The organism is Hyphobacterium marinum (assembly GCF_036330325.1).
Lineage (GTDB): Bacteria > Pseudomonadota > Alphaproteobacteria > Caulobacterales > Maricaulaceae > Hyphobacterium > Hyphobacterium marinum.
In genome coordinates, this window is sequence record NZ_JAZDRO010000002.1 from 451,698 (window position 1) to 506,705 (window position 55,008).

The 55,008-nt window shown below is 64.0% G+C and carries 53 protein-coding genes, 1 tRNA gene and 1 riboswitch (2 of these 55 running past the window's edge); of the genes, 33 read left to right on the top strand and 21 right to left on the bottom strand.

All coding sequences use genetic code 11. The features are described 5' to 3' along the window. The 5 genes from V0U35_RS07275 to V0U35_RS07295 all read left to right on the top strand — a co-directional run. Positions 1 to 1,843, top strand: the 3' portion of a protein-coding gene (locus tag V0U35_RS07275; RefSeq protein ID WP_330196020.1) for a glycosyltransferase. 104 nt of this gene lie to the left of the window's left edge; 1,843 of the gene's 1,947 nt are visible here — the last part of the coding sequence; its start codon lies off the left edge, out of view; it ends in the stop codon at positions 1,841 to 1,843. Positions 1,844 to 1,957: 114 nt separating this feature from the next. After that, the gene (locus tag V0U35_RS07280) at positions 1,958 to 2,914 is read left to right on the top strand and encodes a Gfo/Idh/MocA family protein (RefSeq protein ID WP_330196021.1); all 957 of its coding nucleotides are present in this window, start codon (positions 1,958 to 1,960) and stop codon (positions 2,912 to 2,914) included. 128 nt (positions 2,915 to 3,042) lie between these two features. Continuing rightward, positions 3,043 to 4,197, top strand: coding sequence for a DegT/DnrJ/EryC1/StrS family aminotransferase (locus tag V0U35_RS07285; RefSeq protein WP_330196022.1), 1,155 nt, complete (start codon positions 3,043 to 3,045; stop codon positions 4,195 to 4,197). A 57-nt stretch (positions 4,198 to 4,254) separates the two neighbouring features. Then, positions 4,255 to 5,595: a nucleotide sugar dehydrogenase gene (locus V0U35_RS07290; RefSeq protein ID WP_330196023.1), complete on the top strand. Its 1,341-nt coding sequence runs from the start codon at positions 4,255 to 4,257 to the stop codon at positions 5,593 to 5,595. A 57-nt stretch (positions 5,596 to 5,652) separates the two neighbouring features. Then, complete coding sequence (locus tag V0U35_RS07295; protein WP_330196024.1) at positions 5,653 to 6,771, top strand: glycosyltransferase family protein; 1,119 nt, start codon at positions 5,653 to 5,655, stop codon at positions 6,769 to 6,771. A gap of 4 nt (positions 6,772 to 6,775) precedes the next feature. On the opposite strand, the gene glmS is transcribed toward V0U35_RS07295, so the two are convergent. Next, complete coding sequence (gene glmS, locus V0U35_RS07300; RefSeq protein WP_330196025.1) at positions 6,776 to 8,596, bottom strand: glutamine--fructose-6-phosphate transaminase (isomerizing); 1,821 nt, start codon at positions 8,594 to 8,596, stop codon at positions 6,776 to 6,778. A gap of 152 nt (positions 8,597 to 8,748) precedes the next feature. On the opposite strand from glmS, the gene glmM reads away from it, so the two are divergent. Both glmM and V0U35_RS07310 read left to right on the top strand, forming a co-directional pair. Next, complete coding sequence (gene glmM / locus V0U35_RS07305) at positions 8,749 to 10,119, top strand: phosphoglucosamine mutase (RefSeq protein WP_330196026.1); 1,371 nt, start codon at positions 8,749 to 8,751, stop codon at positions 10,117 to 10,119. Positions 10,120 to 10,209: 90 nt separating this feature from the next. After that, positions 10,210 to 10,530, top strand: a complete 321-nt coding sequence (locus V0U35_RS07310; protein WP_330196027.1) for a 2Fe-2S iron-sulfur cluster-binding protein — start codon at positions 10,210 to 10,212, stop codon at positions 10,528 to 10,530. On the opposite strand, the gene V0U35_RS07315 is transcribed toward V0U35_RS07310, so the two are convergent. Both V0U35_RS07315 and V0U35_RS07320 read right to left on the bottom strand, forming a co-directional pair. After that, complete coding sequence (locus tag V0U35_RS07315) at positions 10,531 to 12,051, bottom strand: phosphomannomutase/phosphoglucomutase (protein ID WP_330196028.1); 1,521 nt, start codon at positions 12,049 to 12,051, stop codon at positions 10,531 to 10,533. Between the two features lie 18 nt (positions 12,052 to 12,069). Next, entirely contained in the window at positions 12,070 to 13,371 is a 1,302-nt protein-coding gene (locus V0U35_RS07320) for a UDP-glucose dehydrogenase family protein (protein WP_330196029.1), read from the bottom strand. Positions 13,372 to 13,508: 137 nt separating this feature from the next. Between V0U35_RS07320 and V0U35_RS07325 the strand changes: the two genes are divergently transcribed. Both V0U35_RS07325 and V0U35_RS07330 read left to right on the top strand, forming a co-directional pair. Further along, a complete protein-coding gene (locus V0U35_RS07325; protein WP_330196030.1) occupies positions 13,509 to 14,384 on the top strand; it encodes an ABC transporter permease in 876 nt (291 codons plus the stop codon). Between the two features lie 4 nt (positions 14,385 to 14,388). Next, positions 14,389 to 15,117 carry an ABC transporter ATP-binding protein gene (locus V0U35_RS07330; RefSeq protein ID WP_330196031.1) on the top strand — a complete coding sequence of 243 codons (729 nt, stop codon included), beginning with the start codon at positions 14,389 to 14,391 and terminating at the stop codon, positions 15,115 to 15,117. A gap of 4 nt (positions 15,118 to 15,121) precedes the next feature. Here the strand turns inward: V0U35_RS07330 and V0U35_RS07335 are convergent, their stop codons facing one another. Beyond that, positions 15,122 to 16,090, bottom strand: a complete 969-nt coding sequence (locus V0U35_RS07335; RefSeq protein WP_330196032.1) for a KpsF/GutQ family sugar-phosphate isomerase — start codon at positions 16,088 to 16,090, stop codon at positions 15,122 to 15,124. Between the two features lie 142 nt (positions 16,091 to 16,232). Between V0U35_RS07335 and gpmA the strand changes: the two genes are divergently transcribed. The 3 genes from gpmA to V0U35_RS07350 are packed head-to-tail and all read left to right on the top strand — an operon-like array spanning position 16,233 to position 18,967. Next, positions 16,233 to 16,958: a 2,3-diphosphoglycerate-dependent phosphoglycerate mutase gene (gpmA, locus tag V0U35_RS07340; RefSeq protein WP_330196033.1), complete on the top strand. Its 726-nt coding sequence runs from the start codon at positions 16,233 to 16,235 to the stop codon at positions 16,956 to 16,958. A gap of 23 nt (positions 16,959 to 16,981) precedes the next feature. Then, positions 16,982 to 17,608, top strand: coding sequence for a bifunctional diaminohydroxyphosphoribosylaminopyrimidine deaminase/5-amino-6-(5-phosphoribosylamino)uracil reductase RibD (ribD, locus tag V0U35_RS07345; protein WP_330196034.1), 627 nt, complete (start codon positions 16,982 to 16,984; stop codon positions 17,606 to 17,608). A gap of 57 nt (positions 17,609 to 17,665) precedes the next feature. Further along, positions 17,666 to 18,967, top strand: a complete 1,302-nt coding sequence (locus tag V0U35_RS07350; protein WP_330196035.1) for a pentapeptide repeat-containing protein — start codon at positions 17,666 to 17,668, stop codon at positions 18,965 to 18,967. Positions 18,968 to 19,069: 102 nt separating this feature from the next. Here V0U35_RS07350 and V0U35_RS07355 read toward each other — a convergent pair whose 3' ends face one another. Further along, positions 19,070 to 19,546 carry an Hsp20 family protein gene (locus tag V0U35_RS07355; protein WP_373696388.1) on the bottom strand — a complete coding sequence of 159 codons (477 nt, stop codon included), beginning with the start codon at positions 19,544 to 19,546 and terminating at the stop codon, positions 19,070 to 19,072. Positions 19,547 to 19,787: 241 nt separating this feature from the next. Between V0U35_RS07355 and V0U35_RS07360 the strand changes: the two genes are divergently transcribed. Next, positions 19,788 to 20,783 (top strand): class I SAM-dependent methyltransferase, encoded by a 996-nt coding sequence (locus V0U35_RS07360; RefSeq protein ID WP_330196037.1) that lies wholly within the window; start codon positions 19,788 to 19,790, stop codon positions 20,781 to 20,783. 1 nt (position 20,784) lies between these two features. On the opposite strand, the gene V0U35_RS07365 is transcribed toward V0U35_RS07360, so the two are convergent. From V0U35_RS07365 to V0U35_RS07375, 3 genes are all read right to left on the bottom strand, one after another. After that, positions 20,785 to 21,588, bottom strand: a complete 804-nt coding sequence (locus V0U35_RS07365; protein ID WP_330196038.1) for an inositol monophosphatase family protein — start codon at positions 21,586 to 21,588, stop codon at positions 20,785 to 20,787. Positions 21,589 to 21,651: 63 nt separating this feature from the next. Further along, complete coding sequence (locus tag V0U35_RS07370) at positions 21,652 to 22,041, bottom strand: helix-turn-helix domain-containing protein (RefSeq protein ID WP_330196039.1); 390 nt, start codon at positions 22,039 to 22,041, stop codon at positions 21,652 to 21,654. Positions 22,042 to 22,164: 123 nt separating this feature from the next. Further along, a complete protein-coding gene (locus V0U35_RS07375) occupies positions 22,165 to 23,064 on the bottom strand; it encodes an N-formylglutamate amidohydrolase (RefSeq protein WP_330196040.1) in 900 nt (299 codons plus the stop codon). A 128-nt stretch (positions 23,065 to 23,192) separates the two neighbouring features. Here V0U35_RS07375 and cpdR point away from each other — a divergent pair, with 128 nt between their 5' ends. Further along, the gene (cpdR, locus tag V0U35_RS07380) at positions 23,193 to 23,558 is read left to right on the top strand and encodes a cell cycle two-component system response regulator CpdR (RefSeq protein WP_330196041.1); all 366 of its coding nucleotides are present in this window, start codon (positions 23,193 to 23,195) and stop codon (positions 23,556 to 23,558) included. Positions 23,559 to 23,692: 134 nt separating this feature from the next. Here cpdR and V0U35_RS07385 read toward each other — a convergent pair whose 3' ends face one another. After that, positions 23,693 to 26,785 carry a TonB-dependent receptor plug domain-containing protein gene (locus tag V0U35_RS07385; protein ID WP_330196042.1) on the bottom strand — a complete coding sequence of 1,031 codons (3,093 nt, stop codon included), beginning with the start codon at positions 26,783 to 26,785 and terminating at the stop codon, positions 23,693 to 23,695. A gap of 303 nt (positions 26,786 to 27,088) precedes the next feature. Between V0U35_RS07385 and V0U35_RS07390 the strand changes: the two genes are divergently transcribed. Both V0U35_RS07390 and V0U35_RS07395 read left to right on the top strand, forming a co-directional pair. Next, positions 27,089 to 27,163: transfer RNA gene (locus V0U35_RS07390), tRNA-Val, on the top strand. Between the two features lie 100 nt (positions 27,164 to 27,263). Then, positions 27,264 to 28,343 carry an Mrp/NBP35 family ATP-binding protein gene (locus tag V0U35_RS07395; protein WP_330196043.1) on the top strand — a complete coding sequence of 360 codons (1,080 nt, stop codon included), beginning with the start codon at positions 27,264 to 27,266 and terminating at the stop codon, positions 28,341 to 28,343. A 4-nt stretch (positions 28,344 to 28,347) separates the two neighbouring features. On the opposite strand, the gene V0U35_RS07400 is transcribed toward V0U35_RS07395, so the two are convergent. The 5 genes from V0U35_RS07400 to V0U35_RS07420 all read right to left on the bottom strand — a co-directional run bounded on the left by V0U35_RS07400 (position 28,348) and on the right by V0U35_RS07420 (position 34,382). Further along, the gene (locus V0U35_RS07400; RefSeq protein WP_330196044.1) at positions 28,348 to 29,106 is read right to left on the bottom strand and encodes an ABC transporter ATP-binding protein; all 759 of its coding nucleotides are present in this window, start codon (positions 29,104 to 29,106) and stop codon (positions 28,348 to 28,350) included. After that, positions 29,103 to 30,074 carry a FecCD family ABC transporter permease gene (locus tag V0U35_RS07405; RefSeq protein WP_330196045.1) on the bottom strand — a complete coding sequence of 324 codons (972 nt, stop codon included), beginning with the start codon at positions 30,072 to 30,074 and terminating at the stop codon, positions 29,103 to 29,105. The genes V0U35_RS07400 and V0U35_RS07405 overlap by 4 nt, the downstream gene beginning before the upstream one ends. After that, entirely contained in the window at positions 30,071 to 30,922 is an 852-nt protein-coding gene (locus tag V0U35_RS07410) for an ABC transporter substrate-binding protein (RefSeq protein ID WP_330196046.1), read from the bottom strand. Before V0U35_RS07410 ends, V0U35_RS07405 begins: the two co-directional genes overlap by 4 nt. Beyond that, positions 30,873 to 32,768 (bottom strand): TonB-dependent receptor, encoded by a 1,896-nt coding sequence (locus V0U35_RS07415; RefSeq protein WP_330196047.1) that lies wholly within the window; start codon positions 32,766 to 32,768, stop codon positions 30,873 to 30,875. Before V0U35_RS07415 ends, V0U35_RS07410 begins: the two co-directional genes overlap by 50 nt. Positions 32,769 to 32,869: 101 nt before the next feature. Continuing rightward, positions 32,870 to 33,067: riboswitch (cobalamin riboswitch) on the bottom strand. Between the two features lie 28 nt (positions 33,068 to 33,095). Then, positions 33,096 to 34,382 carry an MFS transporter gene (locus V0U35_RS07420; protein WP_330196048.1) on the bottom strand — a complete coding sequence of 429 codons (1,287 nt, stop codon included), beginning with the start codon at positions 34,380 to 34,382 and terminating at the stop codon, positions 33,096 to 33,098. Between the two features lie 377 nt (positions 34,383 to 34,759). Between V0U35_RS07420 and motA the strand changes: the two genes are divergently transcribed. The 4 genes from motA to V0U35_RS07440 all read left to right on the top strand — a co-directional run bounded on the left by motA (position 34,760) and on the right by V0U35_RS07440 (position 38,529). Further along, positions 34,760 to 35,629: a flagellar motor stator protein MotA gene (gene motA / locus V0U35_RS07425; protein ID WP_330196049.1), complete on the top strand. Its 870-nt coding sequence runs from the start codon at positions 34,760 to 34,762 to the stop codon at positions 35,627 to 35,629. A gap of 74 nt (positions 35,630 to 35,703) precedes the next feature. Next, positions 35,704 to 35,904 carry a PLD nuclease N-terminal domain-containing protein gene (locus V0U35_RS07430; protein ID WP_330196050.1) on the top strand — a complete coding sequence of 67 codons (201 nt, stop codon included), beginning with the start codon at positions 35,704 to 35,706 and terminating at the stop codon, positions 35,902 to 35,904. Beyond that, on the top strand, positions 35,901 to 37,616 hold the full coding sequence (gene mnmC2, locus V0U35_RS07435; RefSeq protein WP_330196051.1) for a tRNA (5-methylaminomethyl-2-thiouridine)(34)-methyltransferase MnmC2: 1,716 nt from the start codon (positions 35,901 to 35,903) through the stop codon (positions 37,614 to 37,616). The genes V0U35_RS07430 and mnmC2 overlap by 4 nt, the downstream gene beginning before the upstream one ends. Before the next feature lie 88 nt (positions 37,617 to 37,704). Then, the gene (locus V0U35_RS07440) at positions 37,705 to 38,529 is read left to right on the top strand and encodes a WecB/TagA/CpsF family glycosyltransferase (RefSeq protein ID WP_330196052.1); all 825 of its coding nucleotides are present in this window, start codon (positions 37,705 to 37,707) and stop codon (positions 38,527 to 38,529) included. Here V0U35_RS07440 and V0U35_RS07445 read toward each other — a convergent pair. From V0U35_RS07445 to V0U35_RS07460, 4 genes are all read right to left on the bottom strand, one after another. Beyond that, positions 38,526 to 39,722: a lytic murein transglycosylase gene (locus V0U35_RS07445; RefSeq protein ID WP_330196053.1), complete on the bottom strand. Its 1,197-nt coding sequence runs from the start codon at positions 39,720 to 39,722 to the stop codon at positions 38,526 to 38,528. The genes V0U35_RS07440 and V0U35_RS07445 overlap by 4 nt on opposite strands. Beyond that, positions 39,719 to 40,492: a DUF1194 domain-containing protein gene (locus V0U35_RS07450; protein WP_330196054.1), complete on the bottom strand. Its 774-nt coding sequence runs from the start codon at positions 40,490 to 40,492 to the stop codon at positions 39,719 to 39,721. The genes V0U35_RS07445 and V0U35_RS07450 overlap by 4 nt, the downstream gene beginning before the upstream one ends. Beyond that, on the bottom strand, positions 40,489 to 41,253 hold the full coding sequence (locus tag V0U35_RS07455) for a DUF1194 domain-containing protein (RefSeq protein ID WP_330196055.1): 765 nt from the start codon (positions 41,251 to 41,253) through the stop codon (positions 40,489 to 40,491). The genes V0U35_RS07450 and V0U35_RS07455 overlap by 4 nt, the downstream gene beginning before the upstream one ends. Before the next feature lie 69 nt (positions 41,254 to 41,322). Further along, a complete protein-coding gene (locus V0U35_RS07460; protein ID WP_330196056.1) occupies positions 41,323 to 41,697 on the bottom strand; it encodes a DUF983 domain-containing protein in 375 nt (124 codons plus the stop codon). 162 nt (positions 41,698 to 41,859) lie between these two features. Between V0U35_RS07460 and ykgO the strand changes: the two genes are divergently transcribed. The 7 genes from ykgO (at position 41,860) to V0U35_RS07495 (ending at position 46,726) form a co-directional block, all read left to right on the top strand. Then, positions 41,860 to 41,985 (top strand): type B 50S ribosomal protein L36, encoded by a 126-nt coding sequence (gene ykgO / locus V0U35_RS07465; RefSeq protein ID WP_330196057.1) that lies wholly within the window; start codon positions 41,860 to 41,862, stop codon positions 41,983 to 41,985. Positions 41,986 to 42,072: 87 nt separating this feature from the next. Further along, positions 42,073 to 42,606, top strand: a complete 534-nt coding sequence (locus tag V0U35_RS07470; protein ID WP_330196058.1) for a tetratricopeptide repeat protein — start codon at positions 42,073 to 42,075, stop codon at positions 42,604 to 42,606. Between the two features lie 7 nt (positions 42,607 to 42,613). Next, on the top strand, positions 42,614 to 43,531 hold the full coding sequence (locus V0U35_RS07475; protein WP_330196059.1) for an alpha/beta fold hydrolase: 918 nt from the start codon (positions 42,614 to 42,616) through the stop codon (positions 43,529 to 43,531). 132 nt (positions 43,532 to 43,663) lie between these two features. Then, entirely contained in the window at positions 43,664 to 43,942 is a 279-nt protein-coding gene (locus V0U35_RS07480) for a DUF2312 domain-containing protein (RefSeq protein WP_330196060.1), read from the top strand. Positions 43,943 to 43,950: 8 nt separating this feature from the next. After that, positions 43,951 to 44,463: a hypothetical protein gene (locus tag V0U35_RS07485; RefSeq protein ID WP_330196061.1), complete on the top strand. Its 513-nt coding sequence runs from the start codon at positions 43,951 to 43,953 to the stop codon at positions 44,461 to 44,463. Between the two features lie 62 nt (positions 44,464 to 44,525). After that, positions 44,526 to 46,256: a hypothetical protein gene (locus V0U35_RS07490; RefSeq protein ID WP_330196062.1), complete on the top strand. Its 1,731-nt coding sequence runs from the start codon at positions 44,526 to 44,528 to the stop codon at positions 46,254 to 46,256. Next, entirely contained in the window at positions 46,253 to 46,726 is a 474-nt protein-coding gene (locus V0U35_RS07495; RefSeq protein WP_330196063.1) for an ASCH domain-containing protein, read from the top strand. Before V0U35_RS07490 ends, V0U35_RS07495 begins: the two co-directional genes overlap by 4 nt. A gap of 35 nt (positions 46,727 to 46,761) precedes the next feature. On the opposite strand, the gene V0U35_RS07500 is transcribed toward V0U35_RS07495, so the two are convergent. From V0U35_RS07500 to V0U35_RS07510, 3 genes are all read right to left on the bottom strand, one after another. Beyond that, positions 46,762 to 48,222: a sigma-54-dependent transcriptional regulator gene (locus tag V0U35_RS07500; protein WP_330196064.1), complete on the bottom strand. Its 1,461-nt coding sequence runs from the start codon at positions 48,220 to 48,222 to the stop codon at positions 46,762 to 46,764. A 159-nt stretch (positions 48,223 to 48,381) separates the two neighbouring features. Beyond that, a complete protein-coding gene (locus tag V0U35_RS07505) occupies positions 48,382 to 49,707 on the bottom strand; it encodes a hypothetical protein (protein ID WP_330196065.1) in 1,326 nt (441 codons plus the stop codon). Then, positions 49,697 to 50,089, bottom strand: coding sequence for a hypothetical protein (locus V0U35_RS07510; protein WP_330196066.1), 393 nt, complete (start codon positions 50,087 to 50,089; stop codon positions 49,697 to 49,699). The genes V0U35_RS07505 and V0U35_RS07510 overlap by 11 nt, the downstream gene beginning before the upstream one ends. A gap of 105 nt (positions 50,090 to 50,194) precedes the next feature. On the opposite strand from V0U35_RS07510, the gene V0U35_RS07515 reads away from it, so the two are divergent. From V0U35_RS07515 to V0U35_RS07540, 6 genes are all read left to right on the top strand, one after another. After that, positions 50,195 to 51,148 carry an alpha/beta fold hydrolase gene (locus V0U35_RS07515; protein WP_330196067.1) on the top strand — a complete coding sequence of 318 codons (954 nt, stop codon included), beginning with the start codon at positions 50,195 to 50,197 and terminating at the stop codon, positions 51,146 to 51,148. A 399-nt stretch (positions 51,149 to 51,547) separates the two neighbouring features. Next, positions 51,548 to 51,895 carry an aa3-type cytochrome c oxidase subunit IV gene (locus V0U35_RS07520; RefSeq protein ID WP_330196068.1) on the top strand — a complete coding sequence of 116 codons (348 nt, stop codon included), beginning with the start codon at positions 51,548 to 51,550 and terminating at the stop codon, positions 51,893 to 51,895. Between the two features lie 93 nt (positions 51,896 to 51,988). After that, positions 51,989 to 53,110 (top strand): Re/Si-specific NAD(P)(+) transhydrogenase subunit alpha, encoded by a 1,122-nt coding sequence (locus V0U35_RS07525; protein ID WP_330196069.1) that lies wholly within the window; start codon positions 51,989 to 51,991, stop codon positions 53,108 to 53,110. Between the two features lie 132 nt (positions 53,111 to 53,242). After that, the gene (locus tag V0U35_RS07530; protein WP_373696379.1) at positions 53,243 to 53,587 is read left to right on the top strand and encodes an NAD(P) transhydrogenase subunit alpha part 2; all 345 of its coding nucleotides are present in this window, start codon (positions 53,243 to 53,245) and stop codon (positions 53,585 to 53,587) included. Positions 53,588 to 53,590: 3 nt separating this feature from the next. Further along, entirely contained in the window at positions 53,591 to 54,994 is a 1,404-nt protein-coding gene (locus V0U35_RS07535; protein ID WP_330196070.1) for an NAD(P)(+) transhydrogenase (Re/Si-specific) subunit beta, read from the top strand. A 5-nt stretch (positions 54,995 to 54,999) separates the two neighbouring features. Beyond that, a protein-coding gene (locus V0U35_RS07540) for a ribonuclease E inhibitor RraB (RefSeq protein ID WP_330196071.1) crosses the window boundary here: on the top strand, positions 55,000 to 55,008 show its start. Its footprint extends 381 nt past the window's final position; the window shows 9 of its 390 coding nt (coding positions 1–9); its start codon is at positions 55,000 to 55,002; its stop codon lies beyond the right edge, outside the window.

Sequence of the window (55,008 nt, forward strand, 5' to 3'; positions counted from 1 at the left end):
GCACCGGTGTTTTTATCACAACTTCGTCTATCAATTTGATCCGGAAATGGATTTTTCGAAGTTCGACGCAGTCGTCTTCACCCATAATTTCTGGCTGCCTGCGTTGAGCGAAGCTCAGCGCAAGGCGATCCACGATATCAAGGCACTGAAAGTCCTCTTCCTTCAGGACGAATTCCAGTATCTGCGCACGTTCAACGCCATCATGGGGGAGATGGGGATCAATCTCATGTTCACCTGCGCGGCGGAACGCGATTTTGATCAATTCTATCCGAAGAAGCTGATCCCCAGCTTGCGGGAAGTTCATCAAAACCTGACTGGCTACGTTACCGACGCACTCATGAAGCCAGGCCTGCGGGCCCGCGGTCCGCGGCGCTGGGATGTCGGCTATCGAGGCCGTGCGCCGATCTACTACATGGGGCTGCTCGGTCAGCACAAATTGCGAATTGCCGAGGAGTTCACCGCGCTGTGTGAGCGCGAGGGCTTCACCCATAATATTTCCTACCAGGAAGATGACCGTCTTTCCGGCCGGCATTGGTTTGACTTCTTGCGGTCAACTCGGGTTCAGCTTGGCTCGCCGAGCGGAACCAGCATTGTTGATCTCGACGGTTCGCTGATCGAAGCGGAACAGAAATACCGCGCCGAGAAGCCGCATGCGACATTCGACGAAGTCTACAAAAAGATCCTCAAGCCCCATGAGGGCAAGATGAAGATCGACACGGTCTCGCCGCGCCATTTCGAATATGCGGCGACCGGGGCCACCATGGTCATGATCGAGGGCGATTATGGCGGCTATCTGAAACCTGATGAGCATTACATTCCGGTCGCGCCCGACTATTCCAACCTAGACGCAGTTGCTGCGAAGATACGGAATCGGAAGCTTTGCCGCGAGGTTGCTGACCGGGCCCATGCGCATCTCATCGAGAGTGGCGATTTCAGCGCAGAGAAATTCGTGCGTGATTTCGACACCATTATTGAACGCCATGCCAAACCAAAGATGCATGGCGACCGGCCCGACATCGCGGCCTTTAACGCGGTGATGACCGAAAAATTCAACCAGGTCCTGTTTTTTGGCCGTATGGGGCACGCCCATATACGGACGGGCGAAGGTCAACGCTTGCGCCGCGAAACCCTGAAGAGCCATGTCCTGTCCCATACGCCGGTCGTTGGACCGATCCTGCGCCAGACCGGCGGCGACCCGCTTATGAAGTTGGCCAAGGGCCGGGCCGCATTGCGCATGGCGTCCGCCATCCCCGACTTCCGAGAACTGGTCGCCCAATGGGCCCGCAATCCCGAACAACGCGCGCTTCAGACAATTTTGTTCCCCGAGGTGCTGAAGTCCATTCTACTGCTGGGCCTGGTCAAGGCCGCTCAGTCGGGAGCAGCTCCCTATGGTGAAGGCTTTCACGTCCGCCCCGTCCTTGAGGACGACTTTCTTGCCTTGATCGGCGAGCCCGCCGACCCGGGCGTGCCGGCGGCCGGGCATACGGTAAAAATGGCCGCGAAGGACGCGCGCAAGATCGAAGCAGCGATTTCCAGGGGGCTGGACGGCGGCATCCGGCTCGACCTGTCACGGCGCTGGCCGATCAAGCTGTTCGGGCACAGCACGCTGTTTGCGTGGAGTGTCGAGGACAAGCAGGCCTTCTTCCGGTCTTCATCGGACGAATATTTCCACCTGTCAGCCCTGTCGAAGATCTCCCGATACGCCCCACAGGCCGCTGCCTCAGCGGTCTTCTGCGCGCTTCGTCCAGCCTCGGGCCGCGAAGTCGCCGTTCTGGAAAAAGCGTTCAACCTTGTCTTGCCCGAGAGCCTGAAGACATTGTCTGTGGAAGCGCGATCCGCCTGAGGGGCGAGTACGCTTTACCCCGAAGGCAGGAGCCTATATACGCGCGCCCAAGACAAGCCGCTTATGCTGCGGCGCACAATCTGCAACGCCGGGTTTCAAGCGGAGAAATTGTTCATGAGCGACGTCAAGGTAGCGGTTGTCGGCTGCGGGCACTGGGGCAAGAACCACGTCCGGAATTTCGCTGAACTGGGTGCGCTGACTGCCGTGGTCGACCCGCGTGCCGAGGTCGCGAAACAGTTCGCTGACCAGTATTCGGTCAAGGCGCTCAGTTTCGATGAAGCCATTGCCAGCGATGACGTCGACGCAGTGGTGATCGCGGCCCCGGCCGAGCTTCATGCCGATCTTGCGGTCAAGGCGTTCGAAGCAGGCAAGCACGTCTTCGTGGAAAAGCCGATTTCCATGACCATGGAAGAAGGCAACCGCATGAAGGCCGCGGGCGAGAAAGCCGGCAAGGTCCTGATGGTCGGCCACCTGCTGCAATACCACCCGGCTTTCGTCGCATTGCGCGAATTCGTCCTGGGCGGCGGTCTCGGCAAGCTGCGCTACGCCTATTCGCACCGCTGCTCGCTCGGCAAGTTCCGGGTCGAGGAAAACGCGCTGTGGAGCTTTGCGCCGCACGACGTGTCGATGCTGCTCGCCCTGTTCGGTGAGGCGCCGGATACCGTGACCGGCACGGGCGGGGCTTTCGTGACCGACGGCATCGAAGACGAGTGCCGGCTCGACATGACCTTCCCGGGCGGCGGCCGCGCCCACGTCTTTGCCAGCTGGCTGCATCCGTTCAAGGAACATCGCCTGATCGTCGTCGGCGAAACCGGCATGGCCGTGTTCGAGGATTCCCAGAACGATCCGGCCCAGAAGCTGCGTCTCTACCGCCACTCGATCGATACATCGGGCCGCGAGCCAGCGCCGTCCAAGGCCGACGCCGAGCCGATCCCTTATGGCGATGACGAGCCGCTGAAGACCGAATGTGCGCACTTCCTGTCGGCCTGTGCAGGCGATCACCCTGCCCTGACCGATGCGGACGAGGCACTGCGCGTGCTCGATGTTCTTCTGAAAGCGTCAAAAGACTGAAATCACACACGCAAATCCTTTGACATCATCTGTGATCTGCCTTTTCTAGCGCAACCGTCACAAACGATGCACACAACGCGGGCAAAACCCCGCCAAACCGAGCGGACAGACAACAGGACCCGACACCCATGCAGTTCATCGACCTCCAGGCCCAGCGCGCCCGCATCGCCGACAAAATCGACGCAGCGGTTCTCAAAGTCGTCGCCGAAGGAAAATACATCAACGGTCCGGAGGTCTCGGCCTTCGAAGACCAGCTCGCGGCCTTTTCCGGCGCGAAGCACGCGCTCGGCTGCGGCAACGGCACCGACGCCCTCGTCCTGCCGCTGATGGCGTGGGGCGTGAAGGCCGGCGACGCCGTGTTCTGCCCGTCCTTCACCTTTGCCGCGACCGGCGAAGTTGTCCCGCTCGTCGGCGCATCGCCGGTCTTCGTCGACATCGACCCGGCGACCTACAACATGGACCCGGCCCATCTCGAGGCCGCGATCGAAATGATCAAGGCGGAAGGCAAGCTCACGCCGAAGGCTGTGATCGCGGTCGACCTGTTCGGCCAGCCGGCCAACTACCCGGAAATCTCGGCCATCGCGAAGAAGCACGGGCTGAAGCTCATCGCCGACTCCGCGCAAGGGTTCGGCTGCACGCTGGGCGGCAAGCATCCGAGTGAGTGGGCCGACGCGGTCACCACCTCCTTCTTCCCGGCCAAGCCGCTGGGCTGCTATGGCGATGGCGGTGCGGTACTGACCAATGATGCCGAGCTGCACGAAATCATGGATTCGCTGCACGTCCACGGCAAGGCGACCAAGAGCGATGTCGAAGGCCGCTCCTTCGAACACGACCCGAAATACCTGAACACGCGGATCGGCGTGAATTCGCGCCTCGACACCATCCAGGCCGCGATCCTGATCGAGAAGCTGGCGATCTTTGCCGACGAGATCGAGGCCCGCAATCGCGTTGCGTCGCGTTACAACCAACATCTGGCCGACCATGTCGCGTCCGTCCCGGCAATGATTGACGGCGGCGTCTCGGTCTGGGCGCAGTACACGATCGAACACGACGACCGCGCCGGTCTGGCCGCGCACCTGAAGGCGCAGGGCATCCCGTCGGCGGTCTATTACCCGATCCCGATCCACAAGCAGGACATCTACAGCGTCTATCCGGTCGGCCCGGGCGGCCTGCCGGTCTCGGAAGCGAAAGCCGAGCGCGTGATCTCGCTGCCTATGCACCCCTATCTCGACGAAGACACCCAGGACCGCGTTATCGCCGCTGTGCGCAGCTTTAACGGATAAGGCATGACCTCCAAGGACACGAACATGATTGCGCATCCCAAGGCGGACACCCCCGCCATGATCAAACTCGCGGACGCTTTCGAGAAGAAAGCGGCCGACCGGACCCTGGTCGTTGGCGTTATGGGGCTGGGCTATGTCGGCCTGCCGCTCGCCCAGGCCTATTGCCGCCAGGGGTTCCACGTCATCGGGTTCGATGTCAGCGAGGACAAGGTCGAAAAGCTGAACGCCGGCAAGTCCTACATCAAGCACATCTCGGACAATTCCGTAGCCGTGATGCGGGAAACCGGCCGCTTTGAGGCGACCACCGATCTTGATCGCCTCAACGAGCCGGATGCCATCCTGATCTGCGTGCCGACGCCACTCGACAAGCACCGCGATCCCGACCTGTCCTATGTCGTCTCCTCGACCGAGGAAATCGGCAAGCGCCTGCGCGAAGGCCAGATCGTGATCCTGGAGTCGACAACCTATCCGGGCACGTCCGACGAAGTTATGCAGCCAATCCTGGAGAAGCTGAGCGGACTGAAGGCCGGCGAGAATTTCGCCATCGCCTACAGCCCGGAACGCGAAGATCCGGGCAATCCGAAGTTTGAAACCTCGACGATCCCGAAAGTCGTGGGTGCCGACACCGCCGCGGAAAGCCGTATGGCCGTCGCGATCTACTCGGCCATCGTGCCCCAGGTCGTCCCGGTCAGCGATGTGCGCACCGCCGAGGCGGTCAAGCTGACCGAGAACATCTTCCGTGCCGTCAACATCGCGCTCGTCAACGAGCTGAAGACGATCTACGGCGCGATGGATATTGACGTGTGGGAAGTGATCCGCGCGGCTGACACCAAGCCGTTCGGCTTCATGGCCTTCTACCCGGGCCCGGGCCTTGGTGGACACTGCATCCCGATTGACCCCTTCTACCTGTCCTGGAAGGCGCGTGAATTCGGCATGACGACCCGCTTCATCGAGCTGTCCGGCGAGATCAACGCCAACATGCCGGGCATGGTCGTGGACGCGGTCGCCGCCGAGTTGTCCAACCGCCTGGAGAAATCCATCAAGGGCGCAAAAGTCCTGCTTGTCGGCCTCGCCTACAAGAAAAACGTCGATGACATGCGCGAAAGCCCGTCGCTGACGCTGGTGGAAATGCTCGAGGCGCGTGGTGCCAAGGTCGATTTCTACGACCCCTATATCCCGGTCGTCCCCTATGACCGCGACCACCCCGAATATGCCGGGCGCAAGTCGGTCGACTGGACGCCGGACGTGCTGAAAGGCTACGACGCCGCGCTGGTCGCCACCGACCACGACAATGTCGATTATCACGTGCTGCTCGAAAGCGTGCCGTTCGTGGTCGACACCCGCAATGCCTGCCACATGCACGCCTCCGAATACGGCGAGAAAATCGTCAAGGCGTAACACCGGATTGACGGGGGGCGCGACAACCGCCCCCCAACCGGTCTATTCATGCCGCCCATGAGGGTTTTGCTCATCGCGCGCCATTTCCCGCCTGCCGTCACCGGCGGGGCGCGGCGGCCCTATCTCTGGGCCAAGGGGCTGGAAGCAAACGGCGTTGAGGTCTTTACCGTCGCGCCGGATATCCCCGCTGACCTAACCGGGTCAGCCGAGCCCCACGCCTTCCGCGATCCCTCCACCGCACTGCCCGGCAAGCCGGGCCTGCGCGATCATGCCCGCAACCTCCTGCTCTGGCCTGATCCGGATATCCGCTGGACGCGCCGCGCTGCACGCCTGGCCAGTGAGACCTGCCCGTTCACGCCCGACTGGATCATTACCACCAGCCCGCCAGAGTCGGTTCATGCTGCCGGGCCGCTGCTGTTGAAACACTGGCCGGATGCGCGATGGGCGGTTGATGCCCGCGACCACTGGCTGGTGCGGCCCTTCCGCAAGCAGCGGGACAATCCGGTCCGGCGGGCGATCGAGGCGCGCCAGGCGCGCGCGATGCTGGCCCGCGCCAGCGCCGTCTTTGCGGTCAATGACCTGATTGCCAAGGAATATGCCGGTTATGCACCGCACGCGAAAACCGGCGTGCTGGCCCATTTCGTCATGCCCGCCGCCGAGCCCTACGCTTTCGAGGGCCCCGGACCGCACCTGGTGCACACCGGCAGCTTCAAGATGTCGGACCCGGACGTCTCGATAGACCCTCTGCTGACCGCCTTCGAGGCCGCCCATGCCCGGAAACCGGAGTTGCGCCTGCATCTCGCCGGGCGGCTGCGCGAGGACGAAGCCGCGCGCATCGAAGCCTCACCAGCCAGTGACGCGATAATCCTTCATGGCGTGGTGCCTCTGGAGACAGCTCTCGCGATGCAGGCCGGGGCGGATGCGCTCCTGGTCGCTGCGGCTCCCAATGCGCCGGTCCCACCGGGCAAATACGCCGAATACAGGGCGTCGGGCGCGGCCATCATCCCGGTTGGTGATGGCCCTTGGCGGCCGGCGATTGATCGCGACGACCGGCCCGACGCCGAGCGGCTACTGGCGGTCCGTCCCGGCCGGCAGGACCGGCGGGAACCGGACGCGACCGACCACGTCATGGCCATGGCCGGGGTGATCGATACGCTGAACGCGTTGAACGGCTAACGGCCTATTCGACCGTCACCGACTTGGCGAGATTGCGCGGTTGGTCGACATCCGTGCCCATGAAGACCGCCGTGTGATAGGCGAGCAACTGCAGCGGGATCGCCGCAACGATGGGCTGGGCAATCGGATCGCAGGTAGGCATCACGACGACATTGTATCCGTCTCCGGCCAGTCCCGCCCCCTTGGCGTCGGTGATCAGCGTCACGTCTGCTCCGCGGGCAGCCACTTCCTGAACGTTGGAAATTGTCTTTTCGAACAGCTCATCCCAGGGCGCGGTGACGATAACCGGCGTGCCTTCCTCGATGAGGGCAATGGGGCCGTGCTTCAGCTCACCGGCAGCATAACCTTCCGCGTGGATATAGGCGATTTCCTTCAGCTTCAGCGCGCCTTCCATGGCTAGCGGGAAGAATTGTCCCCGGCCGAGATAGAGCACGTCCTTGTGCCGGGTCAGCGCCCGGGCCAGTTCCTCGATCTTCGGCTCGACCTGCATCACCTCATTAATGAGACGCGGGATTTCGAGGAGGTGGCGAACCTTGTCGGCCGTCTCTTCGGCGGTCATCACGCCGCGGCTCGCCCCGGCCGCCAGCGCAATGCAGGCCAACGCGGAGAGCTGGGCGGTATAGGCCTTGGTCGAGGCCACACCGATTTCCGGACCCGCCAGCGTGCGCAGGTGAACGTCGGCTTCACGGGCAATGGAGGACTCAGGAACGTTGACCACACCGATGGTGCGGACGCCGTTTTCCTTGCAGTGGCGCAAGGCGGCCAGCGTATCGGCGGTCTCGCCGGACTGGGATACGAAAAGCGCCGCGCCATTCTGCGGCAGGGCCGGCTGGCGGTAGCGGAACTCCGACGCGATATCGACTTCGACCGCCAGGCGCGCATAGCGCTCGAACCAGTATTTCGCTGTCGCGCCGGCATAAAACGCCGTGCCGCAGGCGACCGCGATCAGGCGGTCGGCATTCTTCAGGCCGAGCTCGCCAGCGGGGAAGGTGAAGCCCTCGTCCACCGCGCTGATATATTGCGACAGGGTCCGGGCCACGGATTCAGGCTGTTCGTGGATTTCCTTTTCCATGAAGTGGCGGCGGCCGGCCTTGTCGACCAGATCAGCGGTGGCGCTGGAGATCGTGATCTCCCGGTTCGCGGCCTCGCCCGCCTCGTTGAAAATGCGGACCTCGCCGGGCGTGGCGACACACCAGTCACCCTCTTCGAGATAGATCACCTTCCGCGTAAACGGGGCGAGCGCCATGGAGTCGGACCCGACAAAGGTTTCATCCTCGGTGATGCCCACGGCCAGGGGGCTGCCCTTGCGCGCGGCGAAAACGTGGTCGGGCAGGTCGGCCATGATTGCAGCGACGGCGAAAGCCCCGCGCAATTCACGGATGGCCTCGCCAAACGCCGACTGGGCATCCATGCCGATCTTGAGTTTGGCCTGGACCAGGTGGGCGATGACCTCGGAATCCGTCTCGGTCACAAATACACATCCCGCGCTTTCGAGCGCGTTGCGCAATTCCTTGAAATTCTCGATGATGCCGTTGTGGACAATTGCCACCACACCTGCCGTATGCGGATGCGCATTGTCTGTCGTCGGACGACCGTGAGTAGCCCAGCGCGTGTGGGCAATCCCCGTTACGCCGTCAATAGGGTCATCCCGTTGAACCTGCTCGAGATTCTTGAGCTTACCTTCCGCCCGGCGGCGTTCGATGCCGTCCCCCGCAACGACCGCGATACCCGCCGAGTCATAACCGCGGTATTCCAGCCGGCGCAGGCCCTCGATCAGCCGCTCCGACGTCGGGCCGGTGCCCGCAATTCCAATGATTCCACACATGTTTCTGCCGTTAACCCCATTGAGGATAATCATTTCGGGTGATGGACGTCCGTCTCCCGCGGATGTAAACGATATCCACAGGAAAGGCTATCGCTTGGCGCGTTCCCTGCAACGCCTGAGCCAGCGGCGTCTTATCCGCATTGGGGGGTGTAATGAAGCGTTATTTTGGAACGGACGGAATCCGGGGCCGTGCCAACGTAAATCCGATGACTCCGGACGTCGCGGTCCGCCTCGGAATGGCGGCCGGGACCTATTTTCGCCGCGGTGAACACCGCCATTCCGTTGTCCTGGGCAAGGACACACGGCGGTCCTGCTACATGATCGAGTCCGCGCTTGTTGCGGGCTTCACGGCGGCGGGCATGAATGTCCGCAGCCTGGGTCCCTGCCCGACGCCGGCCGTGGCCCTGCTGACCCGGTCCATGCGCGCCGATCTCGGCGTGATGATCACGGCGTCGCACAATGGTTTTGAAGACAATGGCATCAAGCTGTTCGGCCCGGACGGATTCAAACTGCCCGACGACGCCGAACTCTCGCTCGAAAAGCTGATGGACGACCGCAATGCGGACATGGCGGTGGACGCCGCCGGCATTGGCCGGCTGCGTCATTTCGAGGACGCCAAGGGCCGCTATGTTGAAGTGGTCAAATCCTCCTTCCCGCGCGGCCTGCGCCTTGACGGGCTGAAGGTCGTGATCGACTGCGCCAATGGTGCGGCCTATCGCGTTGCCCCTGAATTGCTGTGGGAGCTCGGCGCTGACATCACCACGATCGGGGTCAACCCGAACGGGCTCAACATCAATCTCGACTGCGGTTCAACCAAGCCCCAGGCCCTGATCGACAAGGTCAAGGAAACCGGTGCCGATATCGGCATTGCGCTGGACGGGGATGGCGACCGCGTCATTATTGTCAATGAGCGCGGCGAGGTCGTTGACGGCGACCAGATCCTTGCCCGCATCGCGACCGACAAGGCCGCCGACGGCTCGCTGGCCAGCAACACGCTGGTCGGTACGATCATGTCCAATCTCGGTTTCGAACAGTATCTCGAGTCCAAGTCGATCAAGCTGGTCCGTACGCCGGTTGGTGACCGCCACGTCGTCGCCGAGATGCGCGCCGGCGGCTACAATGTCGGCGGAGAGCCGTCGGGACACATCATCCTGACCGAGCATTCGATGACCGGCGACGGCATCGTGGCCGCGCTGCAGGTTCTCGCCTCGCGTGTCACGCGCGACCGCCCGGTGAGCGAAATCATGTCTCTCTACAAGCCGGCCCCTCAGGCCCAGCGCAATGTCCGTTTCAGCGCAGCATCGCCCATGGGATCAGAAGCGGTCCAGGCCGCGATCACCGAGGCCACTCGTGCGCTCAATGGCAAAGGCCGCCTGCTGGTCCGGCCGTCGGGTACCGAGCCTGTCATCCGCGTGATGACCGAAGGCGAGGATGCGGACCTGATCACGCGCGTTGCCGATGACGTGGCGGGCGTCGTGGAACGCGCTGCTGCGGCTGCCGACACGCCCGCGCTGGCCAAATAAGCCGCCGCAACGGCCCCGCATTCTTGACTTTGAGCGCGTAAGCCTGTTCTCACGGGCTTACCGCGCAATTTCCCCTACCCGATGAGAGACATGGCCAAGATTACCTATATCGAACACGACGGGACCGAGCATCAGGTCGAAGTTGCCGACGGGCTCTCGGTCATGGAAGGCGCTGTGCGCAATCTTATCCCCGGAATCGATGCCGATTGCGGCGGAGCATGCGCCTGCGCCACCTGCCACGTCTATGTCGATGAGGCCTGGCGGGAAAAGACCGGCACGCGGTCGGCCATGGAGGAATCCATGCTCGATTTCGCCGATGGCGTGGAAGACAATTCGCGCCTGTCCTGCCAGATCAAGGTGACCGCCGATCTCGACGGTTTGATCGTCCGCACGCCGGAATACCAGGGCTGATCAGATTTTCTGATCGAACTCGCCGACTTCGGGATGTCTGGCCAGCCGGGCCTCGATATCGGCGAAGATCGCCTTCATGTCCTCGGCTGAATTCGGGCTTTCCACCACGATCACGAGATTGGGCGTGTTCGATGACGCCCGCACCAGGCCCCACGCCCCATCTTCCAGAATGAAGCGGACACCATTGACGGTGATCGTCTCGGCGATCTTTCGCCCAGCAATGGTTTGGCCACTCTCGGCGACGGTCGCATACTCTGCGGCGATCTTGTCGACGACGGCGTATTTCTCCTCGTCGGTACATTTCGGCGACATGGTTGGCGACGAGAAGCTTTCCGGAAGCGCGCGGCGCAGGTCGGCCATCGTCTTGTCCGGATTGCGATCCAGCATTTCCAGCACGGCGCGCCCGGCAACCAGGCCATCGTCATAGCCCCGGCCCACGGGCGGTTGCATGAAGAAATGGCCGGACTTCTCGAAACCGGCGAGCGCGCCCGCCTCTTTCGACTTGCGCTTGATGTAGGAGTGGCCGGTCTTCCAGTAGATCGTCTTGGCCCCGTTTTCCTTCAGCACCGGATCGGTGAGGAATAGCCCGGTCGACTTCACGTCGACGACGAAGGTCGCTGACGGGTAGATGGCCGACAGATCGCGCGCCAGCATCAGGCCGACCTTGTCGGCGAAAATCTCCTCGCCCTCATTGTCGACAACGCCGCAGCGGTCGCCATCGCCATCAAAGGCCAGACCGATATCGGCCTTGTGCTCCAGGACCGCATCGCGCACGGCGTGAAGCATTTTCATGTCTTCCGGGTTCGGATTGTAGCGCGGGAAGGAGTGGTCCAGCTCGCAATCGAGCGGAATCACCTCCGCGCCCATGGCTTCCAGCGCCTTTGGCGCGAACGCTCCGGCCGTGCCATTACCGCAGGCCGCGACGACGCGCAGCTTGCGGGTCAACCTGGTGCCCGAGGCGAGATCAGCGAGATACCGCTCCGCGACGCCGGTTTCACGAACATAACCACCGCCGTCGCGGGCCTGGCCCAGACCGTCGAGCACGATGGTCTTCAGACGGCCCATCTCGTCCGGTCCGAACGTCAGGGGCGGCTCCACGCCCATCTTCACACCGGTCCAGCCATTATTGTTGTGGCTGGCCGTGACCATGGCGACGCACGGAATATCCAGATCGAACTGGGCGAAATAGGCGGTCGGTGACAGAGCGAGGCCGATATCGTGAACCTCGATGCCTGCCGTCATCAGGCCGACTTCGAGCGCCTGTTTCACGCTGAGCGAATAGGACCGGAAGTCGTGACCGACGACGATTTTCGGCTCGATGCCCAGCTCGTGGATCAACGTGCCCAGCCCCAGGCCCAGCGCCTGAACGCCATAGAGATTGAGCTCGGGGGCCTTGTCCGATCCCGGCGTGCCGAACCACCAGCGCGCATCGTATTCGCGAAAGCCGGTCGGTTTGACGAGGGCTTGCGTCTCGAATTCCCAGCTGTTCGGCGCGATGTCCGCGCGCGGCGTATCGGTCATGAGTTTCGTCCTGAACGGTTAGCGGCCCACGCTGACATAGTCGAATCCGTGCGAGCGCACGTCGTCGGGCGTGTAGATATTGCGCAGATCGACCATGACCTTTCCGGACATGGCGTCCTTCAGCCGGTCGAGGGCCAGCGCGCGGAATTCGTTCCACTCGGTGATGATGACGAGTGCATCCGCGCCTTCGGCGCAGAGGTAAGGTCCGGAGGTGAACTCGACATCGGTGAGGAGTTTTTCGGCCTCGTGGCGGCCGGCCGGGTCAAAGGCGCGGATCTTCGCGCCCGCCTTTTGCAGCGCGGGAATGATGTCCAGCGACGGCGCGTCGCGCATATCGTCCGTGTTCGGTTTGAAGGTCAGGCCGAGCACGGCAATCGTCTTGCCTGACACGTCGCCGCCCATGGCCTTGACGATCTTGTCGGCCATGGCGCGCTTGCGCGTGTCGTTGATCTCGACCGTGGTCTCGATCAGGCGGGCCGGAGCTCCGGCTTCGCGCGCGGTGCGCGTCAGGGCCAGTGTATCCTTCGGGAAGCAGGACCCGCCATAGCCCGGCCCGGCATTGAGGAATTTTGATCCGATCCGGTTATCGAGACCGACGCCGCGGGCGACTTCCTGGACGTTCGCGCCAACCTGCTCGCACAGATCCGCCATCTCGTTGATGAAGGTGATCTTCATCGCCAGGAAGGCGTTGGCGGCATACTTGATCAGTTCCGAGGTCCGCCGCGAGGTGAAGAGGATCGGAGTCTCGTTGAGGAAAAGCGGGCGGTAGATTTCCCGCATCACCGTACGGGCCTTTTCCGTTTCCGCACCGACAACGACCCGGTCCGGGCGCTTGAAGTCGTCAATGGCCGCACCCTCGCGCAGGAACTCGGGGTTGGACACGACGGCGAATTCGGCATCGGGCCGCGCCTTCGCGATAATGTCCTGGACTTCGTCTCCGGTGCCGACGGGCACGGTCGACTTGTTGACCACCACCGTATAGCCGTCCATCGCCGCAGCGATTTCCTCGGCAGCGGTATAGACATAGGTGAGATCGGCATGGCCATCGCCGCGCCGGGACGGCGTGCCGACGGCAATAAAGACCGCATCGGCGTCGCGCACGGCATCGGTCAGGTCGGTGGCGAATTCCAACCGTCCCTCGCGGACATTGCGCTGCACCAGCAGATCGAGCCCCGGCTCGTAGATCGGCACGCCACCACTGCGCAGCATGGCGACCTTTTCGTCATTCTTGTCGATGCAGGTGACGTGATGGCCGAAATCGGCAAAACAGGCTCCGGAAACCAGCCCTACATAGCCGGTTCCGATCATCGCGATACGCATCAGCAATTCCTTTCTTCGCCGGACGGGCCGGCAGGGTCACCGGCCCCGGACCGGTCGGGCGCGCCACGGCGCATATCCTGCAACGCGAGTTGAGGACGTTGCCAAAACCGTCTACCGATCCCGGCACGGAGCCGTCAATGAGTTTAGACGATAGCGACAGCATGGCGGGCACGAAAGCCGCGCCCGCAGAGCCGATGCGGACAGCCACCCGCCGGATCGGGACGGGCGGGCTGTTTGCGGCCGCCTGGCGCGATCTCTTGGAGGGTTTTGCGCGGCGTGAGCTGTGGGTCGCGCTGGCCCATGACGACATGCGCCAACGGTTCCGCCGGACCCTGTTCGGCCTGGCGTGGCTCACCATTTCCTATGCCGTTTTCGTTGCCGCCAAGGTTGCCATTTTCGGCCAACTGATCGCCTCGCCGATTGAATGGTTCGCCGTCTATGTGACGGTCGGATTTCTCGCCTGGCAGTTCATGAATTCAGTGGTGGTGGACAGCTGTACCGCCTTCATCAATTCGGAAAACTGGCTGCTGGGGCTCCGGCTGCCGGTGTCAGTCTTTATCTACGAGAGCATTGCGCGCGACTGTCTGGTCTTTTTCTACAGCGCCATCGTGGCGATCGTGGTTCTCCTGGCGGTCCGGCATCCGATCGAGCCGGTCGCACTGATGGCCCTGCCGGCCTTCGGCATCTATCTGGTCAATGCCGTCTTTGCGCACATGCTGCTCGGCGTAATCTGCATGCGCTATCGCGACGTCTCCCAGCTGGTGCAGACGCTGATGCGGGTCCTGTTCTTCCTCACCCCACTGATCTGGACGCCCGAACAGGTCGGCGACCTGCAGGGATGGCTGTGGTGGAATCCCTTCACCTATTTCATCGATATCTTCCGCGCGCCGATCATTGATGGTGTCATCCCCGTCCATAGCTGGATGGTCGTGCTCGGCATGACCGTGGCGTTCGGCGCGGTCGCCTTTACCGTCTTCGCCCTGTTCCGCCGCCGCCTCGCCTTCTGGTTCTGACGCCATGACACGGATTGCCCTCGACGCCGTCAGCCTGCGCTATCCGGTCTTCTCGTCAGAGAAGGGCCTGGAGACGCCCGACGGGACAGCGCAGCTGAAACAGGCGCGGTTCGGCGGCCGCTATGTCCAGGCACTGGACGACATCAGTTTCACGCTTGAGCGCGGTGACCGTCTTGGCATTATCGGCCGCAACGGATCGGGAAAATCCACGCTCTTGCGTGTGCTGGCCGGTATTTTCCCGCCCCATGACGGCACGGTCGAGATCGACGGGCGGGTTGCGGCCCTGCTTAATATCGGCCTGGGGATGCGGATCGAGGCGACCGGCGAGCGCAACATCATCCTGCGCGGGCTGATCAGCGGCCTGTCGCGGCGCGAAGCCGAAGCGCGGGTCGAAGAGATCGCCGACTTCGCCGAGCTGGGTGATTACATCAAGCTGCCGGTCCGGACCTATTCCTCGGGCATGGCGATGCGGCTCAACTTCGCCATCGCGACCGCCTTCGATCCGGAAATCCTGTTGCTTGACGAATGGATCGGGGCCGGGGACGAGGCTTTCGGAAAGAAGGTGCAGGCGCGGATGAAATCCCTGGTGGGTGCCGCCGGCATTGTCGTACTTGCCAGCCACAACGCGGAGCTGATCGAGCGGTCCTGCAACCGGGCCCTCTGGCTCGACCAGGGCCGGGCACGCGCCATCGGCGACATCGCCGAGGTCATGGACGTCTACCGCGCCGGCTGAAGGGCTATTTCAGGCCCGCTTTCAACAGGTCATGGATATGCAGGAGGCCGAGCGGTCGTCCGCCGGCATCGACCACGAACAGCTGGGTGATTTTGACGCTCCCGGCGGTCATCAGGCGCAGCGCATCCGCCGCGAGCGTATCCGGTCCGACCGTTTTCGGTTGGCTGGTCATCACGTCCAGGGCGGCACGCGCGGGCAGGTCCGACGCGATATGGCGGCGGATATCACCGTCGGTGATCATCCCGGTCAGCGTCCCGTCCGCGCCGGTGACGCCAACACAGCCCAGCCCCTTTTCGGTCATGATGGCAACGGCGTCGCCCATGGCGGTGGCTTCCCCGGTCAGGGGCAGCCCGTCCCCGGAATGCATCAGGTCGGACACCGTCATCAAGGCCGCGCCTAGCGTGCCGCCGGGATGGTAGGTCTTGAAATCGCCAGCCGTGAAGCCGCGCGCCTCGATCAGAGCCACGGCGAGGGCGTCACCGAGCGCCATCATCAGCGTCGTGGAGGTCGTCGGGGCGCGGGTCTCGCCGCAGGCTTCCTCGGCGTCGGGAATGAAGAGGTGATAATCGGCGGCGCGCGCCAGCATGGACTCCTGTCCTGCCGTCATCGCGATCAGCGGTGTCGAGAACCGCCGGCAATAGGCCATCAGGTCCCCCAGCTCGCTGGTCTCGCCCGACTTTGACAAGGCGAGAACCGCATCGTCCGGCGTGATCATCCCGAGATCGCCATGGCTGGCCTCGGTGGGGTGGACGAACTGGGCCGGTGTACCGGTCGACGCCAGGGTCGCGGCGATCTTGCGTGCGACATGTCCGGATTTTCCGACCCCGGCACACACCAGTCGTCCCTTCACCGCGCGGACGAGATCGACGACGGCCGAGAAGCGATCATCAATCGAGCTGGCCAAACGGTCGAGGCCGTCTCGTTCCAGCGCGATCACGCGGCGGGCAGCGTCCTGGGATTGTTTCGGCGTCATGGCGTGTCCTGTCGCGGGTCTCTGTGTTCTCTTTAACGGGGGCGGGCGGCGAGCGGAAGGCGCGCCGGCGCGGTCAATCGCATCTTGCCCCCCTCCGGCACGCGGGCTATCGCAGGACCGGGCCAGATATCAGGGAGTTTGCATGACCCGCCTCATCCTTTTGCGCCACGGGCAGAGCGAGTGGAATCTCCAGAACCGGTTCACCGGCTGGGTCGATGTGAACCTTACCGCCGAGGGCGAAGCGCAAGCCCGGCGTGCCGGCGACCTGATGAAGGCGGAGGGCATCGCACCGGTCCGCGCGCATACCTCCATGCTGACACGCGCCATCAGGACGCTGTGGCTGTCGCTTGAGCAGCTGGAACGGGTCTGGATCCCGGTGGACAAGACCTGGCGGCTCAATGAGCGCCATTACGGCGGACTGACCGGGCTCGACAAGGACGAGACGCGCGCCAAGCACGGCGAGGAACAGGTGAAGATCTGGCGGCGCAGTTATGACATTCCGCCACCGCCGCTCGGCGCGGATGACGAACGCCATCCCCGCTTCGATGCCCGTTATGCCGGTTTGCCGCCCGAAGTCCTGCCCGACAGCGAATCCCTGGCTACGACGCTCGAACGCGTCCTGCCCTACTGGCGTGAGGCGATTGCGCCGCATCTGGCGTCCGGCGACGACATCCTTGTCGCCGCGCACGGCAATTCCCTGCGCGCCATCGTCAAACTCCTCTTCGATGTCTCTCCGGAGGACATCGTGAAGGCGGAAATTCCCACCGGGAACCCGCTCCTGATCGAGCTCGACGCCAAGGGCCGCCAGCCGATCGATGCCCGATATCTCGACACGGATCGCGCCCAGCCCATCCCCGCCCTTTCGTGACGGAACACGCCGACCTTCGCTTTATGGATGCCGCGTTGGCGCTGGCGGAGGCCGGACTGGGCACGACAGCGCCAAACCCCTCTGTGGGGTGCGTGCTGGTTCGTGACGAGCGGGTGGTCGGTTTCGGGGCGACCGCGCCTGGCGGGCGCCCCCATGCCGAGGCCATTGCCCTGAGCATGGCGGGTGGCGAGGCTGAAGGAGCAACGGCTTATGTCACGCTGGAACCCTGCGCCCATACCGGCCAGACCCCGCCCTGCGTGGAGGCCCTGATCGCCGCGGGCGTGGCGCGGGTGGTCGTCGCCTGCACGGACCCTTTCCCGCAGGTGGCTGGCAAGGGTATCGCCCGTCTGGAGGCAGCCGGGATCGCGGTCGAAACCGGATTGCGCCAACACGAAGCCGAAACCCTCAATCGCGGGTTCTTCAAACGCCTTGAAACCGGGCTTCCCTATGTCGGCATCGATCCCGAACCGCGCAGGTACGATGCCGACCTGCCTGCACGGCTCGATGGCGATCCGCACACCGTCCTGCTCGGGCTCGGTCGGGACGGGCTGACCCGGGTCCGGGCACAACCGGACAGCGCCGCCGCGCGCGCCCTGAGAGAGGCCGGATTGGCCGATTATGACGCCGATTCAGTGACAACGGGCCGTTAACCCTGTTTTGGCAGATTAGATCTCCATGCGGGCGGAGTCCCGCGCGCGAGAACCGGCATGAACGAACGTGGCATTGTCTACAAAAAGCTGACCCAGGAGATGGTCGACGCAATTTGCGACCGTCACGAACGCCTGTGGTCGGGTCGAGGCGGCGGCGCGCGGGCATCTTTCGCCTATTGCCTTGCCGAAGGCCTGAATTTCGCCGGGCGGGACCTGTCTGACGCTGACTTTACCGGTGCGGTCCTGGTCAGTGCCGATCTGTCGGGCTGCACGCTCAACAGCGCCAGCTTCTTTGGCGCAGACCTCCGCCGGTCGATCCTCGGCGGGGCGTCCCTGCGCCGGGCCGACATGCGCGGGGCGATCCTGCGCGGCGCGGACCTGACCGGCGCAGACCTGTCGGAAACGGATTTGCGCGAGGGCACGATCGCCCAGGTCGACAAGGTCCATGGCCTGGCCAAGCTGAGCCATGAAAAGCGGGCCGGTGAAATGGAAACCGCGAATTTCACCGGGGCCAATTTGTCGCGCGCGAAAATGGCCGGCGTCGCCGCACAGAAGGCCGATTTTACTGACGCCATGATGATGGGAACGCGTCTGGTCCGTGCGAACCTTCGGGCCACCTGTTTCTCGGGGGCCAATCTGGAAGGTGCCGACATGTCCGGGGCCGACCTGACCGATGCGGACATGACTGATTCCATTCTGGTCGGAACCAATCTTCGCATGGCCCGGCTGGACGGAGCGGACCGGACCGGGGCCCTGACAGACGAGATTGTCGGTGAAGATGTCAGCCAGCTGGACGAACCCGTCGCCGATCTGATCGCGGCGCACATGCTGTGGTGCGAAACCAACGGCGCGAAAGGCAAGCCGTCCGTGTTTGACGGAGCCGACATGCGGGGACTGCGCTCGTTGGCCGGAAAGACACTCACTGCATTTCAGGCGCGCGGCGCAACACTTTACGGAATCGACCTGGAAGGTGCGCAGCTGCAAGGGGCCAAGCTCGAACGCGCGGATCTGCGGATGGCCTGCCTCCGGGGAGCCGACCTTCGCGGCGCGGACCTGACGGGTGCCCGGTTGAACAATGCCGACATGCGCGATTGCAAGCTCGGCCCGCTTCTTCTGGCGGCAGACCGACTGCTACCCGCCTCGCTGGCCGCGGCCAAGGTCCGCTATGCCGACATGCGGGGTGCCGACCTGCGTCACCTTAAAGGGACAGGCGCAGACTTTTCCTATTCCAAGATGAACGGGGCGGACGTGCGCAAGGCGCTGTTCACCGGGTCCTGCTTCACCGGTACGAAGATCGGCAGCCGGTTCCGCGAGGACATCGGAGCCGCAGACGGCGCAGTCGATCTCGACGCAGCCTGATCCTGGCCAGAAACGCAACGCGCCCCCGGCGGGGGAGGCCGGGAGCGCGCGCCACGCCTTGAAGGGAAAGGCGTTTACGTCAGGGTTAGCAAAAGCCGGGGATCAGGCGGCTTTCGACTTTCGGCCCTCGATCACCTTGGCCGAGGGCTGGCTGCCGGATATCGCGATCCGGCGCGGCTTGGCCGCTTCCGGGATTTCACGCTGCAGCTGGATGGCGAGCAGGCCGTTCTTCAGCTCAGCGCCTTCCACATTGACGTGGTCAGCGAGGTGGAAACGGCGCTCGAAGGCGCGCTCGGCAATGCCGCGATGAACATAGCGGGGGCCGTCTTCGTCTTCACTGCGCTCGGCCTTGCGGCCCGAAACGGTCAGCACGTTTTCCTGGACCTCGACGGTCAGGTCGTCTTCGCCGAATCCGGCAACCGCCAGCTCAATGCGGTAATCATTCTCGCCGAGCTGTTCGATATTGTACGGCGGATAACCGTTCGATGGTTCCTGCTTGGAGGCGGAATCGATCAGATTGGCCAGACGGTCGAAACCGACAATGGTCCGGTAGAAGGGGGTGTAGTCGACACTTCTCATAGCGCTCATTCTCCTTGGTCAGAGCAATAAGGCACCTCGCTTCTGACATTCCTCGCGAGGCGGTAAGGCGGCTCCTCAAACCAATCACCCCGCATAGCGGCGGTGACCGGAGCCCGCAGAACCCGTTTTGGCGTCCTGCACGAGATTATTTGGGGAGGGGTTTTCCCGGTTCAAGACCCTTCCCTTCACCCGCGTCCATCTATCTAATGCGCGCGATCCATCACGAATTCAGGAGTATTCCATGTCCCGCATTCTGACGTCTGTCCTCCTTGCTGCCTGTGCCGCGGGGCTTAGCGCCTGCGGGAATGGCAATGACGCGCCTGACGAGGCGGGCCAGGGCGGCGAGGCCGTCATCAGCGAAGAGGCCGCCGGCGCGGATGCCGGAATGGAAGCCGGAATGGAAGCCGGTGACAGCGACGCGGATACGTCGGCAGCAGGGGAGGCCGAGACCGGAACACTGACCTGGGCGGTTGCGGGCGAGTGGCGGGGGACGAACCGCGAACGGGATGTGTGGCGGCATCCGCAGGAGACCCTCGAATTTCTGGGTGTCGACCCGTCGGGCCGGGTCATCGAGATCTGGCCGGGCTCGGGCTGGTATTCGGAAATCCTGGCCCCCTGGGTGGCCGCCAATGGCGGAACCTTCGTTGCAGCGACCTTCCCCGCCGATTCGGAAAGCGAACGCCGCCGCGAGGCGCGCGCCAGCTATGAAGCCCACTTCGCCTCCGATCCGGTTTACGGCACGGTTGAGATGGCCGACTTCCATGCCGATGGCGCGGACCTGGGCGCTCCGGGATCGGCCGACGCCATCCTGTCATTCCGGAATGTTCACAACTGGATGGGCGGCGGATTTGCCGAGCGCGCATTTGCCGATTTCTACGCCGCATTGCGGCCTGGCGGTATCCTGGGCGTGATTGAGCACCGCCTGCCCGATACCCGGGAGCAGGACCCGCGCGCCGGGACGGGCTATGTCCAGGAGGCCTATGTCATCGCGATGGCCCGCGAAGCCGGTTTTGAATTCGTCGGCTCAAGCGAGGTCAACGCCAATCCCGCCGATACCGCCGACCATCCCTTCGGTGTCTGGACCCTGCCGCCGACGCGCCGCAGCGCAGCCTATGGCGAACCGGAGAATCCGGACTTTGACCACAACGTCTATGATGCGATCGGCGAGAGTGACCGGATGACGCTGCTGTTCCGCAAGCCTGAGACGGCCGAGGCCGGGACAACCGACGGCGAGTAGGTCAGCGCGCTGCGCTGGCAAGCATGTCCAGCGCCGTGGCGTGAAGTTCCGGCGTGGCGGCGGCAACAACCTGCCCGCCGTCACCGGCCGGTCCGCCACGCCAATTGGTCAGGACACCGCCGGCGGCCGTCACAACAGGTATCAGGGCGCGCACGTCAAACGGCTGAAGTCCGGATTCAACGACCAGGTCGATCTGCCCCGATGCCAGACAGGCATAGGCATAGGCATCATGGCCAAAGCGCGTCAGCCGTGCCGCCGCCCGCAGGCGTGCGAAAGCCTCCGCTTCGGCACCTTCGAACAGATAGGGATCAGTGCTGGCGAGAATGGCGCCGTCAAGGCGGGTGACACCCGAGACGGCCGGGATCCGGTCCGGCAGTCCCGAACGGCTGTGGACGGCCCCGCTGACCGAACCGGTAAACCGTTCACCGATATAGGGCTGGTCGATCATGCCCAGAATGGAGTCTGGCCCGTCATCGAGAGCGATGAGTACGGTCCATGTCGGAAAGCCGGCAATGAAGCCCCGCGTGCCATCGATTGGATCGAGCGTCCACAGGCGGCCATTGCGACTATCGACGGGGGGAAACTCCTCCCCGAGAATACCGTCATCGGGCCGTTCCGCCGAGATAAGCGAACGCATGGCGGCCTCGGACGCCCGGTCGGCCAGCGTCACCGGATCGAAGCCGGTTTCACCGAGCTTGTTCTCCAGCCCGGCCTCGGCGCGGAAATAGGGCAGGATTGCTGCGCGTGCCGCATCGGCGAGGCGGCCGGCGAATTCGAGATCGTCGGATAATGAAAAGGCGGGCATCGCTGCCCGCCTATCACGTGATGATCATCTTCACCAGTCGTCCGGCCCGGATGACCGGGCGTTTCAGGCGGCGTCGTTGGCGGCCTCGGACGGCTCAAGGGATTTGGCCAGTTCCAGGAGGCGCTTTCGCGGCCGTTCACCGAGACGGTAGTAAGCGCGGACCAGATCCATGGTTTCCTTCTGGGAGAGGATGTCCGCAGCCAGGGTCGGCTCCGACGTCGGATCGCTGTCGCGCTCGGAGAGCCCTTCATAGAAATACTGCACCGGGACATCGAGCGCTTCGGCCAGCTCGAACAGCCGGCTGGCGCTGACCCGGTTGGCTCCACACTCATATTTCTGGATCTGCTGGAAGCGGATTCCGACAGACTCGGCCAGCTGTTGCTGGGTCAGCCCGAGAAGACGGCGGCGGCGGCGCAGCCGCTTGCCGACATGAAGATCGATTTCGTTGGTCATCGTGCGTCACACCCTCTGATCACCCCTGATACGCCGCATCCGGCCGGCGCACTCGCTTGATACGGGAGCAAAGCACGCGCCAAGCGAGTCCGGATCCCCCGATTCGCTTGCGCTGCAACGATTCTAGCGGAGTTCGACCCCCCAGGGCCGCGAGCAGAGATCGGCGATGAAAGCCGTCAGGCGCGTACGCGTGGTCTCAAACGTCCCGGAACGGGTCACATCGGATTCGTTGAGATAGAGCGCGCGATTCACCTCGATCTGGACCGCATGCCGATTCAGGAGGGGCCGGCCGTAGAATTCGGTGGAATGGCCACCGGCATAGGGTTCGTTCCGAGCCGTTCTGAAACCGGAATTCCGTGCGGCGGCTTCGACCTGATCGACAATCCCGGGCGCAGCCGAGGCTCCATGCCGGTCGCCGATTACAATATCGATATGCCGATTGCCGCGGGACGGCATGGAATGGGCATCAATCAGGATAACGAAACCGAACGCGCGCGTGACGGCGGCCAGCTCCTCTTCGAGTGCCTCATGATAAGGGCGGTAGAGTCGGTCGAGGCGATCGGTGGCTTCCGATATCGGGAGACGGTGCGGGTAGACCGGTTCGCCCTCGGCACCGATTCGCGGGATGACACCGAGCCCGGCGCGGGTCCGCGGGCTCGGAGTGTTGCCGCTACGGGGGGCATCGATAAACAGTTGTGGATCGATTTCATCGATCGCGCGGTTCGGATCGAGATAGACGCGCGGAAAATTGGCGCGCACCATCGGCGCACCGCAGGCCGGGGCGGCGGAAAACAGCTCGTCAATATAGGCGTCTTCTGATCGCCGAAGCTGGACGAGCGACAGCGCCGTATCCTGCAAGAACGCGTCCGAATAGCGGCGTCCACTATGCGGTGACGCGAACACGAGCGGGGCCCTGAGGGTTTCCGGGCGCCGGATGGAAACCGGACCGTCATCTGCGGCTGTATCCGCCGTCGGAACGGCGTCGGTCAGGGTCTCTACTCGAAGCGATGAAGCAGCATCCATGGGGGCAATCGTGATTGGGCATGCATGGCCCGTCAACAACGTGTCGCCCGCGTTCAGCGGGTTTTTACGATATTCGGGTATTCAACAGGCTGAAACTTGTTCCTGAAGGGTGGGAGTTCGCGAGAACCATGGCGAATATTCTTTTGGCGGAAGACGACGATTCGATGCGCGACTTCCTTGCGAAGGCGCTCAAACGCGCCGGACACGAAGTGACCAGTTGCGCGGATGGTGACGCCGGTCTGGCAGCATTTGAGGCCGGGACACCCGGTTTTGACCTGCTGCTGACCGACATTGTCATGCCCGGGATTGACGGGATCGAGCTGGCGCGGCGCGCGGCCGAGACCGCTCCGGGCCTGAAGATCATGTTCATCACCGGATTTGCCGCCGTGGCTCTGAACCCGGGGTCCGGCGCACCAACGAATGCGAAAGTGCTGTCCAAGCCTTTCCATCTTCGCGAACTGGTCGACGAGGTGGCCCGCGTTACCGCCGCCTGACCCGATACTCCGCTGAAACATGAAAGCCGCCGGACACACTGTCCGGCGGCTTTTTCTTGTGGCCAATGGTCGGCCAACAGAAAAGGCCCGCTCTTGCGAGCGGGCCTTTCCCGTTTTCATCGTGTCAAGCGATCCTAGAAGCGCTTGGCAACATTGATGAAGAAGCGACGGCCAACCATGTCGTAGCCAACGCCCAGCGGGACGTTGCCTTGCGCCAGGGTGGCGTCGGACGTGTTCTGGTCAACGAGAGGCGGATCTTCATCCGCAACGTTGTTGACACCGAACCGGACCGACCACGTGTCGCTCGCCCAATTGACGGAGAGCGTGTGGTACAGGACCGCGTCGACATCGTCGATGGCACCAACCGTCGGGTCACAGGTGCTGGCTGCACCGCCCGTGGTGAAGTTTTCGCACGGCGTCAGAGCCGCACCAAACACACCCAGGTTGTCCTGTGCACCGATGTATTGACCGCGCCAAGCGAACGTCCAGTCACCATTGATGATCCGGGCGTTCATGGTACCGCGCCAATCCGGGTAGGTGATCGTACCCGCACGCTCGCTGACCGCAGAACCAGGCGTGGTCTGGTTGGTCACCGAGGTCGTGTAGGTAAACACCGCATCGGCCTGGAAGGTCGAATTCATCAGCCAGCTGAGCTCTTGCGAGAAGCGGGCATTGAGGTCGAAACCTTCAGACGTCTGCGTGGCAATGTTGAACGGCGTGTTGTCCACGAAGGTCAGCAGGCCCGTGGCCGGGTCACGCTGACGACGCGCACAGAACGGGTCGTTCGGGAAGTTGGTGGAGGTATAGCACCGGTTCAGCGAGAACGCCGTACCCGGAATGGCCACCGCGTCATCAACCCGGATTTCGAAGTAGTTCACTCCGAAGGTGAAGTTGAAGGCGTCAGTGAACTGCTGATCCACCACGAAGCCGAGGCTGATCGCGTCGGACGTTTCCGGCTCGAGGCCCGGGTTACCGGCCCGGAAGGACTCGATGCTGGGAACGCCGGTCAGGCCGAGGCTGAACGGGTCCACGCCTTCAGACTGACAGTTGGCGATCACGGTCGGAGACCGCGTATCGAGCGCCGGGTTGTAGACACCGCCGCCAGATGCCGCGAGCGGCACCACGCAGGGGTCCGCAAAGCCGGAGGTGAAGCCGGTCTGACCACCCAGGAACAGCTCACGCAGGTTCGGAGCGCGGAAGGACGTACCCGCCGTACCCCGGAAGGTGAGCCAGCTGCTCGGCGACCAGGATCCGCGAACCGACCAGGTCGAGTTCTGACCGTAGAATTCGTGGTCCGTCAGACGGGCCGCGACGTCCAGGGTCAGCTCTTCAGCGAAGGTCCGGCCCTGCAGAAGCGGGAAGGAGGCCTCGCCGTAGAACTCGTTGAGGGAGACGGAACCGCGCGAGACACGGTCGGCAAAGTAGCCGGCCGCGAGACCCGCGGACGCCACCGTGTCGGTGCCCGAGTCGAGCGATTGCAGACGGTATTCCCAACCGAGCACGGCCTGGACTTCACCGTCCGGCAGCGAGAAGACCGGACCGGTCACGAACGCGCCGGCATTCCATTCGGAAACCAGGGTCGTAACGGTACGTTCAGCTGCCAGGTAGTCGAATTCGGCCTGGGTCGCGAATTGCGGACCCACAGCCGGATCGAAGACGTAGAGCGACGGGGCAAACCAGTCGACGACCACGCACGGATCCGGATCGATGAAACCGAAGATGGTCGAGACGATCGGCGTGCCGCAGACCGCGTTGCCGCCGCCATCGAGGCGGGCGGTATTGATGGTCTGGAGCATGCGCTCGTTAAGCACGGCACCGCGCGAGGAGTAACCGATCGAACGGGTGTAGCCGACGAACGATTCGAAGTCCCACGACGGAGCGCCCATGAAGCCGAGATCGCCGCGCAGGCCCAGAAGCATGCGGGACTGTTGCAGCTCGACATCCACATCGCTGCGCTGGAACGGCGAAGCGACAATCGGAACCACGCCGAAACCAACCTGGCCCGTCTGGAACGGGTTGAGCGGGTGGCTATCCGGCACGTCCGGGAACAGCTGACCGTGGTAGGCGCTGTCCTGGAAGGTCCGGCTGTTGGAGTGCGAAGCTTCGAAGAAGAAGCTCGTGCCCTCGATACCGAAGAAGGAGTCGATATCGTAGTCGCCGGTCAGGAAGAAGTTGTACCGCGTCGAGGACGGGAACACATCGTCAAAACCTTCGATCGGGAAGCTCTGGTTCTGCGGCTCGTTCGACAGCGCGGTACGGTTCGCAGCGGAGTTACCCGTGAACCAGCCCGGCGTGAAGAGAAGCGGCACACCGTTGGTGCCGGCCTGACGGTACGCGTCGGTACCGAACATGATCCCGCCACCCGGACGCGGCTCAACCGTGTAAACGCGCACGCGGCTGATGATGGAGCCTTGGCAACGCGATTCCAGCGTGCCGGTCGCGCTCAGTTGCAGGTCGCGCGAGCAGTGGAAGCCACTGTTCGGGTCGAAGTTGTAGCTGCGCTGGTTGAGCTTCAGGTTTTCCTGGTTGAAGTATTCGAAGGCGAAAGTGAAGCCGCCGCGCTGACCCTGGTCACCGACCAGGACCGAGTAACGCTGCTGCTCACCGCCCTCTTCGGACGGGATCGACCAGAAGCCTTCCACGTTCAGACCTTCGTAGTCCTGACGGGTGACGACGTTGATAACGCCGGTCACGGCGTCCGAACCGTACACCGAGGAGGCACCATCCAGCAGGATGTCGACGCGCTCGATGATCGAGGACGGAATCAGGTTGACGTCCGGGAAGGACGGCGCGCCTTCCACACCGGCGGGCGCCATGCGGCGGCCGTTGATGAGGAGGAGCGTACGGTCGGCAGACAGGCCGCGGAGCGACACGTTCTGCACACCCGGACCACCGTTGGTCACGAAGTTCGAGTTCACCGAAGCGTCGAGCTGGGCGCCCTGGACGACCGGCGTCGAGCGGAGGATTTCCGCGGTGTCGATGAGACCGGCTTCGGCAACGGTCTCGGAGTCGATGACCTGAAGCGGAGAAGTGGACGTAAATTCGTCGCGGCGAATACGCGACCCGGTGACGACGATCGAGTCCTGGGAAGCGCTTTCGGCTTCTTCGTCCTCATCTTCATCGTCTGCCTCTTGGGCAAAAGTCGGAGCAACGGTGAATGCCGCCGCTGCGAAGCCCGCAAGGATTGTGGAGCGCAGTAGACGCTCGCGATCCCAAAAGCTGCTCACGATGCTAACCCCTTCGTGATTGTTGTTTACGACTCGCACCCGGCCCCCTTGATCTTCAGGAGCAAGGCACGCGTACACGGTCGGGAAGCTATCCCTTCCCTGCCTTGCACTATGCAGACACGAGGCCAGCACCGGCAAGCACCCGCCCCACTTCCTCCGCATTTCCGCCAAGATTGTTGCAAAAAAGTCATAGCGTGTTCACGCAGCGGCGAAATTTCCCGGGCATGCGGGTGCGATTTAGCCGTGTTCGCGGCTTGCACGCGCGCCGCGCCGCCGCTAATAGCCTCTTCACCCGGAACGGATGGGCGCGTAGCTCAGCGGGAGAGCACTTCGTTGACATCGAAGGGGTCACTGGTTCAATCCCAGTCGTGCCCACCATCCGGCTTCCACTCCAAGACATGATCTGTGCCGATTTGCATCACCCCGCTTTCGCCGCACGCTGCGGGAGCCTATGTCCATCCCGACACGGGGACAGATCATGACCGATTCCATTCAGACCGCGCTCAACGCCATTCCTGATACAGCCTCCGGCAAGGGCCTCGTTTCCGCCGGACGCATTGACGGCACGACCTTGAAGGACGGCGTCGCGACTGTCGTACTGAAAGTCCGCGACGGCGATGGCGACGCCGCTGGCCGCGAGAAGGCGGCGATCGAAGCCGCGCTCATGGCGCTTGATGATGTCCGCCGCGTTCGCCTGATCACCACGCTGGAGCGCGCGCCAGGGAAGCCCCAGGCCCGCAAGCCGAACGCCACTCCTGCAGCACCGGAAAAGCGCGCTGCGCGCCATGTCATTGCGGTCGCCGCCGGCAAGGGCGGGGTCGGCAAGTCAACGGTCGCGGCCAATCTCGCCGTGGCGCTGACGCGACAGGGAAGATCGGTCGGCATTCTCGACGCCGATATCTATGGCCCGTCCATCCCGCGTCTCTTTGGTCTCTCCGATGCGCAGGGTCTGAAAAAGACCGATTCGGGAATCACCCCGTTGTCGGCGCATGGCGTAAAAATCGTCTCGATGGGTTTGCTGACGAAGCCCGGCGCGCCGGTGGTCTGGCGCGGACCGATGGTCCAGGGCGCGATCCAGCAATTCCTGCGCGACACCGACTGGGGTGATCTCGATGTCCTGATCATCGACATGCCGCCGGGCACGGGCGACGCCCAGCTGGCCATCGCCCAGACCGCCGCCATTGACGGCGCGGTGATTGCCTGCACGCCGCAGGACCTGGCGCTGGATGATGCCCGCAAGGCCATGGCGATGTTCCAGCAGACCCATACGCCCCTGCTCGGCCTGATCGAAAACATGAGCGTTTTCCTGTGCCCGCATTGCGGCGAGCCGAGCGAAATCTTCGGCCATGGCGGCGCGCGCGATGAGGCCGAAGCGCTCGGCCTGCCCTTCCTCGGCGAAATTCCGCTGCATATCGATTTGCGCAAGCGGTCTGACGAAGGCCGTCCGGTCGCGCTCGATGACGGCCCGGTCTCGGCCGCGTTTGCCCGTGCAGCCGACGCGGTGCTGGCGGCCAGCGAAACCGCCCGCAAGCCGGCCCCGGACATCGTCTTCGAATAAGGGCTTAATCGGCCTGCCACGCGTTGGGCAGAACGCCTCCGGGTGGCGATGCGCCAAAGACTGTCCTGAGATTGGCTTCGTCCAGTACTTCGGCGGGCGGGCCGTCCGCTGCAATCCGCCCTGAATTCATCAGCACAACGCGGCTGCACCAGCGGGCGGCGAGGTCGAGTGCGTGGGCCGCCACGATAACGAGAGCTCCGCGTTCGGCTTCAGCCCTGAGCACGTCCATCACCGCGATCTGGTGACGCGGATCGAGGGCGGCCGTCGGCTCGTCGAGCAAAAGGATATCGGTTTCGGTAGCCAGCACTCGCGCTAGCATGACGCGGGCGCGCTCACCCGAAGACAAGGCATCCAGCCGTCTGTCGGCGAGGTCTGCCGCACCAGTCCGCTCAAGTGCATGCTCAACAGCCTCGGCATCCCGGGTGGACAGCCGGGTCAAGGGTTTCAGGTGTGGCATTCGCCCCAGCGTCACGGCCCGTCGAACGACCAGCGGCCAGACCGCGCGCCCTTCGGGCGGCATGTAGGCGATGCGCCGGGCCCGGTCCCGGACCGGGATCGTACCAAGGGGCTGTCCATCCAGTTCCACGCCGCCGGCCTCGGGGACAATCAGCCCGGCCAGAACCTTGATCAGGGTGGACTTGCCCGATCCGTTGGGACCGGCCAGCGCGATGAATTCGCCGCCCCGGGCCGACAGGGAAATGTCCTGCAAGACCGGCTTGTCGCGATATCCTGCGGCAACGGAGGTGAGATCGAACCCGGTCATGGCGCGCGCCTCGACTGGGTCCGGACTAGCCAGAGGAAAAAGGGCGCGCCTAGCAGGGCTGTTGCCACGCCGAGATAGAGCGGAAGGCCCGAACCGCTCAGTGCCCGGGTCGTGGTGTCGGCAAGGGACAGGAGCGCCGCGCCGCCCAGCGCCGACGGCAGCAACAACCGCCCCGGTTCGTGTTGAACGAAGGGACGCAAGAGGTGTGGCACAACAAGGCCGACAAAGCCGATCGCCCCGGCAACCGCCACCCCGCCTCCGACGCTGAGCGCCGCGCCCACGACCACTGTCAGGCGCAACCCGTCGAGATCATGGCCGAGGCTGGCGGCCGCATCGTCGCCGAGGCTGAGCGCATCAAGCGCGCGCCGGGTAAAGGCCAGCACACAGAGCCCGGCCGCGATCAGCGGCGTGGCGATCCAGACTTCGGTCCAACTGGCGTTGGTCAACGATCCCATCAGCCAGTAGGCGATTTCCGACAGCGCCCAGGGGTTGGGCGAGAGGTTCATCAACAGAGCTGTCAACGCATTGGCGAGCGCACCGACCGCGACCCCGGAGAGAATCAGCGTGGTCGCCCGCGCGCCAGGACCGGCGATGAGCAACAGGGCAGTCGCCCCAAGGCCGGCTCCCGCTATGGCGGCGAGGGGGACCGCGAAGGCAAACACACCCGCCAGTCCGAAATAGAGCGCGATGACCGCGCCCAGCCCGGCACCACTGGTAACGCCGACAATACCGGGGTCGGCCAGAGGGTTGCGGAAGAAACCCTGCAGCGCCGCGCCGGTCGCCCCCAGGCCTGCACCAACGATCAGTCCGGTCAGCGCGCGCGGCAGGCGCAGCTCGGTCAGGATCATCGACGCCGCACGGTCACCGGCGAGCCAGTCACCCAAGGGAAAGCCAGTACTGAATACGCTGAGTAGTCCCGCCGCCAGGCAGGCCATCGCGAGCAGGAGGATGAGGCGCAGATCCTTCATTCCGCCTCTAGCGCGTCGAACGCATCGGCTATGGCTTCCGCCGCAAGGATCAGGCGCGGCCCGGCGCAGGACCAGGCAGAGCTGGCGACATCGACGCGCGGCGTCCGGTTCAGGAGGTCGCGAAAGGCGCTATGGCGTATTCCGGTGTTGTTGATCGAGTTGTAGCCGTCCCTGAAATAGCTGGTCACGACGAGGTCAGGCTCAACCCTCAGGGCCCACTCCGGGTCGGCCGGTGTCCAGCCCTGCGCGCCCGCCTCTGTCGCGGCATTGCGGCCTCCGGCGGCCTGAATGGCGGCATCGACCAGCGTGCCGGACCCCGCCGTGCCGCCTGAAGCGCTGAGATAGAAGACGGACGGCCTGTATCCGCGTGCCTCGCTTCGCGCCTCCAGGGCGGCCAGGCGGGCATCCATCTCGGCGATGAAGTCGTCCGCGATTGCCAACGTGGCAAAGGCCTCACCGACATGGCGCATATTGCGGCCGATAACGGCGAAGTCCTCACCCCATTCCAGGGTCACTGCTTCGACACCTGCCGCGTCGAGAATCGGTAATGCCCGTCCGGGACCACCGGGGCCGTAGAGGACAATATCGGGTTCAAAGCCGAGGATGTCTTCTGCGTCCTGTCCGGTGCGCGGCAGGTCGAGGGCCGGCCCGCTGACGCCGGACACCGGATCGCCGGCCTGCCAGGACATGGCGGCGATCGTGTTGTGACCGGAGAGCGCCATCACATAGGCATCTGCGCACAGGTCGACCGACACCACCCGTGAGGATGGTGCCGGTTCTGGTCCCTGTGCCAGCGCGCTAGCGCTGAAGACGCAGGCCGAGATACAGGCCGCGGCCAGCAGATGCATATCCAAAGACGTCCTCATACTTTTCGTCCAACAGGTTTTCGCCCCGCAGGTAAAGCGCGGCGTGATCACCGATTCTCCAGCTCGCCCGACCGCCGACCAGCGTGTAGGCATTGAGCGTGACGGTCTGGAAGGTCCCGAAATCGGTGTCGGTCCGATCACCGACATGATCGGCCGAGACTGCCAGGCTAAGCGGGCTGTTCCGCGGTTCCCAGAATATGGCGAGGCTGGCCGTCTGCTCCGGACGGCGGATTTCCGCCACGCCATTTTCCTCCGACTTCAGGAAGGCCGCCGAGCCGGTGACCTTCAGGTCGCGCGCGGCCTGCCATTCCCCGGATATCTCCAGGCCCGACCGCCGGGATTCGCCCGTCCGGTTGCGGGCCGTGGCTGGGTTGACGCCAAAGTCGGTGAATATCTCGTCCTCCAGGCGCGCCTCGAACCAGGTGACGGAGAGCGACGCGTCCGCGAGTTCCTGGTCCCAGCCGATTTCCCAGCCGCGTGAGCGTTCCGGAACGAGGTTGGGGTTGCCGGAAAAGAAGCCGGGAAAGAAGCCAAAGAGTTCGAAGACTCCGGGATTCTTCACCCCTTCGCCGATGCTGGCGCGCATGCGGCCGCCAATCGACTCGAAACCCCGGGAGAGCCCTGCTCGCCATGTGGTGGCGTCTTCAAATCGGTCATTCATGTCCCGGCGGGCCGAGAGATGGATGCGCACTGGACCGGCTGTCAGATCGTAGTCCGCCGCGAGCGCATCATTCTCGATCCGCTGGGTCTGGTTCTGGCCGGCACCCGCACCGGCGAAATTGACATAGCGCTCGCTTTCGCGTTCCGCGAGCACGGTGAGGCGGTGGTCAGCCCCGAAACCGGTCCAGAGGGCCGTGGCTTCGTAATAGCCCTGCCAGCGTGTGCCTTGTGTGGTTCCGGTAAAAGCCCCCGTGTCGAAATTTTCCGACCTTGTATCAAACCACGACAGTGCGGCCTCATGAGCAAAGTCGAGCCCGGCCAACTTTGTATCGGCGAGCAAGGCCAGGCGCGCGGCGCTCTCGCGTCCCTCGATCGACAGATCAGCATCGTCGAGCCGCCCATCAAAGTCGGTGTCGCTGTCGTATTCGCTTTCATGGCTTGCGAGGCGCAAAGCCCCTTCGAGACGGAGGTCCGGGCCCAGATCCAGTGTGCCGGCCCCGCCAAGCAAGCGGGCGTCATAGCCGTCTGCCTGCCCCCCTGTCCCCGAGACATCGAATCCGCCGCTGGAAAACGCCGACGCCGTCACCCCGCCCGAGAGATATCCGACTTCACCCGACACGGCCGCGCCGGTGCGCCACGTGTCGAAGGACCCGCCTTCGGCAAAAAGTGAGGCACCCTCCTCGCCGTCCATTCCCACCGTGCGGATACTAATCACGCCACCAATGGCGTCCGGCCCCCACAGCGCGGACTGCTCACCGTGCAACACCTCGATCCGTTCCACACCGAAGGACGGCGTATGGGCGAAGTCATACTCGCCGGTGAAAGGATTGGACGCCTCGATCCCGTCAATCAGGACAAGGACATGATTGGCTTCCGATCCGCGGGCGCGGACCTGGGTCAGCGAACCGGCCGGTCCAGAGCGCGAAACGGTGAGGCCCGGTACGGCCCGCAGCGCATCGGCGGCAAAGGCCGAGCCGCTGGCTTCAATCCGTTCGGCTTCGAGGACGGTCAGCGAGGAGGTCACTTCCGATTCCGGAACCAGGACGCGGAAAGCAGAGACGACAATGCGGTCGGTATCGTCACTATAGTCCTGTGCCAATGCGGCGGGGGAGGCGGAGACAAGCAGAAGAGCGAACAGACTTCGCCTGGCGGTTCGAGTGAAAGGCATGACAAACAGACTCCGTTTTCGGCGCGCGGCGCGCGCCGGGTTTCAAGGAGTCGCTTCAAACGGAAGACTTCCGCGCCGGTCCTGTGTGATCCCGCACAGGCGGACGAGCGACCGTGACGGCCGGTCTTCCGGCTCGCGGGTCGTCACGGTCCCTGCGCCTTCCCGAATCGCTTCAGTGGCTTCGTTGCAGGGCCGCTCGCCGCTCACGGCTGCGGGAACAGCGCCGAACTCGAAGGTTTCCCTCCTCATCGGCTTCCCGTTTCATCCCCTCGCGGGGAACCGTCACGGGGCGCAAGCTAGTCCCGCTTACATGCGGTTGCAATCGTTTCAGACCGGGCTGCGCGGTTCGGGCGTGACCTTGGCAATGTCCGACGCCTTGCGGATGCGCGGGTGTAAAAAGGCGAGTGCCAGGAGGCCCGCGGCCAGCACGGCGCTGACGAGATAGGGCGTGATGTCGCCAAACGTCTGGAACAGGTAGAGCGCACCCACCGGCGCAATGGCGAAACCAAGCCCGGCTGTTGCGGTGGTCACACCCGCCGCCCGGCCCTGCTCATCCGGGCCCACGGCCAGCGAGGCTCCGCCGGTGAAGCCCGACCGCGCCAGCCCGAAGCCGAAGCTGAGCATGACATAGCCGAAGACGATGGCGGCATAGTTCGCGGCAAACAGCATCTCGACATTGCCGAGGACCGCCATCCCCGCCCCCAGCCCCATCAGCACACGCGGGCTGGCTTTCAGCGCCGGGATGACGACGAGCTGGGCGAAGATCAGCGCCCCGGCCCCGGCCATCAGGGCAACGCCGGAAAATTGCAGACCCTGCTGCGGGTCAAGAGCAAGCCGGTTCATCAGGAAGAAGCCGATGACGGTGAGGCTCGACGCCTGGATCATCCAGTAGCCCGCACCGAATATCACGAACGGCGCAAGCCGCCGGTCGAGCGCAAAGGCGAACTGGCGCAGCGGGTTGATCGGGCGGGCCTGCTGTCTGGGTGGTGTCTTTTCCGGGAGCATGAGGCGAACCGCCACGGCGCAGGCCCCGACCAGAACCGCAATGGCGATCATGAAGGGCGCAACGCCGATCCGCTCCACGAAGGCCGCCGCGAGCGCGGGTCCGAGGATCGCGCCCATGCCGAAGGCCGCCGTCAGGCCCGCCAGCGCCTCGGTGCGTTCAGCCGGGCTGGTCCGGTCGGCGACATAAGCCTGCGCCGACGGGTTGGTCGCCGATCCGAGCCCGCCAAATAGCGTGCGCGAGACCGCCATGGCGAAAATCGCGATCAGCGGCGGGGCGAGTCCGGATTCGCCCGCCCAGGCCGCGGCGGCGAAAATCAGCGTCGAGAGCGCAAAGCAGGACAGGCCGAACATGATCAGCGGGCGGCGGCCATAGCGATCCGATAGCGCGCCCCAGACTGGACTCATGAACAGAAAGAGCAGCGCCGAGGTCGTGTAGATCGCTCCGACCCAGGCTTCCGCCACCCCCAGATCGCGCGCCAGCGGCGGCAGGATGGCGAACAGCATGGAATTACCGATCCCCGTCGCCATCAGGCACAGGAAAAGCAGCCGGAAGGCGCGGCGGCGCTCATTAGGACCTGACGGGTTGGCGGGATCATAGGGCGGCGGCATGAGTGCGGGCTTAGACCTGCCTTCTCCGTTCGTCCATGCACCGCGCGTTCACGAATGGTGGCGCAGGGTTACGGGGAAAGGTGCGTGCGTGCTTGCGCACAGGCTGAATTCGTTTTCACCCCACCCCTACCCTCCCCTCGAGGGGAGGGAAGACGCGCAAGCGTCAGGGTGGGGTGGGCCACGAGCTGTCAGCTCTCCTCTTGAAGTGCGAGCCGCAGTCGAGCCTCGAGGAACGCACAACCGCCACTCCCGTAAACCACGTCCTAACGGCGCTTACACCGGGCATTAAGCTAAACGCGCCATAGTGCGTCCCGAAACCGGACAGGCCCGACCTGAAATGAGGCGTGCCGGACAAGAACAAGGGTGGGTGTAAGGGCATGTTCCAGCTTCTCGGTATGGCTGTGGTGTTCGGAATGGTGTTCGGCGGCTTCATGCTGGCGGGCGGCCATTTCGACGTGATCATTCGGGCGCTGCCCTTCGAGCTGATGATGATTGGCGGGGCCGCTGTCGGGGCCTTCCTCATCGGCAATTCGGGCAAGACGGTGATGAAGACGCTCGGCGATTTCGCCAAGATCATCACTGGCCCGAAATGGAAGACGCAGGACTATCGCGATCTGCTCGCGCTGCTCTTCCTGCTGACCAAGACAATGAAGACCAAGGGCGTCATCGCGCTGGAAACCCATATCGAGAATCCCAAGGAAAGCTCGATCTTCCAGCGCTATCCGCGCATCCTGAAGGACCATTTCGCGGTCGATTTCATCTGCGACACGCTGCGCATGATGACGATGAACCTCGAAGACCCGCACCAGGTCGAGGACGCGATGGAAAAGCAGCTGGAAAAGCATCATCACGAGGCCTCCAGCCCCGCCCATGCGCTGCAGAGCATGGCCGACGCCCTGCCGGCTCTCGGCATCGTCGCGGCCGTGCTGGGGATCATCAAGACGATGGGCGCGATCACCGAGCCGCCGGAATATCTCGGACGCATGATCGGTTCGGCGCTGGTCGGGACCTTCCTCGGCGTGTTCCTCGCCTATGGCTTCGTCGGCCCCTTCGCCGCGCGCATCAAGGAAATCTATGACGAGGAGCACACCTTCTACGTCATCATCCAGAATGTCCTGGTCGCGCACCTGCACGGTAATGCGGCGCAGATCTCGGTCGAGATCGGTCGCGGCGGCGTGCCCTCGAAATCCCAGCCTTCCTTCATGGAGCTGGAAGAGGCGCTCGGGGAAATCCCGGCTGAGGTCTAACCCTCACGTAAGCTGACGCGCGTCAAAAGCGCTGTTACTCTCTCCCGCGTCGCCACGGCGCGGGAGTTTGCTTTATGGGATTTGATGTCACCGGCCCGCTCGGCCTGCTCGTCCTCGTTCTGGACGTCTACGCCATCATGCAGACCGCCCGCTCCGAAGCGCCCGGCGCGATCCGCGCTATCTGGATTGTGCTGATCATCTTGTTGCCCTTCGTCGGCTTCATCGCCTGGATGATCCTCGGCCCCCGCGAACAACGCAGCCTCTTCCGCCGGTGAGGCTGAAGCTTTTCTACGACCCGCCCGACCTCGACTGGACCGGCACCGGCCCGGTCGCGCGTGGCTATGACGATGTCTATTTTTCCGCCGAAGACGGGCTCGCCGAGACGCGCGCCGTATTTCTGGAGGGCTGCGGCCTACCCGGTGCCTGGGCTGGTAGAAAAGTCTTCACCGTCGCGGAACTGGGCTTCGGCACAGGGCTCAACGCGCTGGCCCTCTGGGATCTCTGGCGGCGGCATCGACCGGCGGGCGCGCAGCTACATTTCATCTCGATCGAGAAACACCCCTTCCCGCGTGAGGCCGCGCGACGGGCACTCGCCGCCTGGCCGGAACTGGCAACGCTGTCCCAGCATATGCTGGCGCAATGGCCGACGGGCCTGAAAGGCGCGCACCGGATGCGATTCGACGCAGACGGGTTCGTGGTCACGCTGTTCCAGGACGAGGCCGAAGCCGCCCTTTCCCAGATCGAGGCGGAGGTCGACGCCTGGTTCCTCGATGGTTTCGCCCCGGCGAAGAATGCGGCGATGTGGGCGGACAGCATCTTTTCGCACATGGCCCGATTGTCACAGCCGGGTGCGCGGGTGGCGACTTTTACCGTGGCCGGGCACGTCCGCCGCGGCCTGCAGGCCGCCGGTTTCACGGTCGAGAAAAAGCCTGGCTTCGGGCGCAAACGCGAACGGCTGGAGGCGGTGTTTGCCGGACCGCCGAGCGAGCCGCCTGATACCGAGTACCCCCGCACATCTGCCGTGGACGGTCCGGTCGCGATCCTCGGCGGCGGGATTGCCGGGGCCAGCATCGCCCAAGCCCTGAGCCAGCGGGGCCGCGAAGCTGTCATTTTCGACCCGAAAGAGTTGGCCGGCGGGGCCTCCGGCGCACCGTCGGGCCTGCTCACGCCGCGCCTTGAGAAGGCCGACCGGCCGCATGTCCGCGCAACGCTGGCCGCTTTCGAATATGCACGCGGGCTCTATGAGCGGCTCGGCGTATTTGTCCCCGAAGGCGCGCTGCGGCTGGCGAAGGACGACGCGGACGCGGCCCGTCTCGCCACCATCGCGGACGCGATGTGCGAGGGCTATGCGTTTGACGAAGGCCGCAACGCGCTGTGGATGGACCGCGCCGGGCGGTTCGATCCGGCAGCGGTGGTGCGGGCCTTGGCCAAGGACACGCCGGTCCTGACCCGCGACTTCGATCCGAAGACCGACGATTTTGCCGTCATCGTCCACGCCACCGGCCCCGCTTTGCCTCTCGACGGGATGTCAGCGAGTGCGGGCCGGATTGTGCTGGCAAAAGGTCAGCCCCCGCATACACCTCTCGTCTGGGGCGGCTATGTCTCGGCATCACCGGATGGCCGGGTCCTGATCGGCGCAACACATGCGCGCGGGGCCGATCCCGGCCCCGAGGACGAGGCCGCCACCAAACTTCTGAACGATCTGCGCGACCGAGTTCCTGGTATCGCGTCCGGTCTGGACACCGAGAGTCTGGACCACTGGTCCGGTATTCGCGCCGTCACACCCGACCGCTTGCCCGTCGCCGGGACTGAGGACAGAAAGCTTCTGCTTGGCGGGTTCGGATCCCGCGGTTTTGCCCATGCGCCGTTGCTCGCCGAAACGCTTGCCAGCGATCTGTGTGGCGAACCCTCGCCGCTGGAAAAAAGCGGCCGGGAAGCGCTCCATCCTGCCCGCTTTCGTATCCGGGCCGAACGCCGCTCCGGATAAGGCCGATAATCCCCCGTCAAACGGCGTGGGGCTTGCAGTTTTGACCGTGACAGCGCCGCTTCTGGCGCGAAACGGGACAAAAGCGGCCATGTCGAGCGTTCAGACAGCGGAAGGCTTTGTGGACCGGCGTTCCAAGCCGCGCCACATCTGGTTCCTGAACTCGGCCTTCGACAATATCGGGTTCGAGACCGCCGTGCTGCGTATCGCCGAGCGCGACCCGAAAAAACCCTTCGAATTCGTCGTGACGCCGAATGTCGATCACCTTGTCCGCCTGCGCCGCGACGGCCTGCTCGCCCCGCTCTATGCCCAGGCCTGGATGACAGTGTGCGACAGCCGCGTGCTCGAACTTCTCGCCAGCCTCTCGGGCGAGGATGTCGACGTGACACCGGGGTCCGACCTCACCGAATGCCTGTTTTCCAACGTCATCGTCCAGACCGAGCCGGTCACGGTCATCGGCGGGTCGAAGGACGTGATCGAGACCGTGAAAGCCCGCTATGGCCTCACCGATGTGCGCTGGCACGAACCGCCCATGGGGCTGCGCACCAATCCCGAAGCCATCGCCGATTGCGCCCAGTTCATCGCGGCCAATCCCTCGCGCTTCGTCTTCCTGTGCGTGGGTTCGCCCCAACAGGAGATGATCGCCGAAGCCTGCCTCGACCGGGGCGATTGCACCGGTATCGGTCTGTGTGTCGGAGCCTCGCTCGACTTCCTGGGCGGTCAGGCCCAGCGCGCTCCGAAATGGATGCAGCGCGCGCGGCTGGAATGGCTGCACCGCCTTGCCCAGGAGCCGCAACGCATGTGGCGGCGCTATCTGGTCGACGGGCCGAAGATCGCCTTCCTGTGGTGGGAATGGCGCAAGGCTCGCAAGAAACTCCGCGCGCTAGAAGCCGCGCTCGCGAACGGTAGTTTCTAGTTCGCCGCCATCACCGCGTCATAGGTCAGCCGCCCGGCATAGCCGTCGGCGATCATTCCGCGCGAGCGCTGGAAAGCCATCAGGGCGCGGCGTGAATTCGGTCCGAAAATCCCGTCCACACCGCCCGGATCATGGCCCATGGCGAGCAGCGCTTCCTGCAGTTCGCGGGTCTGGCTGCGGGTAATGGGCGGATCATCGGTCGGCCAGCCCTGGACAATTTCCCCGCCGCCACCGACGCGAAGCGACAACAGCCACACGCCCAGCGCATAGCTGGTGGAATTGTTGTAGCGCTTGATCGCCTCGAAATTGGCGAAGGTGAGGAATCCCGGACCGCGCAGGCCCGCCGGCAGGATCAGGCGTGCGGCGCGCACTTGCTCGTCATTCGACCATTCCCGGCCATCGGCGCGGGTGATCCCGCTCGCGGCCCACTCGGCTACGAGGCGCGACTGGTTCGGGGCCCAGTTCGACAGGTCGTAATCCTGCGGCACGGCGACTTCGAGCGCGATGGGCGCATCGAGCGTCCACCCGGCACGCGCCAGCAGATTGGCCGACGAGGCCAGCGCATCGCCATTGTCCGTCCAGATATTGCGCGTGCCGTCACCATCGAAATCAACCGCGCGGGCGAGATAGGTTTCCGGGATAAATTGCGTCTGGCCCATGGCTCCGGCCCATGACCCGGTCAGTTGTTCGCGGTAGGCAAAACCCCGGTCGAGCATCTGGCCCACGGCGATCAGCTGCGCCTCGGCCCAGCTGCGGCGGCGGCCCTCCCAGGCGAGCGTGGCGAGCGCCTGAACTACGTCATTCGATCCCATGATCGCGCCGTAAGAGCTTTCCAGCCCCCAGATCGCGACGAGAATTTCCGCGTCAACGCCGAAGCGCTCCTCGATAGCCAGCAAGGTCTGGCGGTTCTCGCCGAAAGCTGACATGCCGTTCGTGGTCCGCTGATCGGACGCCGCGATATCGAGATACTCCCACAGGGGGCGCACGAATTCGGGCTGGTCGCGGTCGCGTTCGATGATGGCGAGGTCCGGTTCCAGCCCGTCCAGCATGGCATCCACGGTCTGCGGCGAGGCGCCGGCCTGGGCCAGGCGTGGCCGAAAATCATTGAGCCAGTCGTTAAAGGGCCCGTCCTGGGCCGTCGCACATGCCGAAAGCAGAAGGGCCGTTACACCGGACAGGAAAACTCGCATCATCCATCACTCGAGATCGCCGCCGGAAACAGCCCGGCAATCTCGATGATAAGCTTTCTGCGCAAAGCTTCCACGAATTCTTCATGGCTCTCGCTGGCCATGACAAAGGCCCCTGGCCCGGTGATGACGTGGTTCTCGAAATAGCGCGCCACGTCGATATTCACCGGCGGGCGGAAAGGATGCTGGCGGCCACCCTGCATGGGGATTCCGTTGACCGTGATCCGGTCGGCATCGGCCGAGGCTCGTGCCTCGGACAGGCTGGGGCCCGCGTTCTGGGGACCATCCCCGGAGATGTCGATCACGCGGCGCGTACCCTCAAACTCGTTGTTCTCGATCAGATCGACACTGCTGGAAATGGCGGCGCCGATAGCCGTACGGCGACCCGAGACGAAGGGGGCCGCAGCGAGCAGGCCGGCAAAGGCGCGGGCGTCTTCCTCGGTCTCGATCACCGTCCAGGGCGCGACAATGCGTTGGAAGTCGGCGTCGGCCCATTCGAGATAAAGAACCGCGACGCGCCCTTCACCGCCCGCCTGGATGGCCGAGATCACGTCCGGATCCGCCAGCGCAGCGACATGGCCCTGGCGCTGCTGGAGCGCTTCGGCCTCGTCGATGGATGACGACACATCAACCGCGAAGACGAGTTCGAGATCGACTATCATGCGGCCGTCGTCGGTGAACTGGCGCGGGCGTTCCGGCCAGTCATCGGCATACTGGCCCAGCGCCGGCGCGTTGATCGCGGCCAGCATCAGCAATATCACGACACGCAGTATCACGGGGCCAGACCCGATTGTACGGCGAGAACGTTCAGCTCACCCAACCCTGGAGCGGCACCGGCGATTTCCAGTGTCATTTTCCGCAGGATCGCGGCGCGGAATTCCTCGGTCGTGCGGGCCGGATGGACGAACGCCCCCGGACCGGTGATGACATTGTCGTTGAAATAGGCATCCAGATTGACCTCGACCGGGCGAATCCAGCGTCCCGGACGGTCGGACATGACCGGCAAGCCATTGACGATGATCCGTGCGTCGTCGGCCATGGTCCGTGCCTCGGCGAGCGGCAGACCCTGGTTCTGCGGACCATCGCCGGAAATATCGATGATCCGGCGATAGCCCGTGTACTGGTTGGTCTCGATGCGCCGGACAGCGTCTGCGATGGCCGCGCCGATGGCCGTATAATGGCCGCGTTCCAGCGGGGCGTCCGCGACCGCTGCGGCAAAGGCCAGCGCATCGGCTTCGGACGCGATCACCGTCCAGTCGGCGGCGGCGCGCTGGAAACCGGCATCGGCCCATTCGACATAGGTCACGGCGACGCGGCCTAGCGGACCGCCCTCGATCGCGCCAATCACGTCGGGATGGGCGAGCGCGGTGACATAACCCTCGCGCTGGCGGCGAGCCTCTTCCTCGTCGACCGAATAGGAAATATCGACCGCGAGCACGAGCTCGAGATCAACCTCGATCAACTCCTGCGCAGCGCTTGCGCCGGAGAGAGTCAGGGCAGCCGCGCAGGCCGCGAGTGTGGCGGATATCCGTCTCATGGTGCGCGGGAAACTAGGGCGATGAGGATGAACCCACAACTAACCGGTTTGTAAGGCTGTGTTCGGGTTTCAATTTGAATTCTTCGACAACCAGAGCACGCCAATGAAACCGCCCTTCACCCGCGGCAGGAGGCAGAGCGCCGATCCCACGGCGAGCACGATGCCGGTGCCGACAATGGCCCAGTCCGGCCAGCCGGAGAAAGCGAAGAGGGTGAACACGACCGGCAGGACGACCGGGCCGGTCATCAGTATCGTCAGCCAGGACGGGCCGTCCTCGGCCCGGATATCGCCGACCGGTTCATCGCAGACATCGCAGGCCCGGGCGGGTTTGACATAGCCGATGAAGAGCCGGCCCTTGCCGCAGCGCGGACAGCGGCCGCGCACCGCCCGCCAGACGGCTGTTCTTGCGGACGGCAGTGATATATCGGCACCGGGCTCGCTCATGCCATTCTCCATGTCCCCGCCCCAGTGTGAAAGCAAGGTGCAGAGGGCAGTTTGAACGGCCCGCAGCGGTTGACAGGCCAGCCCGCATTGCCTAAATCCCGCGCTCCCGCGCCGCAGGTGGCCTGGGACAAGTGAATTTCGATCGATTCAAGGACCGGTCCGATGAAGGTGCGCAGCTCGCTCAAATCCCTGAAGAACCGCCACCGCGCGTGCAAGGTGGTGCGCCGCCGTGGCCGCGTTTTCGTGATCAACAAGGTCGATCCGCGCTTCAAGGCGCGCGCCGGTTAGGCCGTTCGCGACTTTTCCAAGGTTAAATCTCATTGAGATTGACGCCCCCGCGCTGGACGCAAGGGGGCGTTGGCTTATCTTGGTCTCATGATGAAGACCCTGATACTCGCCCTGCTTGTGCAGACGGCACCGATGCAAACGCCCGCCGAACGCCTCGACGAGCGCCTGGCCGCCCTTGCGACCGCCAGCGCGGAAGAGGCCACTCCCCTCGTTGACGAGATTACAGCGCTGTGGGCCGACTCGGGCAGTGACACGATTTCCCTCCTCATGGACCGGGGTGAAGCCGCCGCGCTTGGCGGCGATCTCGAGCTTGCCGCGCGCATGTTCGATCATGTCACCGAGATCGAGCCGGACTGGTCGGAAGGCTGGTTGCGCTCTGCCCAGGTCGCAGCAAGCCGCGAGGACTGGGCCTATGCCCTTGAGGCTCTCAACGAAGCCCTGACAGTCGAGCCGCGCCGCTTCGACGCCTATCTCTTGCTGGGCCGCACGCTGGAACGGGCCGAACGTCCCGATTCGGCGCTGGAAGCCTATGACGAGGCCCTCGCCATCTATCCCCAGTTCGAACTGGCCCGCCGGGCCGCCAGCCGGATTCGCGCGCAAATGGCCGGACGGCCGCTTTAGGACCTTCATGGCAAGACTGATGACAATGATTGCTGCCGGCGCGAGCGCCGCCTCCGTTACGCTGTCGCCTGCCAGGGCAGAGATCGACGCCCCTCCGGGCTCGTATGTCGAGATCGACGGCGCGCAGATCCGCTATGTCGAAGAAGGCGACGGCCCGGTCGTGCTGCTCATCCACGGCGCGTCGTCGAATGCCGAGGACATGCGCTTTGCCCTCTCCGGGCATCTCGATGGCTATCGCGCCATTTATGTCGACCGGCCGGGCCTGGGGTGGAGCGAACGCCCGTCCGGAGAATGGGGCCCTGAATCCGAAGCTGCCTTTTTCGCCACACTCATCGAGGAACTCGATCTCGGCATCCCGATTGTGGTCGGCCATTCCTGGGGCGGGGCGATCACAACGCGCCTCGCCTTGGATCATCCCGAGCGCGTCTCGGGCATCGTCCTTATCGCACCAGCCCTGATGTCGGGCGTCGGCGAAGCGGCCTGGTACAACAAGGCCGCACGCATTCCGGTCCTGGGCGCGCTCTTTACCCGCGTGATCATCCCGCTCGCCGGTCCGGCGCGGATCGAGAGCGGGCTGGAATCGACCTTTGCGCCGCAGCCCGTCCCGGAAGGGTATGAGGACACGGTGCGGGTGAACCGCCTGTTCAACCCCTCCGTCATCCGCGCCAACGCCGCCGACATGGCTCCGGTCAATCGCTGGCTGGCGATGCAGGACGGGCGCTATGGCGAGATCGAGATGCCCGCCGTCATTCTTGCCGGGGATGGCGACACCGTCGTCTACACCCACCGCCATTCGGTTCCGGTTTCGCAGGAAATGCCCAATGCCCGCCTCGTCACCGAGGAGGGCTGGGGACACATGCTGCATCACTGGGCACCCGACCGCGTCGCGGCGGCCATCGCCGATGTCATGGACCGCGCCGACTAGCCCGGGTTGTTGCAGAAAAGCGGTGGAAAGAGCGGCCCTTCCGGCTTGAGTCCTGAGGCCCGCGCGCCTAGCCTGCGCGCCGCTTTAGAACCGCCCGGAATGCCGGGCCAACAGCCGACAGGAACTGCCTTCATGGACGACGCCGCTTCCGCCTCTGTCACCGACACATCGCATTCGCTGGGCGGGGCCGCGCGCGAACAGCTCAAGGCCTTCGTGGCGCGTATCGAGCGCCTGGAGGAAGACAAGAAAACCGTCATGGACGACATGAAGGAAGTCTATGCCGAGGCGAAATCCATGGGCTACGACACGAAAATCCTGCGCAAGGTGATTGCCCTGCGCAAAATCGACCGGAATGAGCGTCAGGAGACCGAAGCGCTTCTGGAACTCTATCTGGGAGCGATCGGAGAGTAGGAGCGGGCTTGGCGCGAGAGGTCGACGACAAGAAGACCAAGCGTGCCCTGCGCAAGCTCGCGCGGGCCAAGGCCAAGGCGGCCGAAGGCGGCGAGGACGCGAAACTCTCCGACTGGGAAAACGAGTTCGTCGATTCGGTCGAAACCCGGCTGGAAACCTACGGCTCGGCCTTTAATGATCCGGAGAAGGGCAAGCTCGACGAGCCGCTCTCCGCGCTCCAGTCCTTCAAGCTCCGCGAGATCGAGAAGAAAGCCTCCGGCAAGGCCCGCAAGCCGATGTCGCGGGGGGCCGGCTTCAAGGCGAAGCCGGGAAGCGGCTTCAAGCGGTCCTCTTTCAAATCCAAAAGCTCTGGCCCGCGTGTCCGCGACATCAATGACGATGTCATCGGCGCGGTGCCCGAGACGCCGGAACCGAAACCCGCGCCACCGCCCGATCCGGAGCCGGATCCCGCCCTCCGCCCCAAGCCCAAACCGGCACGCCCTGCGTTGCGGGTCGTAAAAGGCGGGAAGGACGACAACTGAAACGATTGTCATTTGAACCTGTCGTGTCGGGCCCATAAAATGCGCCCAAGGGGGAAAGTCTGATGATCTTGCGTTGTTGTCTGGTCGCCGCCGCGATCCTGTCTGGCGGCACTTCCGTTCATGCCCAGTCCAACGTGAATTTTGCGGTTGCGCCACCCTTCCGGACCTTGCCGGCCGGGGAGGTCCGCACCGGCATCATGTCGATGATCAATGCCGGGGATGCTGATGCCACGAATTGCCGCCTCGATATGTCGGGTTCCGGTTACACGGGAGAGTATTTCGAGATCACCATCGCGAACGGCGTGATTACCGGGAATGGCCCCAGGAATACGCCCTTTGACATCCCCGCCGGACAGGTTCGCTACGGCGCGTTCGCGCTGAGCGCCGACCAGACCGTCAACACCGCGATAGTCGGTGGCCCCGACTTCACTTTCGTTTGCGACAATGATGCATCGGTCGGCCAGAACTGGGTGGGCCGTATGTTGTTTCAGCCGCAGGCAGGCAACCCGCCCGACATCATCGCCTCGATGTCCACCCTGTCGAATGATGGCGTCTTGCGGGTTACCGAGGACGGACGCACGGCCCGGGCCGGTGTCGCCGCGATCAATCTCAATCCGGATAATGACCTGACCAGCAACGGGCTGACCCGTGTCACGGTCGAACCCAGCTTCGTGAACGAATATACGCTCTTCCCCAATTATGAGGTTCCGTTCTTCCCCGGGCCTCCCTTCACGCTGGAAATCTGCCCTTCCAACCCGGTGAACGGGCAGTGCCTGTCACCGCCTGCGGCCTCGGCCACGGTCGATTTCTCCGGAACCGACGCCCTGACCTTCGTGGTTTTCCTGCGCGACACGCTGGACTATGGCGCTCCGCTCTTTCCCCAACTCGCCCGCATACGGGTCGATTTCCTTGTCGGTAACCCTTACGAGCAGGGCCTCGTCGGTGCGGCGACAGTCGCTTTCACGACACCCGGACCGGAATCGACGTCCAGCACAGCAGGCGGCCTTGCCGGGACCTATGTCGGCCAGATCCAGACCTCTGACGGCAACCTGGCCAATGGCCGCCGCGAGAATGAATCGGCCAGCATCCTGATCGATCCGGCCGGGCGATTCTGGATGCGCTGGTTCTCACCGGAACGCCCTGATGGCACACGCAATCGCCACATCACCAGTGGTCAGCTTTCCACGTCACCCGGATCCAATGGGGAGGCGCTGTTCCAGGGCAATTTTGGCGGTGCCACCTTTCTTCGCGATGCTCAGACCAATGACATTGCCGGACCGGCCAGCCACGCGGGAACCGTTTCCGGACGCGGTGGACGGCAGTCCCATCTGGTCTTGCACTACAACCGGACCGACGTTCCAGCCAACGAGTCCGAATGGCCGGCGACCGGAACGCTGCGCGCCTATTTCGATGGCAGCAGCATCCTCGAATTTCCAACCGCCTGGTTCCAGCGCACTTTCACCAGCGTCAATGCCAGTGTGGACGGTTTCCGGACGATTACGTTCGATGCGAATGGCGGTTTCGAGGGCAGCCTTGTCATCGATGACGATCGTTCACAGCCGTCCTGCACGTTCACGGGCACATACACACGCCCTGATGTCAGCCGCCCGATGGTCCTGCTCAACGGGACGACGGGCTGCAGCTTCGGTTCTACATCCGGCGTGGAAGGCGTGCTCTATCTCAACAGTATGACCGGCTCCGACCGCGTCCGGCTTTACCTGCGTGATCGCTCGACCGGCGACACCCAGTCCGACGCCTATCGCGCCGCCCACAGCACACGCCCGGCGGAATGACCCCACAGCAGGCCGAATACTGGTCCCGCTTTCAGGCCGAAACCGGGATCGGCGCTGCGCCGCGCGGCGCTGAGGCCTTTGGCGATGATCCGGTGATGCAGGACGAGCTGTGCGCGCTGGTTCTCGCGGGCACAAAACGCGCGACCTGCTCACTGGCGCGCTGGTTCGAAAACGACCCTGACGGTTTTCCCAAGCCCGGCGATTACTGGATTTTCCTCGACGGGAAGTCTGAGCCGCGCGGCATCATTCGTACGACCGAAGTCGAGGTCAAACCGATCCGCGAGGCCGACGCGCAATTCGCCTGGGACGAGGGCGAAGGTGACCGCAGTTTCGACTACTGGATTACCGAACACCGCAAGTTCTGGCAGCGCGAGGCCGCGCGGAACGGCTTTGACTATTCCGACGACCTACACGCCGTGTTCGAACGGTTCGAACTGGTGTGGCCAAAAGAAAAACCCGCCCCGGCATGACCGGAGCGGGCTGTCCTGTTTCCGTCTAGACGCCGTCAGGCCGAGCGGGCCTCGTCGACGTCGAGATCGTATTCGCGAACCTTGCGGTAGAGCGTCGAGCGGCCAACGCCGAGCCGGCGCGCGACCTCCGACATCCGGCCGGCATAGTTCTCGATGGCGAATTCGATGAGGTCGCGTTCGATCGCTTCGAGCGTGCGCAGATTTCCGCCATCGTCCATGATGTCGACCGGACCGCCCAGCACCGGGCCATTGGCCGGCTCGGGCATGTCCATGACACCTTCACCAGAGAAGGGCGGCGGCGATTCCAGGCGCGAATAATCGTGCGAGACACCGGAGATCTGCGGGAAGTCTTCCGGCTTGAGATACTCGCCATCGCAGAGCACGACCGCACGGAAGACCGAGTTCTCCAGCTGGCGCACATTGCCCGGCCAGTCGAAGCCGGCGAGCATGTCCATGGTTTCCGACGCTGCGTCCTGAACCGACTTGTTCTCCGACGCATTGAAGCGGGCGATGAAGTGGCGCACCAGGGCGGGCACGTCCTCGCGGCGGGCGCGTAGCGGCGGCACTTCGACCGGGAAAACATTAAGGCGATAGAAGAGGTCTTCGCGGAAGGCCCCGTCCTTCACCTGCTCGGCGAGATCGCGGTTGGTCGCGGAGATGATCCGGACATTGACCTTGACCGGGCGCTTGCCGCCGACCGGGTCAACTTCGCCTTCCTGCAGGGCACGCAGCAGCTTGACCTGCATGTCGAGCGGCAGTTCGCCGATCTCATCAAGGAAGAGCGTACCGCCATCGGCTTCCTGGAACTTGCCCATATGCTTGCCGGTGGCCCCGGTGAACGAACCCTTCTCGTGACCGAACAGGGTCGATTCCACGAGGTTTTCCGGGATCGCGCCGCAGTTGACGGCAATGAAGGGTTTGCCGGCCCGGTCGGACGCGGCCTGGATCGCGCGGGCGACCAGTTCCTTGCCGACGCCGGATTCCCCGGTGATCAGGATCGGAATGTTCGACGCCGCGGCGCGTTCACCCAGGCGGACGACCTGTTTCATCGCTGGCGCGCCGGCAATCATGTCGTCAAACCCGAGCGCTCCGTCGGCGGATTTCTTCAGCCGGCGCACTTCGGTGGTCAGGGTCTGGACCTTGAAGGCATTGCGGATTGACACCGCAATCCGTTCCGGGCTGGCCGGCTTGACGAAGAAATCCGCTGCACCGGCGCGCATGGCGCTGACCACGGTCTCGATCCCGCCATGGGCGGTCAGCACGATGACCGGAAGCTCGCTGCCCTGCGCCTGCAGGGTTTCCAGCACTTCCATGCCGTCCATGCCCGGCATGACCAGGTCGAGCAGCATCACGTCGATGCCGCCGCGCCCGACACGCTCCAGCGCCTGTTCGCCGCTTTCCGCGGTCTCCGGCGCATATCCCTGCTTTTCGATTACCGCCTGAAGAAGGCGGCGTTGAGTCGGATCGTCATCGACGATCAGAACGGTTTTAGCCATCACCCACGCCTTTTCGGTCGTCTTCGCACCGGGCCTTTTGACCTCACCGTTCAGAATTCGAACGGGGTGCTTCCATCCGCGGACCGTTATGGGACAGCTGGGTAAAATTCACGCTAAGACGCGGGTAGGACAGCGTTAAGCATGTCTGTTGGGACTCGCTTAATAACGCACTCCAACTCCGAACACCCATTTCTCGACCGGGGTGAAGGAGAGGAGACTTTCGCCGCGCTCATATCGCAGCCCGATCTGGAAATGGCTGTCTGCTGCCGGGTGATAATTGACCGCTCCGGAGAACATCTGGGCGTCACCGCCATCCTCGGCCAGGCCGTCCCGGACCTGATAGGCGAGCTGGAGCGTCCAGACCGGTGAACTGAGGTTTGCGTCGCTCGGATCACGCATCTGGAAGAGGACCTCCAGATCGCCTCCGATCCGCCAGTATTCGGCATCGTCGGTCAGGCCCGTCTTTTCGCCTTCGTCACCGACATGAATAAAATCGGACACCAGCTCCGCGCGCCAGAGCGCTTCCAGCTGCCAATCGCCGATCCGGCCAATATGACCGTAGCGATCATAATAATTCATGCGCGCGAAAGGCAGATAGTAGGTGGCCGTTCCGGTCAGGACGCGCGATTCGAACTGGTCGTCGGTGACATAGCCCATCCGCAGATCGATATCGCGCGCGGCGAAACCGGCCTGCCGGTTCGCATAGTGTCCGAGCAGCCAGAAGCCCAGATCGTTCTGGTCTTTCGAGGCGGCGGTGCTCGAGGTTGAGCGCTCATAAGTCAGGGCCGGACGCAGGGACCAGGTTTCGTAATCCTCCGAGGGTTCCCGCCGGTAGATCCAGGGCGCACCGATAACAAGGTCGATCGTATAACTGTCGGTCCCGGCCTGGCGGTCGCCGATCCAGCCCAGCGTAGCAAAGTCACTGGATTTCAGGGGATCTGCAAGATCACCGGTGGAGCCGGCCACGGCCCAACCACCCCGTTCGGGTGTAGCCGCCTGCTGGTTGTTGCTCCCGCCGGACCCGCCGGGAAGCGGCGCACAGTCGATATGGAAGGGATAGGCGTCATCTTCCCGCGCGGAGGTGAAGAACGCCGTGAGCTGATCACGGGAAACCGGCCGACCATCCGAGCGATAGAGGCGGTAAGTTCCGTCTTCGGCTTCCGGATTGGCAAGCAGGCCCAGTGCCGCCCGACGCAAGGCGCAACGCGCTCCGGGCAGGCCATCGGGTTCGGCACAGTTGGCGTCAGCGACCTGGCGGGACAGCGGGTCACGCGACAAGGCCAGCTCGACCGCGATGTCGGGCGGCAGCGCTGCAAGCCAACCGCCAATGAGGCGCTGGGGCGTATCAACACGGTCATTGGCGCTGATCCGGGAACAGATGGCCGGTGCCGGGTCGAGGCTGATACGGGTGTCCTGGGCAAGCGCGGTTCCACCCGCAAGCGCGGTCAGCCCCGCGACTCCGGCGATGGCCCACCTATTTGCCATCGGAAACCTGCGCGATTTTTGTCAGATGCACGCAGAGATCGCCGACTGTTTTTGATGCCAGAGCGGCGGCGTCAGACCCGAACCTGACGCGGATATAGGTGGGCGCGTTGTCGATCTCGTCCTCGACCTGACGGAAGAGCTCGGCAATGGAAGCGGCAGAATACCCCCAGCCCCCTGGCTTGTCGCCGAGCGGTTGTTTCTTGCCGACTGCCTGGTCGTTGCCATGAAGGCGCTGCAGGGCTTTCTTGACCGCTTCAAAAGCAATTTCCTTCAGGGCTGTTTCCGGCATCGTCTGGATCACTCTTACGAATTCACTCAACCTGCCCTCCCTCGGCGGCTCGAACTCTGGGGCCGTAATACTACAATTTTTGCGGGCAATCACCTTCTGCTCTCGCGCGAGCCGTGCAAGTGCCCATTCACCCGCCGTATTTCGCACCTGCAAAAACGAAGATTGACGCCGCGCCTGCCCCGGCCTAGCGCTTGTCCCATGTCAAAGCCTGTCTACAAGCGCCACGATCCGGGCGCGCCCGACAATGAACCGGTCGCGCCCCTCGCCCACCTCAAGGGTGAAAAGCCCGATGCACCGGCCTGGTTTGCCCGTGCGCTGGACGCCGAAACGGACTCCGGCCGGACCGAGGTCGAAGGGGCCGGGATTTCCTGGAAGGCCTGGGGACCGAAAGATGCGCCCGGCCTCGTCCTCGTTCATGGCGGTGTCGCCCACAAGCAGTGGTGGGACGCGCTTGCGCCTCACCTCGCCCGCCATCGCCGCGTCGTCGCGCTCGACCTGTCCGGCATGGGCGATTCAGACTGGCGGGACGAATACCGCATGGATCTCTATGCCGCTGAGGTGCGCGCGGCGGGCAAGGCGGGCGGTGTCTTCGCCAATGGCAAGCCCTTTGTCGTGGGCCATTCCTTTGGCGGGTTTGTCGCCCTGACGTGTTCGGTGGAATTCGGAGCCGATATCGCCGGCGCGGTTATTCTCGACTCGCCGATCCGGGAACCCAGCCAACAGCGCTCTTCGGCACCGCCCCAGCGCGGCGGCAAGATTTACGACTCGCTGGAATACGCGGTCGGGCGCTTCCGCCTGTTGCCGCACCAGCAATGCGAAAATCTCTACCTACTCGACCATATCGCCCGCGCCTCGCTGAAACAGCAGGATGGCGGCTGGACGTGGAAGTTCGACCCCAATCTGTGGGCCAAGCTCGCCTATGCCCGCCGCGATCCGAAGGAGATGCTGGCGCGCATGGCCTGCCCCGTCGCCTTCTTCCGCGGCGCGGATACCAGCCTCGTCACCGACGATATCTGGGATTTCATGCAGGCGGCCTTCCCGGCCGCGCCCTTCGCCTCCGTTCCGGAAGCGAAGCACCACCTCATCCTTGACCAGCCGCTCGCTGTCGTCGCCGCGCTCGATGCGCTGTTCGCCAGCGGGTGGGGCAAGTAAGCGGGAAACCGTCGGCGTGCGTCATGCCCCGCTTTATGTGGGGCTTCTTGCCTTCCGAGAGCTCGATCCGCACCCCACCCTTGCCCTCCCCTCAAAGGGGAGGGATATCAGCGCATTCTCCCTCCCCCTTGGAGGAGGGCCGGGGTGGGGGCTTCGCCGCCCGGAAGTCCCCGGACAAGCCGGGGAATGACGCGATCAAGTGCATGAGGGCTTGAGCGGTCTCCTCATCCTGGGGTGCCGCCGGAAGGCGGCCTCGAATGATTGATGTCGAACCGGAAGGAGAGGGCTTTCCCGGCGAAACGGCAGGCGCGCCTGTCACCGTTCCGGCATGACATCTGTCACCTGGGGGCAGAAAGATCGGGTGCGACCGCGCGGCACGCTTGGCCTTCGGCGCAGTGCATGATACTTGCGCTTCGCCTTGACGATATTGCACGGGGGTTTGACATGGCCAGCGACTACACACGCGGTGAGATGGAAATCACGGATCAGAGCCAGACCTTTTCCGGCTTTATCCGCACCACGATCTGGTTTTCAGCCCATACCGGGCTGGGCGTTCTTCTGCTGACCCTGATCTTCGCGGTCGGGATGAGCTGGATGACCGCGCTGATCATCACCTTCGTCATGGGTGTCGTCATCGGCCTGGCGCTGAAGATGAAGGCGGCCTGGTACGCCTTCCTCGTGGGCGCAACGGTCCTGATCGGGATTATCGGTCTCGTCGCGGGCCTCTTCGCCTCATTGATGGGCTGACTTTGCCGGGGGTGGGTTTCACCCCCTTTTCCCTCGCGGCGAATTCGCGCATGGTGCGTTCAGGACGGACGGCCATGGACGACTAAGCGCCTCATGAAAATCGCCATTCTGAAAGAGCGCCGGAACGGGGAAACCCGGGTGGCCGCCACGCCGGACACGGTCAAGAAACTGGTCGCGGGCGGGCACGACATCCGTATCGAAAAAGGCGCGGGCGACGCTGCCAGCCTTCCCGACAACGCCTATGAGGCCGCCGGCGCGAAGACCGGCACGCTTGCTGCGACCCTGAAGGGTGCGGATGCCATCTTCTGTGTGCGTGCGCCCGACGACGCCACGCTCGCCAAACTGCCGAAGGGCATTCTGCTCGTCGGCCAGATCGAGCCGCACGGCAACAAGGCGCTCGCCAAGGTGTTGGCCGATGCGGGCATCGATTCGCTCGCCATGGAGTTCACGCCGCGCATTACCCGTGCGCAGGCGATGGATGCACTGTCCAGCCAGTCCAACCTGGCTGGCTATCGCGCGGTGATCGAGGCCTCCGGTCTTTATGGCCGCGCTTTCCCGATGATGATGACGGCGGCGGGCACGATTGCCCCGGCCAAGGCTTTCGTCATGGGCGCGGGCGTGGCCGGGCTTCAGGCCATCGCTACCGCGCGGCGTCTCGGTGCCATGGTTTCGGCGACCGATGTGCGCCCGGCGGCGAAGGAACAGGTTGCCTCGCTCGGCGCGAAATTCATCGCCGTCGAGGACGAGGAATTCAAGGCGGCCGAAACCGCAGGCGGCTATGCCAAGGAAATGTCGGCGGAGTATCGCGCGAAACAGGCCGAGCTGGTCGCCGCGCACATAGCCAAGCAGGACGTGGTCGTGACCACGGCGCTCATCCCCGGCCGCCCGGCCCCGAAACTGATCACCAAAAAGATGGTCGAGGCCATGAAGCCCGGCTCGGTGATCGTTGACCTTGCCGCTGCCATGGGCGGAAATTGCGAACTGACGAAAGCCGACGAAGTCGTCGAGCATCAGGGCGTGAAGATCGCCGGCTATGCCAACCTGCCCGGTCGTCTCGCCGCCGACGCTTCGGCGCTCTACGCAAAGAATCTCGTCAACCTCCTGCCGCTCCTCGTCGCCGAGGACGGGGCGAAAGCGCCCCAGTGGGAGGATGAAATCATTGCCGCCATGGCGATCACCCGCGATGGCAAGATCGTTCACGACACCCTCAAATAGGAGACCTGACCCATGAAACGCCTTGCCACTCTCGCCCTGCTTGCCCTGTCCAGCGTCGCGCTCTCGGGCTGCCTGTCGCTGTTCTAGACAGACGGCCCACGCCGGACCTGCCACCCCTGACGGAGGCTTCATATGGAAGCGCTTGATCCCATTGTGTTGCGTCTCGCCATTTTCGTGATGGCGATCTTCGTCGGGTACTACGTGGTCTGGTCGGTGACCCCGGCCCTGCACACGCCGCTGATGGCGGTTACCAACGCCATCTCGTCGGTCATTATCGTCGGGGCGCTGCTCGCCGCAGCGGCTCCGGCCCTGATGGAGACGGACGGGGCGTTCGGCTTTGCGCAGGGTGCGGGTCTCGTCGCCATCGTGCTGGCCAGCGTCAATATTTTCGGCGGCTTTCTCGTCACCCAGCGCATGCTGGCGATGTACAAGAAGAAAGAACGTCCCGCGGCCCCGGCCGCCAAGGGCGGGGAATAGGTCATGGACGCCAATCTCGCCGCCCTGCTCTACCTCGTCTCCGGCGTTCTCTTCATCCTGGCGTTAAGGGGGCTTTCCAATCCGGAAACCGCCCGCCAGGGCAATTATTTCGGCATGGCCGGCATGGCCATCGCGGTCGGCACGACGCTGCTCGCGGTCGATCTCGGCTTCATGGCGCTGGTGTGGATCGTCCTCGCCGTCGCGCTCGGCGGCGGAATTGGCGCTGTCATTGCGCGGCGTATCCCGATGACGGCAATGCCCCAGCTCGTGGCCGCCTTCCACAGTCTGGTCGGCATGGCGGCGGTCATGGTCGCGGCCGCCGCGCTTTACCGGCCGGATGCCTTTCACATCGCCGACGCGCTGGGGAACCTGAAATCCATCAGCCTGGTCGAGCTCTCGCTCGGCGCGGCGATCGGCGCGATCACCTTCTCGGGCTCGGTCATCGCCTTCGCCAAGCTGCAGGGCCTCGTCTCGGGCGCGCCTATCGTCTTTAAAGGGCAACACTGGATTAATCTCGCTATCGGCGGGGTGATCGCCGTGATGATCGTCTTCCTCGTGGCGTCCGGCGGCGATGCGAAGTCGGCCTTCTGGGTGCTGGCCATCCTTGCCTTCGTGCTTGGCGTGACGCTGATCATCCCCATCGGCGGTGCGGACATGCCCGTCGTGGTGTCGATGCTCAACTCCTATTCGGGCTGGGCCGCCGCCGCGCTCGGCTTCACGCTGGAGAACACGGCGCTGCTGATCACCGGCGCGCTGGTCGGCTCTTCGGGCGCAATCCTCTCCTACATCATGTGCAAGGGCATGAACCGGTCCTTCATTTCGGTCATCCTCGGCGGTTTTGGCGGGGAAAGCGCCGGACCGGCAGGCGATGGGCCGCAAGGCACTGTCAAGCAGGGCTCGGCGGATGACGCGGCCTTCATCCTCAAAAACGCGCGCAAGGTCATCATCGTGCCGGGCTATGGCATGGCCGTGGCGCAAGCCCAGCATGCCCTGAAGGAAATGGCCGACGTGATGAAAGCCGAGGGCGTCGAAGTCGCCTATGCGATCCACCCCGTCGCGGGCCGCATGCCCGGCCACATGAACGTGCTCCTGGCCGAAGCCAACGTCCCCTATGACGAGGTGTTCGAGCTGGAAGACATCAACTCGGAATTCTCCAACGCCGACGTCGCCTTCGTGATTGGTGCGAACGACGTGACCAACCCGGCCGCCGAGGACGACCCCGGCTCGCCGATCTACGGCATGCCGGTGTTGCAGGTGTGGAAGGCGGGCACCGTCTTCTTCATCAAGCGCTCGCTCGGGTCAGGATATGCCGGCGTCGAAAACCCGCTCTTCTTCCGCGACAACACGATGATGCTGCTCGGTGATGCCAAGAAGATGACCGAGCAGATCGTCAAGGCGATGGACTAGAGGCCTTGGCCGGC

What these genes read in the sequence shown, in the direction of transcription:
- V0U35_RS07535 (WP_330196070.1), top strand. Translation starts at nt 53,591, where the DNA reads ATGGACGCCAATCTCGCCGCCCTGCTCTACCTCGTCTCCGGCGTTCTC.
- V0U35_RS07445 (WP_330196053.1), bottom strand. Translation starts at nt 39,722, where the DNA reads ATGATGCGAGTTTTCCTGTCCGGTGTAACGGCCCTTCTGCTTTCGGCA.
- V0U35_RS07320 (WP_330196029.1), bottom strand. Translation starts at nt 13,371, where the DNA reads ATGCGTATCGCGATGATCGGAACCGGCTATGTAGGGCTGGTTTCCGGA.
- V0U35_RS07530 (WP_373696379.1), top strand. Translation starts at nt 53,243, where the DNA reads ATGGAAGCGCTTGATCCCATTGTGTTGCGTCTCGCCATTTTCGTGATG.
- V0U35_RS07370 (WP_330196039.1), bottom strand. Translation starts at nt 22,041, where the DNA reads ATGACCAACGAAATCGATCTTCATGTCGGCAAGCGGCTGCGCCGCCGC.
- V0U35_RS07410 (WP_330196046.1), bottom strand. Translation starts at nt 30,922, where the DNA reads ATGCATCTGCTGGCCGCGGCCTGTATCTCGGCCTGCGTCTTCAGCGCT.
- V0U35_RS07475 (WP_330196059.1), top strand. Translation starts at nt 42,614, where the DNA reads ATGGCAAGACTGATGACAATGATTGCTGCCGGCGCGAGCGCCGCCTCC.
- V0U35_RS07335 (WP_330196032.1), bottom strand. Translation starts at nt 16,090, where the DNA reads ATGACGCCGAAACAATCCCAGGACGCTGCCCGCCGCGTGATCGCGCTG.
- cpdR (WP_330196041.1), top strand. Translation starts at nt 23,193, where the DNA reads ATGGCGAATATTCTTTTGGCGGAAGACGACGATTCGATGCGCGACTTC.
- V0U35_RS07375 (WP_330196040.1), bottom strand. Translation starts at nt 23,064, where the DNA reads ATGGATGCTGCTTCATCGCTTCGAGTAGAGACCCTGACCGACGCCGTT.
- V0U35_RS07365 (WP_330196038.1), bottom strand. Translation starts at nt 21,588, where the DNA reads ATGCCCGCCTTTTCATTATCCGACGATCTCGAATTCGCCGGCCGCCTC.
- V0U35_RS07460 (WP_330196056.1), bottom strand. Translation starts at nt 41,697, where the DNA reads ATGAGCGAGCCCGGTGCCGATATATCACTGCCGTCCGCAAGAACAGCC.
- V0U35_RS07525 (WP_330196069.1), top strand. Translation starts at nt 51,989, where the DNA reads ATGAAAATCGCCATTCTGAAAGAGCGCCGGAACGGGGAAACCCGGGTG.
- V0U35_RS07290 (WP_330196023.1), top strand. Translation starts at nt 4,255, where the DNA reads ATGATCAAACTCGCGGACGCTTTCGAGAAGAAAGCGGCCGACCGGACC.
- V0U35_RS07295 (WP_330196024.1), top strand. Translation starts at nt 5,653, where the DNA reads ATGAGGGTTTTGCTCATCGCGCGCCATTTCCCGCCTGCCGTCACCGGC.
- V0U35_RS07480 (WP_330196060.1), top strand. Translation starts at nt 43,664, where the DNA reads ATGGACGACGCCGCTTCCGCCTCTGTCACCGACACATCGCATTCGCTG.
- V0U35_RS07285 (WP_330196022.1), top strand. Translation starts at nt 3,043, where the DNA reads ATGCAGTTCATCGACCTCCAGGCCCAGCGCGCCCGCATCGCCGACAAA.
- V0U35_RS07280 (WP_330196021.1), top strand. Translation starts at nt 1,958, where the DNA reads ATGAGCGACGTCAAGGTAGCGGTTGTCGGCTGCGGGCACTGGGGCAAG.
- V0U35_RS07395 (WP_330196043.1), top strand. Translation starts at nt 27,264, where the DNA reads ATGACCGATTCCATTCAGACCGCGCTCAACGCCATTCCTGATACAGCC.
- V0U35_RS07350 (WP_330196035.1), top strand. Translation starts at nt 17,666, where the DNA reads ATGAACGAACGTGGCATTGTCTACAAAAAGCTGACCCAGGAGATGGTC.
- V0U35_RS07470 (WP_330196058.1), top strand. Translation starts at nt 42,073, where the DNA reads ATGATGAAGACCCTGATACTCGCCCTGCTTGTGCAGACGGCACCGATG.
- V0U35_RS07330 (WP_330196031.1), top strand. Translation starts at nt 14,389, where the DNA reads ATGACACGGATTGCCCTCGACGCCGTCAGCCTGCGCTATCCGGTCTTC.
- V0U35_RS07360 (WP_330196037.1), top strand. Translation starts at nt 19,788, where the DNA reads ATGTCCCGCATTCTGACGTCTGTCCTCCTTGCTGCCTGTGCCGCGGGG.
- V0U35_RS07315 (WP_330196028.1), bottom strand. Translation starts at nt 12,051, where the DNA reads ATGACCGATACGCCGCGCGCGGACATCGCGCCGAACAGCTGGGAATTC.
- V0U35_RS07310 (WP_330196027.1), top strand. Translation starts at nt 10,210, where the DNA reads ATGGCCAAGATTACCTATATCGAACACGACGGGACCGAGCATCAGGTC.
- V0U35_RS07515 (WP_330196067.1), top strand. Translation starts at nt 50,195, where the DNA reads ATGTCAAAGCCTGTCTACAAGCGCCACGATCCGGGCGCGCCCGACAAT.
- V0U35_RS07355 (WP_373696388.1), bottom strand. Translation starts at nt 19,546, where the DNA reads ATGAGAAGTGTCGACTACACCCCCTTCTACCGGACCATTGTCGGTTTC.
- V0U35_RS07405 (WP_330196045.1), bottom strand. Translation starts at nt 30,074, where the DNA reads ATGAAGGATCTGCGCCTCATCCTCCTGCTCGCGATGGCCTGCCTGGCG.
- glmS (WP_330196025.1), bottom strand. Translation starts at nt 8,596, where the DNA reads ATGTGTGGAATCATTGGAATTGCGGGCACCGGCCCGACGTCGGAGCGG.
- gpmA (WP_330196033.1), top strand. Translation starts at nt 16,233, where the DNA reads ATGACCCGCCTCATCCTTTTGCGCCACGGGCAGAGCGAGTGGAATCTC.
- V0U35_RS07490 (WP_330196062.1), top strand. Translation starts at nt 44,526, where the DNA reads ATGATCTTGCGTTGTTGTCTGGTCGCCGCCGCGATCCTGTCTGGCGGC.
- V0U35_RS07420 (WP_330196048.1), bottom strand. Translation starts at nt 34,382, where the DNA reads ATGCCGCCGCCCTATGATCCCGCCAACCCGTCAGGTCCTAATGAGCGC.
- ykgO (WP_330196057.1), top strand. Translation starts at nt 41,860, where the DNA reads ATGAAGGTGCGCAGCTCGCTCAAATCCCTGAAGAACCGCCACCGCGCG.
- V0U35_RS07520 (WP_330196068.1), top strand. Translation starts at nt 51,548, where the DNA reads ATGATACTTGCGCTTCGCCTTGACGATATTGCACGGGGGTTTGACATG.
- V0U35_RS07430 (WP_330196050.1), top strand. Translation starts at nt 35,704, where the DNA reads ATGGGATTTGATGTCACCGGCCCGCTCGGCCTGCTCGTCCTCGTTCTG.
- V0U35_RS07440 (WP_330196052.1), top strand. Translation starts at nt 37,705, where the DNA reads ATGTCGAGCGTTCAGACAGCGGAAGGCTTTGTGGACCGGCGTTCCAAG.
- glmM (WP_330196026.1), top strand. Translation starts at nt 8,749, where the DNA reads ATGAAGCGTTATTTTGGAACGGACGGAATCCGGGGCCGTGCCAACGTA.
- ribD (WP_330196034.1), top strand. Translation starts at nt 16,982, where the DNA reads ATGGATGCCGCGTTGGCGCTGGCGGAGGCCGGACTGGGCACGACAGCG.
- V0U35_RS07415 (WP_330196047.1), bottom strand. Translation starts at nt 32,768, where the DNA reads ATGCCTTTCACTCGAACCGCCAGGCGAAGTCTGTTCGCTCTTCTGCTT.
- V0U35_RS07495 (WP_330196063.1), top strand. Translation starts at nt 46,253, where the DNA reads ATGACCCCACAGCAGGCCGAATACTGGTCCCGCTTTCAGGCCGAAACC.
- V0U35_RS07455 (WP_330196055.1), bottom strand. Translation starts at nt 41,253, where the DNA reads ATGAGACGGATATCCGCCACACTCGCGGCCTGCGCGGCTGCCCTGACT.
- V0U35_RS07500 (WP_330196064.1), bottom strand. Translation starts at nt 48,222, where the DNA reads ATGGCTAAAACCGTTCTGATCGTCGATGACGATCCGACTCAACGCCGC.
- motA (WP_330196049.1), top strand. Translation starts at nt 34,760, where the DNA reads ATGTTCCAGCTTCTCGGTATGGCTGTGGTGTTCGGAATGGTGTTCGGC.
- V0U35_RS07400 (WP_330196044.1), bottom strand. Translation starts at nt 29,106, where the DNA reads ATGACCGGGTTCGATCTCACCTCCGTTGCCGCAGGATATCGCGACAAG.
- V0U35_RS07325 (WP_330196030.1), top strand. Translation starts at nt 13,509, where the DNA reads ATGAGTTTAGACGATAGCGACAGCATGGCGGGCACGAAAGCCGCGCCC.
- V0U35_RS07505 (WP_330196065.1), bottom strand. Translation starts at nt 49,707, where the DNA reads ATGGCAAATAGGTGGGCCATCGCCGGAGTCGCGGGGCTGACCGCGCTT.